Raw genomic sequence first — 56,907 nt, 5'->3', positions numbered from 1 at the left:
AAAATGGCCAGCCTCAACGATATCCGTTCGACTTTTCTGAACTATTTTGAACGCGAAGGGCACACGATCGTGGACAGCTCTCCGCTGGTGCCACGCAATGATCCGACGCTGATGTTCGTGAACTCGGGCATGGTGCAGTTCAAAAACCTCTTCACTGGGGTGGAAAAACGCGACTATGTGCGGGCGACGACGGCGCAGAAATGTGTACGTGCGGGCGGCAAGCACAACGATTTGGACAATGTGGGCTACACGGCGCGTCACCACACGTTCTTCGAGATGCTGGGCAACTTCAGCTTTGGAGACTACTTCAAGAAAGAGGCCATTCCCTTTGCGTGGAACCTGATCACCAAGGAATTTGGGATCCCGAAGGAACGTCTCTACGTCACGGTTTATCACACCGATGACGAAGCATTTGATATCTGGAAAAGCCTCAGTGTGCCCGAAGATCGGATCATCCGGATCGCGACGTCCGACAATTTCTGGCAGATGGGCCCGACCGGTCCTTGCGGCCCGTGCACCGAGATTTTCTATGATCACGGCGAGCACATCTGGGGTGGCCCTCCCGGTTCGCCCGAGGAAGATGGCGACCGTTTCATCGAGATCTGGAACATCGTGTTCATGCAGAACGAGCAGTTCGAAGACGGCTCGATGATTGATCTGGACATGCAGTCGATCGACACCGGCATGGGGCTGGAACGTATTGGCGCGCTCTTGCAGGGTAGCCATGACAACTATGACACCGATTTGTTCAAGTCGCTGATCGAGGCGTCTGCCCACGCGACCGGCGTGGATCCCTATGGCGACAAGAACGTGCATCACCGCGTGATCGCGGACCATCTGCGCTCGACCTCGTTCCTGATTGCGGATGGCGTGATGCCGTCAAACGAAGGCCGTGGCTATGTGCTGCGTCGCATCATGCGCCGCGCTATGCGCCACGCGCATCTGTTGGGCGCGAAGGATCCGGTCATGCACCGTCTGGTGCCCGAGCTGGTGGCCCAGATGGGGCAGGCCTATCCGGAACTCAGCCGCGGTCAGATGATGATCGAAGAGACGCTTCTGAACGAAGAAACCCGCTTCAAGAAGACGCTGGATCGTGGCCTGAAGCTGCTAGATGACGAAGTGTCCGGTCTGGCCGAGGGCGCGGACCTTCCCGGCGAAACCGCATTTAAACTCTATGACACCTACGGCTTCCCGCTGGACCTGACGCAGGATGCGCTGCGCGAAAAAGGTCTGGGCGTGGATCAGCCGGGCTTTGACGCTGCGATGGAAGAGCAGAAGGCGCGCGCGCGCGCCGCGTGGTCTGGTTCGGGCGAAGCTGCCGATGCGACCATCTGGTTCGATCTGGCCGAACAGAACGGCGTGACCGAATTCCTCGGCTATGACACTGAACATGCCGAGGGTCAGGTTCTGGCGCTGGTCCAGGATGGCGCGATTGTTGACAGCGTAAAGGCTGGCGACGAGGTGCAAATCGTGGTGAACCAGACGCCCTTCTACGCCGAAAGCGGTGGTCAGGTGGGCGACACCGGCCTGATCCGCACCGAAAGCGGCTCGGCCCATGTGACTGACACCAAGAAGGTTGCGGATGTCTTCATCCACGTGGCCAAGATTGACGAAGGCGTGATCAGCAAAGGGCAGGGCGCAGAACTGGCCGTGGACCACCTGCGCCGCACCGCCATTCGCGCCAACCACTCGGCCACGCACCTGCTGCACGAGGCGCTGCGCAACGAGTTGGGCGAACATGTGGCTCAGCGCGGGTCGCTGAATGCGGATGATCGTCTGCGCTTTGACTTCAGCCACAACAAAGCCGTCACCCCGCAGGAATTGGGCAATATTGCCCGTGAGGTGAACACCTATATCCGCCAGAACACGCCCGTCGAAACCCGGATCATGACGCCGGATGACGCGCGTGACATGGGTGCGCAGGCGCTTTTTGGCGAGAAATATGGTGACGAGGTGCGCGTGGTCTCGATGGGGCATGCGGCGACTGGCAAAGGCACGAATGGCGAGACCTATTCGATCGAACTTTGCGGTGGTACCCATGTCAAACAGACCGGCGATATCGGCATCTGTGTGATCCTGTCGGAAGGCGCGTCCGCGGCAGGCATTCGCCGGATCGAGGCGCTGACCGGCAAAGCCGCCGTGGCGCATATCGAAGCTGAAGCCGCGCGTGGCGCTGAACTGCAGGGCATGCTGAAAGCCAAACCGGAAGACGTTGTGGACCGCGTGAAAGGCCTGATGGACGAACGCAAGGCGCTGCAAGCCGAGATTTCCAACCTGAAGCGCGAGCTGGCAAAAGCGGCCGGTGCGGGTGCGGAAGCGAAAGAGATCAACGGCGTGAAATTCCTGGCCATGTCGATTTCTGGCGTGGGCGGCAAAGACCTGCAAGCTCTTGTGAATGAACAGAAAGACGCGCTGGGATCTGGTGCGGTCCTGATCATCTCGGACAATGAGGGTAAGGTAGCTGTTGCCGCTGGCGTGACCTCGGATCTGACTGACAATCTGTCGGCGGTGGATCTGGTGAAGGCCGCTGTGCCGGAACTGGGCGGAAAGGGCGGTGGTGGCCGTCCCGAGCTGGCGCAGGGCGGTGGTGCGGACGCATCGAAAGCAGCGGAAGCGATTGCCGCAGCCGAGGCGGCCATCGCAGGCTAAACCACCCTTTCCAAACACAAAAAGGCCGCGTATCGTTCCCCCGATACGCGGCTTTTTTCGTTAAGGAGACCCCACATGCCCGCCCTTTGGATTGCTCACGTCACCGTCACCGATGAAGAGGCTTATGGCAAATATGCCAAGCTGGCCGGTCCCGCCGTTGCGAAACACGGCGGCAAGTTCATCGCCCGAGGTGGCCGCTATGTGCAGCTTGAAGGCAAAGACCGTCCGCGCAACGTGGTAGCCAAGTTCGACAGCGTCGAGGCCGCCGAGGCCTGCTATCACTCGCCCGAATACCAAGAGGCGCTGAGCCACGCCCGCAACGCGTCCGAGCGGGAATTGCTGATCGTCGAAACGGACGAATAGGCGTCAATAGGGGTTTCCGGGACCTCGGTCACTGGACAAAGATTCTTGCCGCAGTGCGACCAGCTCTTCGATTGCGTCTGCCAGATGTTCCTCTGCGATGTTGTAATTCCCGCGCGCCACACGCAGTCGGTGCGCGCGGATCAGGACGTCAGCATGGGTGGATCCGGCAGGCGGCGTGAACTTATAGCTTGCCAGTTCGATCAATAATCCCAACGGGTCGCGGAAATACACAGAATCCATGAAGCCGCGATCTTTCGGGCCGGAATGGCTGATCTGCCGTTCGTCGAGCCGCTCTATCGCCTGCAGAAATGTCGCACGATCCACAGCAAACGCCAGATGATGAACCGCACCCGGGCGGTTCGGGGTGGCGGTCGGGTCCGGGGGGCGCTCTTCATTGGTGAAGATGGTGATCAACCGACCATCTCCGGGATCGAAATAGAGATGCCCCTCTTTCGGGTTGTCCAGATTGGGTTGGTCAAAAATAAAGGGCATGCCCAGCACGCCCTCCCAAAAATCAATCGAAGTTTGACGATCGGCCCCGTTGATCGTGATGTGATGCACACCCTGAACTTGTATCTTTCTCATGATTGCTCCTCCCATCGACGATGGAAGGAGCTTAAGGTGCGAGGGCTGAAACGCAAAGCCTGCGATTGGATCAGGCGTTGGCTTTTGCCATCCGCTTGCGTTCATGCGGGTCCAGATAGCGTTTGCGCAGACGCACGTTTTCGGGTGTCACCTCGACCAGTTCGTCGTCGTTGATATAGGCAATGGCCTCTTCCAGCGACAGCGTGACGGGGGTGGTCAGGCGCACAGCTTCGTCCGAGCCCGAGGCACGCACGTTGGTCAGCTTCTTGCCTTTCAGCGGGTTTACTTCCAGATCGTTGTCGCGCGAATGCTCGCCGATGATCATGCCCTGATAGACATCTGCCTGAGCGCCGATGAACATCTTGCCGCGATCTTCCAGGTTCCACAGGGCGAAGGCAACCGACTGGCCGTTCTCCATCGAGATCAGAACGCCTGCACGACGGCCCGGGATCGGACCTTTGTGGGGCGCCCAGCCGTGGAACACGCGGTTCAGCACGCCGGTGCCGCGCGTGTCGGTCAGGAATTCGCCGTGATAGCCGATCAACCCGCGCGACGGCACGTGACCGATAATGCGGGTTTTGCCTGCGCCAGCCGGGCGCATCTCGACCAACTCGCCTTTGCGCGCGCCGGTCAGTTTCTCGATCACGGCGCCCGAGTATTCGTCATCCACGTCGATGGTGACTTCCTCGATCGGTTCGACTTTCACGCCGTTTTCTTCACGCATGATGACCTGCGGGCGCGAAATCGACAGCTCGAACCCTTCGCGGCGCATATTCTCGATCAGAACGCCCATCTGAAGTTCGCCACGGCCCGAGACCTCGAAGGCCTCTCCGCCGGGGGTGTCTTCGATCTTGATGGCGACGTTCGATTCCGCTTCCTTCATCAGACGATCACGGATGACGCGCGACTGGACTTTCTTGCCATCACGACCCGCCAGCGGGCTGTCGTTGATGCCGAAGGTCACGGTGATGGTGGGCGGATCGATGGGTTGGGCGTCCAGCGGTTCGTCCACGGCCAGCGCACAGATCGTGTCAGCAACGGTGGCTTTCGACATACCCGCGATCGAGACGATGTCACCGGCCTGTGCTTCGTCGATATCCGCCTCTTCCAGACCGCGGAAGGCGCGGATCTTGGTGACGCGGAACTGTTCGATCTTTTGGCCAATACGGCTGAGGGCTTGCACGGTGGCGCCCACTTTTAGCGTGCCGCTTTCAACACGGCCGGTCAGAATGCGGCCCACGAACGGGTCCGAGCCCAGCGTGGTGGCCAGCATACGGAAATCTTCGTCCTGACGGGCAATCTGCTTCGGGGCAGGGACGTGGTTGACGATCAGGTCAAACAGGGCGTGCAGGTCTTTGCGCGGCCCGTCCAGCTCGTGATCGGCCCAGCCCGAACGGCCCGAGGCGTACATATGCGGGAAGTCCAGCTGGTCTTCATTGGCTTCAAGGCTGGCGAAAAGGTCAAAGCATTCGTCCAGCGCGCGGTCAGGTTCCGCGTCGGGCTTGTCCACTTTGTTCAGCACCACAATCGGGCGCAGGCCCAGCGCCAGTGCCTTCGAGGTCACAAACTTGGTCTGCGGCATCGGACCTTCGGCGGCGTCCACCAGCAGAACAACACCGTCGACCATCGACAGGATGCGCTCAACCTCGCCACCGAAGTCGGCGTGGCCGGGGGTGTCAACGATGTTGATCCGGGTGTTTTTCCATTCGACCGAAGTGGGCTTGGCGAAAATCGTGATGCCACGCTCGCGTTCGATGGCGTCGTTGTCCATGGCGCGCTCGGCCACGGCCTGGTTTTCCCGGAACGCGCCGGATTGTTTCAGAAGCTCGTCAACAAGGGTCGTTTTGCCGTGGTCAACGTGTGCGATGATCGCAATATTGCGCAGGTCCATAAGGGCCACCTTCGAAAGAAAAGGGATAAGTTAGGGCGCGCATAGCCCGGTTGGGGCGCGATTGCCAGTGGAAATGCGCGCGGGCGCGGGTATTTCGCCTGTTCAGTGCTGGGCCGACTGCGAAAACAGGTGAATGATCAGAATACCACCTAGGATCATCGACAGACCCAGAAGGGCGGGGAGGTCCAGTTTTTGACCAAACAACGCATATCCAATACCCGCGATCAGCACGATGCCCAGCCCCGACCAGATGGCATAGGCCACGCCCACGGCCATATATTTCAGCGCCCAACCCAGCAGAAAAAAGCTGATCCCATAGGCCACGACCACCGTCACCGACGGCGCAAGCCGCGTGAATTGCTGGCTGGCTTGCAGGGCGGTGGTGCCGATGGTTTCGGCAATGACGGCGAGGATCAGGATCAGATAGGGCATAGCTTTGCTTTCTGTTGCAGAGCCGTTCTAGATCGCCGATTTCGGGCTGTCAGGTCCTAAAGCGACAGTTCTGTCGTTTCCTTCAACTCTTCCATGACGAAGCTGGCCGAGACATCGCTTAGGTCCACTTTCTCGATCAGGCGTTGATAAAGCGCGTCATAGTCTTTCACGTCATACACACGTGCGTGGATCAGGTAATCCAGATCGCCGGTCATGCGATAAGCGCCCAGGATCTCGGGCATCAGCTTCACGGCGCGCGAGAATTTTTTCAGCCAGTCCGGGTCGTGGTTCGACGTGCGGACCTGAATGAACACAGACAGACCGAGGCCCAGTTTCTGGGGATCCAGAAGGGCGACGCGTTTGCGAATGATCCCGCTGTCCTGAAGGATGCGCACGCGCCGCCAGCAGGCATTGCGCGACAGGCCCACCTTGGCGCCCAGCTCTTCAAGGCTTTGATCGGCGTCCTGTTGCAGGGCGCTCAGGATTTTACGGTCAATTGTGTCAATGTCATGCATATGGGAACATTAGTGGGAAAAAATCACACAATCAATCGAAAGTGCCCTGAGATTGGGAACTCTGCACGGCCACAAGGCCTATCATGGTGTCACGCAACAGGAGAGAGACCATGATCAACCGCATTTTCATCGAGCACCCGCAATCCGTGGACGAAACCTATTTCCAGCACGCCCGATTTGCCGCCACGTTCAGCTTTTGGCTCTTTCTGGCGGCGGGTGCCGCCCTTATACATGCCTTAATTCCGGCCGCGTTCGAGAAAACGGCCAGCCGCATTACCGCGCGGCTTTATGCAAAGACCCATAATCGCGGCCAATAAGCCTGTCGGGTCAGAGTAGAGCAAGGGGGCAGCATGTGCCGTTGGGCAGCCTATCTGGGCGCACCGATTTTCATGGAAGAGGTCGTGGTCCAGCCCGGCCATTCGCTGATCCAGCAAAGTCAGGAAGCAGAAGAGGCGAAGACCGCCATCAACGCCGATGGGTTCGGGGTGGCGTGGTATGATCACCGCGCGGAGCCGGGGCTTTATCGCGATGTGTTGCCTGCGTGGTCTGATCCGAACCTGCGCGCCATTGCGCATCAGGTGAAGTCGCGCCTGTTTCTGGCCCATGTGCGGGCTTCGACCGGGTCGGCCACCAGCCGGAACAACTGCCATCCGTTTGCCTATAAGCACTGGAGCTTCATGCATAACGGCCAGATCGGCGGGTTCGAGACGTTCCGCAAGCAGGCAGACATGCTGATCCCGGATGGTCTTTATCACAAGCGGCAGGGCGCTACGGACAGCGAAGTGCTGTTTCTGCTGGTGATGGACGCGATTGAACAGGGTTCGACTGTGCCGCAAGCCTTGGAACAGGCGACGCGGGCGCTGTTGAACTTGTCGCACAAGCATGGGACCACACCGCATCTGCGCCTCTCGGCAGCATTGTCGGACGGCACCTCCCTGTGGGCTGCGCGTTGTGCGTCCGACCAATATGCGCCGTCCGTCTATTACCGTTGGTCTAACAGCCGTCAGGGCTGGGCCGTCGTGTCCGAGCCGCTGGACCGGGACGAGGATGACTGGATCTGTCTGCCCCCAGGCCACATCGCACGCTTTGAGGGGCGCGATGTGACGGTGGAGCCGTTTCAGCCTTAAGCGTCTTCGTTCTGAGACCAATCAGGCTTGCGCTTTTCGATGAAGGCCTGAATGCCCTCGGCCGTGTCACGCAGCATCATGTTTTTGGCCATCACGCCGCCGGTGAAGGCATAGGCCTCTTCCAGATCCATCAGCGCTTGGTCATAGAAGGCGGATTTGCCGATTTTCACGGCGGCACCCAGTTTCGAGGCCACAGTGGCGGCCAGTTCGTCGGTGGCCGCACGCAGGTCCTCATGCGGCACCACGCGATTGACCAACCCAACCTCGCGGGCGCGGGCGGCGTCGATGAACTCGCCGGTCGTCAGCATTTCGAACGCCACCTTGCGCGGGACGTTGCGGGTCAGCGCCACCATCGGGGTTGAGCAGAAAAGACCGATATTCACGCCGTTCACGCCAAACCGCGTGCCTTCAGCGGCGACGGCCATGTCGCAGGTCGCGGCGAGCTGGCAACCCGCGGCTGTGGCGATGCCATGCACCTCGGCAATGACGGGTTGGGGCAGGCGTGGGATCAAGGTCATGACCTCGGCGCAGCGCGAGAACAGATCGTTGAAATAGGCGTGTCCGCCATCCTCGGCTGCCCGGCCGGCGGTCATCTCCTTCAGGTCATGGCCCGCGCAGAACACCTTGCCTGCGCCCGCGATCACAATCGCGCGGATCGAGTTATCTTCGGCCAGCGCCTCAAGCTCGGTTTTCAGGGCCGCCAGCATCGCATCCGACAACGCATTCAGCGCGCCGGGGTTATTCAACGTCAAACGCGCAACTGACGCTGCGTCCTCGCGGATCAGAAGTGGATCTGCCATCTTGTCCTCCCATGGTTCGCGTCACACGATAGGCGCGAGAAACCGAGGGGGAAACCATGCAATTGAAAATGACGCAACGTGACTTGCAGGCGTTCCTGCATGCCGAGTTCCCGCAGGTCGCCGATGACTTCGAAGTGGCCGAGGTCGCACCGATGCGCGCCATCATCCGCAAGAAGATCGACACCAAGCATCTGCGCCCCGGGGGGACCGTGTCCGGCCCCAGCATGTTCGCGCTTGCGGACGTTGCAATATATCTGGCGGTGTTGGCGATGATCGGCCCCAAGGCGCTGGCCGTCACGACGAACTGCTCGATCGATTTCATGCGCAAACCGGCTTCTGGTGCCGACCTTCTGGCGCATGCGACCATTCACAAGCTGGGTAAGGTGCTCGCTGTGGGCGACGTGCTGATCTATTCCGAAGGCGACGACCGCCCCGTCGCCCGCGCCAGTTTGACATACTCGATCCCGCCGGAACGGGGTTGACCCGGGCAGGGGAAAGGCGCACGACATTAGAGAATTACAATATGTCGCGCGAGGATTATATCGCCCATGTCTGACACGACCCAAGCCCCCGAGCCGAACGCCGCCGAGTTCAGCCGCTTAGCGCATTTTCCGGTCACCTTCTTTGCCATCGTGATGGGGCTGATGGGCCTGACCTTGGCGCTGCATGCTGGTGCCCCTGCGATGCCGATCCTAGAGCCTGCATCTTCGCTGATGCTGCTGATCGGGGCTGCGGTGATGATCGTGATTGCCCTGATCTATGTCGCCAAGGCGCTGCGCCATCCCGCTGCCGTGGCCGAGGAATGGCATCATCCGGTGAAGCTGGCCTTCTTCCCAACGATCTCGATCTCATTGCTGCTGCTGGCGACGGCCGTGTTTCCGTATAACACCGCGCTGGCCGAGTATGTGTGGCTGGCCGGGGTTGCCGGGCAGGGGGTGCTGACCATCGCGGTAATCTCGGGCTGGATCAGCCATCGGTCCTTTCAGGTGGGCCATCTGACGCCCGCATGGTTCATTCCCGCGGTGGGCAATGTGATTGTACCCGTTCTGGGCGCCCGTATGGGGTACATCGAGACATCGTGGCTGTTCTTCTCGGGCGGCATGATCTTCTGGATTGTATTGCTCACGCTGGTGATGAACCGCCTAATCTTCCACGATCCCATCGTCGCGCGGCTGTTTCCCACCATGGTGATCCTGATCGCGCCACCCGCTGTCGCGTTTCTGGCCTATGTCAGCATGACCGGAGACGTGGATGGGATCGCGCGCTTTCTGATTTATGCGGGGTATATCTTTGCAGCCCTTGTGATCGCGCAGGTGCCGCGTTTGGCCAAGCTGCCTTTCGCGCTCAGCTGGTGGGCGCTGAGCTTCCCCATCGCCGCCCTATCGATCGCCTCTTTCCGTTTTGCGCAGTTGGATGGTTCGCGCACGCATCACAACATCGGTTTTATCCTGTTAATTGTGTTGGTTCTGGTGGTCGCTGGTCTGATCTGGCGGACCGGGAAAGCAATTTTGCGCGGCGAAATTTGCGTTCCGGAATAAAAAAATGGCCGGGGAAAGCCCCGGCCCAGGAAAAGGTTTCGGTTCAGCGTCACCCGCGCCAGAAGGGCTTTTCCGCCTCGATTTGCGCTTGGGTCTTGGTGATGCCGATATCTTTGTAGAGGTGGTCTGGAAGATCCCTCAGTGCACATCGCGTGCTGCGAAACATGCGCCATTTGGTGACGGTCACGGCGACAACCAGCGCGACTTCTGCCAGGGCGGGCAGCGGGCGGTTCGTGTCAAGAAAGGCGAGCCGGTCATGCCGGTACGTGTTTCCGTGTTCCATCTTAAACTCCAAGAATTGTATTGATACAATATGGCGTGTATGCCATGATGTACTGATGCAAAGCGAATCCATGCCACACAATTGGAATATTGTTATGGGTACAATTTTCTCGGAACAGCTTATGGACGGGCAGGGGCCTAAGTACCGCCGGTTGGTGGATGGACTGGTGGCTGCTATCAAATCCGGCGATCTGCCCGAGGGCGAGAAACTGCCGCCCGTGCGCGAGCTGGCATGGGATTTGAAAATCACTCCGGGGACGGTGGCACGGGCCTATTCCATTCTGGGCGAAGAGGGCTGGGTCTCGGCCGAGGTCGGGCGCGGTACATTTGTGCGCCCAGAAGGTGCGCGCCCCAAGGCGAAGCCAGCCCCAAGCGATGGCTATATGAAGCATCAGGCGCATGCGCTGCACAGTGAGCCTGAGACGGATTTCCTGTTCGCCCCGCGCCTACCGGATGTCGGGCAGGTCGACATTATTCGCGATGCCATTCGCGCGGCAGCGGATCTGCCAGACACGTTGCTGTTGCGGTATCCATTCCATGGGTCGCAAAGCTATTTGCGCGAGGCGTTGCTGGCGCACATCCCTGAACAGGAAAGAAGCGGGATCGGCGCGGATGACATTGTGGTCACCAACGGGGGGCAGAACGCGATCATGCTGTCTATGCAGACCCTGCTGGCGGAAGGGCCGCGGGTGGTGATGGTCGAGGAGCATTCCTATCCTGGTCTGCGTCGCGCGGTCGAGTTGCTCGGCGCCAAGGTTGTGGCTGTCCCAATGGATGACGAAGGCGTTGATCCGCAGGCGTTGGAGCATGTGGCGCGTAGCAGCGGGGCCAGTCTGTTCTTCACCATGCCGGAAGCCCACAACCCAACCTGCCGCGTCACCAGCGAGGAGCGCCGCCATGAGGTCGTGCAGATCGCGCGTAAACACGGGTTCCATGTCGTGCAGGACGATTGCTATCGCCTTGGCCCAGCACAGGCGCCCAGCTATCGCACACTGTTGCCCGAGCAATCCTGGTTCATTTCGTCCTTCTCGAAAACGATTTCTCCGGCGCTACGGGCGGGCTATGTGGTGACGCCCGCGAACTGGTCGGGGAAACTGCGCCGTGTTGTGGATGTCAACTATTTCGGCATTTCGTCGCCCACCGCCGAGATCCTCTATCAAGTACTCGCACATCCGCAGCTGCCAAAGGCGATTGAGGACATGCGCCGTCGGAATCGAGAGTACATAGAGATCGCGGTCAACATGCTGGGGCGGTTTGATCTTGGCTGGAGCCACGACGTGCCGTTCTTCTGGCTCAAGTTGCCTTTGGGCTGGCGGGTGTCGAGTTTCTGTCAGGTCGCAGAAACGAAAGGCATTCGCGTGCGTCCCGGTGATGATTTCGCGTTGCGGGGCGGGCCATCGCCTCAGGCCGTGCGCATTTCGGTCAATGGACAAATGCCGCTTGAACGGTTTAGGCGCGTACTGACAGAATTAGTCACGCTTTTGGACAATCCAACCGATACTTTAAGTGTCTGAGGGGTGAAAATAAGTGGGGTAAAATAATACCATATTTGTAAGCTGTTGTTTTACATAATAAAACGCATGAAAACTGCGCTTGACCCGCTCTGCAAAATCACTAAAACCACCCCATCCGAAACCCAATCAGGGCTGAACACATGAAAACGTTCTCTGCAACGCCTGCAGATATCGACAAGAAATGGATCCTGATCGACGCCGAAGGCGTTGTTCTGGGCCGTCTTGCGTCGATCATCGCAATGCGTCTTCGTGGCAAGCACAAAGCCACCTTCACCCCGCACATGGACATGGGCGACAACGTCATTGTCATCAACGCGGACAAAGTACAAATGACCGGCAAGAAGCGCACCGACAAAGTGCACTACTGGCACACCGGCTACCCGGGCGGCATCAAGTCGCGCACCGCGGGTCAGATCCTCGAGGGTGCACACCCCGAGCGTCTGGTGACCAAAGCCGTACAGCGCATGCTGCCCGGCGGCAAACTGAGCCGTCAGCAGATGACCAACCTGCGCGTATACGCCGGCGCCGAGCACCCCCACGAGGCCCAGAGCCCCGAAGTGCTGGACGTCAAGTCGATGAACCCCAAAAACACACGTGAGGGCTGATCATGGCTGAAGAGATCAAATCGCTGGACGAGCTGAACGCCGTCGCAGAAGGCACCGAAGCCGTTGTTGAGGTTGCCGCCCCCCGTGAGCCCGTCCGTGACGAGCTGGGTCGTTCCTATGCCACCGGCAAGCGTAAAGACGCTGTTGCCCGCGTGTGGATCAAGCCGGGCTCCGGCAAGGTCACCGTAAACGGTAAAGAAATGGACAAATACTTCGCACGCCCCGTGCTGCAGCTGATCGTACGTCAGCCGGCTCAGGTTGCTGGTGTTGAAGGCGAATTCGACGTGGTTGCCACCGTTAAAGGCGGCGGTCTGTCGGGCCAAGCTGGTGCGGTTAAGCACGGGATTTCGAAAGCTCTGCAGCTTTACGAACCCTCGCTGCGCGGCGCTCTGAAAGCTGCTGGCTTCCTGACCCGTGACTCGCGTGTCGTTGAACGTAAGAAGTTCGGCCGCCGCAAAGCACGTCGTTCGTTCCAGTTCTCGAAGCGTTAATCGCCGAGATACAGAATTTGGGAAGGGCTGCCGGTTCGGCGGCCCTTTTCTTTTGCGTGGGTGCGATTTGCATCTGTTTGATGTTGCGGGGGGCAGGGCGATGGCCTATATCCCGGCCCTAGGCACCCGTAGCTCAGCTGGATAGAGCGCTGCCCTCCGAAGGCAGAGGCCAGAGGTTCGAATCCTCTCGGGTGCGCCATTTCCCTAATTAAATCTGAAACTTCGTCCTGTGGGCTGGCTTAGCTGTCTTGATACCGCTCCACGAAGTTCCACAAAATCTGCGCAGGCGCGTGGACGTCGGCGGCGTGGACCATGTCGACCAGTGCCTCGGCTTCCTCTGGCGGGAAATAGCCGTGGTGTTTGTAGATGCCGATCCGGGTTTCGAACCCGTGCGCGTCGGCTTCGGGGTGGAACTGGGTGGCATAGACGTTCTGGCCGAAGCGGATCATTTGGAACGGGCAGGGGGCGGAGGTGACCAATTGCACACAGCCTTCGGGCAGGCGTTGCATGGCTTCTTTGTGGCCCACGAAGGCTTCGAACGCGTCGGGAATGCCGGCCAGCAGCGGGTCTGCGCGTCCGTCGTCGGTCAGGCGGCAGGGGCTGGCGCTGACGGGTTCTCCGTACTGCTCTTTCGAGATCGCGCCGGGTTCAAGGTGATGACCGAGAATACCAATGCCATAGCAGCAGCCCAGAAACGGGATGTCGCGTACAGTGATCTGCGGCATCAGTGACAGGCACTCGGCCTCAATCTTGGCCTCGACCTCTGATTTCTTCTCGGGTGCATCGGACACGCAGCCGGGCCCGCCCCCAACGATCACACCCGCATAGTCGGACAGGTTCAGATCGGCGGGGATGTTCTCTTGATCCAGTCGGATGCGGTGTACCTGATCTTCGGTCAGACCGCCTTTCGACAGAAACGCTTGAAATTCATCATCCGAGGCATCGGTTTCGGGGCGCAGTTGCAGGATCAGGAAAGGTTTCATGGGAGCCTCGTCAGTCGTTCAGGGCTTGATGCCAAACAACCTACCGCGCCACAACAAAAAAGCGCCCGAGGGCGCTTTTGGATCTATCTTATAGGCAGTGGGATCAGCGGCCCCAGGTGCGGATCACGCCACAATCCATATGCACGAAGTTCGAGCCAGAGTATTTGCCAACGCCGCCGCCGTTACAGGCGACAGCCGCTTTGAACATCTGGTTCACCGAACGGGTCTTCAGACGCAGGTCGGCTGCCTGACCCTTCATGTGAAGCGAGTTCTTGGCCACCCCGCGCGAGCGCGAGCGCAGCATCGCGTTGGTCTTGGGCGAGCGATAGCCCGACAGCATGGTGTAGGGTTCACGCACATCCATCAACCCGTGGGCGGCGGCCATGATGTCGATGGTGCGGGTGTCGATCTTGATCGAGGTGTCCGTCCGCCAGTCGCGCATGAAATGGTTGATCTCTTTCAAGGCATCTTTGATGTATTTGCCTTCAACCCAGTAGATCATGTTGATGGTTTCGCCGGTGCGGCCCGAATACATGGCCAGACGGCGCACATCGCCCCCACCGCGCAAAAAGCCCGCCGCGTTCGCATACATGGGTGCTGCCGTCACAGCCGTTGCTGCAAAAGCCCCAAGTAGCCCGCGCCGAGTGATGCCCGATTTCAAGCCGTTCGAAGTCCCGTAGGTCATTGTCGTAGCGTGTCCCGTCGCTTGCCTGTCACCATACCCGCCTGACTCTGCGGTCAAATCGGGGTGGTGTGTTTGCCTATTCCCCAGACGTGTCTTCTTATGACACAACTCGAATCGTGCGCCAAGTAGAGTTTTCAGTCCCTTAACGGGTTCAAGAAAAATCGGCGGGAATTTGCTGAAAATCGTGAAACTGGGGTTAACCGTGGCACGTGTGCTGCACTCGGACTGGTTGAGGTAAGGTATTCCGGAAACAGTTTAGATGCTTTTCGCAAAACCTGCCTTGGTTTTCGGGATTGTGAATAGACAGCCTTAACCAGATGTTGGAATACTGAACATCAGTACGATCTTATTCATTTCGGACATGACATGACGAAAAATTTGCCTGCGCGTGCACCCTTTGTAAGCTTTGCTTTTGCAGCCATTGGGGCCGCTGTTCTGAGTTTCTCTTCCCCGGCGCCCGTCGCGGCGCAAAGCTCGGTCTCTGCCTTTGCGCAGTCGGTGGCCGAGGCTGCCGCCCGCGAGGGCGAAGTTGCCGCGTTCTATCGGGCAAACGCCTATCAGCCGATCTGGACCGGGACATCCGCAGAAGATATGGCCCGTCGCAAGGCTTTGTTTATGGCCCTGTCCAAAGCGCCGGATCACGGGCTTCCCGCGGTCGATCTGGAGGATCTGAAAGCGCGCATGGCGAATGTCACGTCGGTGCGTCAGCTGGGGGCGCTTGAGGTCGAGCTATCCACGCTGTTGGTGGACTATGCGCAGGGTGTGAACACGGGCGTTTTGACGCCGTCCAAAATCGACAGTGGTATCGTGCGCAAGGTTGATCGCAAAGACGGTACAGATATTCTGGCAACCTTTGCCGTGTCCTCGCCTGCCGAGTATCTGAAATCCTTGCCGCCCCGACATGCCGAGTATGGCCGTCTGATGCGCGAAAAACTGCGTCTGGAAGAGACCATTCAACACGGTGGCTGGGGTAAGACCGTTTCAGCGCAGAAACTTAAGCCCGGACAGTCGGGGGACGCCGTCATTGCGCTGCGTAACCGTCTGGTCCGTATGGGATATCTGAACCGCTCGGCCAGCCGCACCTATGATGCGTCGATCCAAAAGGCCGTGCAGCAATTTCAAGCCGATCATGGCCTGACCGATGATGGCGTGGCCGGGAAAGGCACCATTTCCGAGATCAACGTCTCGCCCGAAAAACGTCTGGCCGCGGTGCTGGTGGCGATGGAGCGCGAGCGCTGGACAAACTTCGAACGTGGCGCACGTCATGTTTGGGTCAACCTGACTGATTTTACTGCGAAAATTGTGGACAACGGTGCGGTGACCTTCCGGACCCGCTCGGTCATTGGCAAGAATGTCTCGGATCAGCGCAGCCCCGAATTCTCGGATGTGATGGAACACATGGTGATTAATCCCACCTGGAATGTGCCGCGGTCTATTGCGACCAAAGAATATCTGCCGATGCTGAAGAAGAACCCCAACGCGGTCAGCCATCTGAAGCTGATCGACAGCCGGGGGCGTGTGGTAAAACGTGATGCGGTGGATTTCACCCAATTCACGGCACGCAGCTTCCCCTTTGCGATCAAGCAGGCGCCGTCCTCGCGCAATGCGCTGGGGTTGGTGAAATTCATGTTCCCGAACAAACACAACATCTATCTTCATGATACGCCGTCAAAAAGCCTCTTTGCCCGCGAAGTGCGTGCGTTTAGCCACGGCTGTATCCGCCTGAGCGATCCGTTTGATTTCGCCTATGCGCTTTTGGCCAAGCAAAGCAGCAATCCTAAAGCGACCTTCCACAAGGCGCTCGATACGCGTCGCGAGACCCAGATTGATCTGGAACAGCATGTGCCGGTGCATATCGTCTATCGTACCGCTGTGGCGCCGGCGAAGGGCCGTGTGAACTATCGTCGCGACATTTATGGGCGGGATGCGAAAGTTTGGGCCGCTTTGCAGAATGCCGGGGTAGCACTTCCGGCCGTGGATGGTTAAATCCTTTAGTGCGGTGTTCGGGCGCAAAGATCCGACACCATTAAAGGAGCGTTGAATGACTTTCACCCTGTCCGAGATTGCCGCCGCATTGGGGGCCGACTTCCACGGCGATGGCAGCATTGCCCTGTCAGGCGCAGCCGAGCCTCAGGATGCCCGCGCGGATCAACTGGCGCTGGCGATGGACCCGAAATACGCCGATGGCATTGCAAAGGGTCAGGCCCGCGCGGCGTTGCTGTGGGAAGGCGCTGATTGGAAGGCGCTTGGTCTGGACGGTGCGATTTGCATGGCGCGCGGCAAGACCGCGATGCCGCTTCTGACCCGCGCCTTGGATCCGGGTCTGGGCATTGCCCCGGGTATCCACCCCAGCGCCGTCGTCGATGATAGCGCCGAGATTGGAGAAGGCGCGTGCATCGGACCTTTGGCTGTGATTGGGGCGGATGTGAAAATCGGAGCAAATGCGCAGATCGGCGCCCATGCCTCGATCGGCTATGGCACAGTGATCGGGGATGATCTGACCCTGCATCCGGGCGCGCGCATTGCGCATCTCTGCACCATTGGGAACCGCTATACCGGGCAGTCGAATTCGGTGGTGGGCGGAGACGGTTTCTCGTTCGTCACATTGGACAAGGAAAGCGCCGTAGAAAGCCTGCGCGGTGGCATGGCCGAAGGTGAATCCGCCGGTGCCGTTGAAGGCAGCGCGCATTGGGCGCGGGTCCATTCGCTGGGCGGGGTCGAGATCGGCGACGATGTGGAACTGGGCGCAAGCTCGACCATCGACCGCGGAACGATCCGGGCGACGCGCATTGGACGCGGCACCAAGATCGATTGTCAGGTACAGGTCGGCCATAACGCCGAAGTGGGCGAAGACGTGATGATGTGCGGCAATGTGGGCGTGTCGGGCTCGGCCAAGATCGGCAACCGCGTTGTGCTGGGCGGCAAGGTCGGCGTCAGCGACAACATCTTCATCGGGGATGACGTCATCGCCGGTGGCGGCACCAACATCTATACCAACGTCCCTGCGGGCCGCGCGGTGCTGGGCAGCCCCGCCGTGAAGATTGAGACGGAAATGGCGATCCGCCGCGAACTGCGCCGCCTGCCGCGTCTCGCCGAGACGCTACGTGAGCTTCAAAAAACAGTTACAAAACTGGTGGACAAGGGCTAGAAATTCGCCAACGCGAAAGGGAACCATATGTCTGAAACCATTCAGGACCGCGTCATTGCCATCATCGCCGAGCAAGCCGTTCTCGAGCCGGGTGATGTCAGCCTAGATCAAACCTTGGAAGATTTGGGCATCGACAGTCTGGGTCTTGTCGAAAGCATCTTCGCCATCGAAGAGGCCTTCGACATCTCTGTACCGTTCAACGCCAACGACCCATCGGCAAGCGACTTTGATATTTCATCCGTCGCGGCCATCATACGCGCGGTCGAAGGCTTGGTTGCGGATCAAGCCGCCTAAGCCATGAAACGTATTGTCATCACCGGCCAAGGCACGATCAACGCGCTTGGTCGCAATGTGCCTGAGACGCTGGAAGCCATGCGCGAAGGGCGCTGTGGGATCTCTAACCTCGAGTTTCAGGATGTTGAGCGCCTGTCGATCCGCATCGGTGCACAGGTCAAAGGCTATGAGCCGGAAGAGACGTTCAACCGCCAGCAGATCGCGCTTTACGACCGGTTTACCCAGTTCACCCTGATCGCCGCACGTGAAGCGATTGGCCAGTCGGGTCTGACTTTTTCGGGCGAGCTGGCGGCGCGTTCTGGCGTGGTGCTGGGCACGTCCGGCGGTGGGATGAACACGCTGGATGAAAACTATCGCTCGGTCTATGAGGATGGCAAAAACCGGGTGCACCCGTTTGTCGTGCCGAAGCTGATGAACAACGCGGCCGCCAGCCATGTGTCGATGGAATGGAACCTGAAGGGGCCAAGTTTCACCGTGGCGACGGCCTGTGCCAGCTCGAACCATGCGATGGGGCAGGCGATGCAGATGATCCGGACTGGCATGGCGGATGTCATGATCACCGGCGGGTCCGAGGCGATGTTGTGCTTTGGCGGGATCAAAGCGTGGGAAGGCCTGCGGGTCATGTCGAAGGACGCCTGCCGTCCGTTCTCGGCCAATCGCAATGGGATGGTGCAGGGCGAGGGCTCGGCAGTATTTGTGTTCGAGGAGTACGAGCACGCAAAGGCACGCGGGGCCGAGATCTTGGCCGAGGTGGTCGGCTTTGCCATGACCTCGGACGCGGCGGATATCGTGATGCCATCGAAACAGGGCGCGTCGCGGGCGATTGCCGGTGCGATGCGGGATGCACGCCTGAACCCGGAAGATGTGTGCTATATCAACGCGCACGGCACCGGCACGGCGGCCAATGACAAAACCGAATGCGCAGCAGTGGCCGATGCGTTCGGGCACCACGCGGATGAACTGATGATCTCGTCCACGAAATCCATGCATGGGCATTTGATCGGCGGCACCGGTGCGGTCGAGCTTTTGGCCTGTGTCATGGCGCTGCGCGATGGCGTAATTGCGCCCACGATTGGCTATGAAGAGCCTGATCCGGAATGCGCGCTGGATGTGGTGCCGAACGTGGCGCGCGACGTGAAGGTTGGCGCGGTTCTGTCCAACGCGTTTGCCTTTGGCGGTCTGAACGCTGTTCTGGCCCTGCGGGCGCATTGAGCTCCGTCTGAATAAGGCAGTCCAAACAAAAACGCCGCCCATCGCAGGCGGCGTTTTGCTGTTTTGATCGAAGTGCTTACTGTGCGGCAGGTGCCGGACGCGGCGTCGGAGCCGTCAGCTCGTCATAGGATGCTGTGAAGCCCGTTAGGGACATGGTCAGGTTCACGCGCTGATCAGGTGCAGCTGCCGGAACGATCGACACCATCGCATTTGCGCCCGCTTTGAAACCTGCAACCTCGTCTGCCGTGAAGCCGATATTGGCAACGCAGCCCAATTGGGTGCAGAAGCGGAAAGGGTAACGACGTCCCTGCGATCCATCGACCGAAATGGTCAATTGTTGCGTCAGCAGCGTCTCCAGCGGCACGACCACAGTGGCGCCAGCCACGGCCTGACCACCTTCGGGCAGTTTGCCCAACGAGATCTCGGCCACGGCGTTTCCTGTGTTGTCTTTCAGAAGCTGATACATCTGACAGGGATCGTCACCCTGGCCTTCCGGCAGCGTGATACATTTGCGCTCCCAGTCACCGGTTACCTTCTCAACATAGGTCTGGCCGGGCTGGCGGGTGGAATCAACGGGTTCGCCCAGATCAACTGCGGGTTGGGCCGCCGGGGCCTCTTCCGCGGAGGTTTCCGAATTCTCCTGTGCCATCGCAGCAGTGCCAATCGACAGGGCCGCCACCAGCGAAAGGGATTTGATCAGCTCGATATTCATGATCGTTCCTTGTCTCGAAATCAAATTTTGTTGGGGATGGAATAGCATGACGCCTCTGGGGTGTCAGGTGGAAATACTGTCGAATGTCGGGAAATCAGGGGCAAGAACCTAAGGCGGCGGTGGATCGCCGATCATCGCGTTTCTAACGCTACCTGACCGGCAAGAAAACGCCTTTGCTGTGCCCAAAAAGAAAGGGACCCGCTGACGCGGATCCCTTTCGAATTTCTCTCCCTGCCGGACTGACCGGCTTATGGGGGCGACGCTATGTCACTTGCATTGAGCGGTCAAGCTAGAAAGTGACGTGTAATCGACATAATCGGAACTTTTTGCGCCATCGGTCTAATCCGCGTGTGTTCTCGTGCAAGGTATTGAACACGAAAAAAAAACCGCGCCCGAAGGCGCGGCAGTCTGACAGGGAGGAAGTCTTCCCAGACCAGATGGTCGATGGGAATGAATACAGTATGGCCTATGTTGGTTAATTTAGTATTGTCTCAGACAAGATTGTTTTGAAGCCCAGGAGGCAGGCACGTGGACGGTACGATTTTCATTGGTGGTGGCGGCGAAAACTATATCGACAAGCAGGGGCTCTTGCTGAAATACGCCAACCGTCACGGGCTGGTCGCGGGCGCGACGGGCACTGGGAAAACCGTGACGCTTCAAATCATGGCCGAAAGCTTTGCCGCCCAAGGCGTGCCAGTGTTCCTGTCGGATGTGAAAGGAGACCTTTCGGGCTTGGCCAAGGCAGGCAGCGAGGGGTTCAAACTGCACGAGGCCTTTACCTCGCGCGCCGAGAAGATCGGATTTGACGACTATTCCTACGACGCGTTTCCGGTCACGTTCTGGGATCTCTACGGCGATCAGGGCCACCCGATCCGAACCACCGTGTCCGAGATGGGACCGCTTCTGTTGTCCCGCCTGTTGGAGCTGACCGATGCACAGGAAGGTGTCTTGAACATCGCCTTCCGCGTGGCCGATGAACAGGGGCTGGGGCTTCTGGACTTGAAAGACCTTCAGGCGCTTCTGGTCTGGGTGGGCGAGAACGCCAAGGACCTGTCGCTGCGTTATGGCAACGTCTCGACCGCCTCAATCGGTGCCATCCAGCGCGCGCTTCTGGTGCTGGAAAACCAAGGCGGCCATAAGCTTTTCGGTGAACCCGCGTTACAGCTGTCGGACATCATGCGCACCGACACGGATGGGCGCGGGCGAATCTCGATCTTGGCCTCTGATAAGCTGATGGGCGCGCCGCGCCTCTATGCAACCTTCCTTCTGTGGCTGTTGTCGGAACTTTTCGAAGAACTGCCCGAGGTCGGCGATCCCGACAAACCCAAGCTGGTCTTCTTCTTCGACGAAGCACATCTCTTGTTCGATGACGCGCCCAAAGCGCTGGTCGACAAGGTCGAACAGGTCGCGCGCCTGATCCGCTCGAAAGGTGTCGGCGTTTACTTCGTGACGCAAAACCCGGCAGACGTGCCCGAGGACATCCTCGGCCAGCTCGGCAACCGCATCCAGCACGCCCTGCGCGCCTTCACGGCCAAGGACCGCCGCGCCCTGAAACAAGCAGCCGAAACCTATCGCGACAACCCGCGCTTTTCGACCGAAGACGCCATCCGCGAGGTCGGGGTGGGCGAGGCCGTGACCTCGTTCCTGGAAGCAAAGGGCGCACCGGGCGTGGTCGAACGCACGCTGATCCGTCCACCGTCGTCCCAGCTGGGCCCCATTGAACCCGGCGAGCGCAAGGCATTGATCGACGCCTCGCCGATTGCTGGGAAATACGAGACGCTTCAGGATCGCGAAAGCGCCTATGAAGTACTGACCAAACGCGCCACAGATGCCGCGAAAGAAGCAGAAGAGGCCGAGCGCGGTGAAGAAGAAGCCGAAAGTGCGGCGGAACGGGAATACCGCGCGGGCCGCCGCTACTCCGGCAGCAAAGTGGGGCGGTCTACGTCGCGTAGAAAGTCTTCCGGCGGGTTCGGCAAAGCCGTAACGGATGTGGTGATCAAAGAGCTGAAAGGCACCACGGGCAAACGCATCGTGCGCGGCATTCTGGGATCCCTGTTCAAAGGGCGCTAAACGGGCCCTCTTCCTCTTGCCTCAAATACCTTGGGGGTGAGCGCCACAGGCGCGAGGGGGCAACGCCCCCAATGCGCTGTACGCTTACAGCGGACGAATGCGTAGCTGCTCGATCCGGTTGCCGTCGCGCTTCACCACTTCAAACCGGAAACCGTGGAAGCTGAACACCTGACCTTCGTTGGGGATCATCTGCGCTTCGTGAATGACCAGTCCCGCAATGGTGTTGGCTTCTTCATCCGGCAGTTGCCAGTCTTTGGCGCGGTTCAGATCGCGGATGGTCACGCTGCCCTCGACCATGAAGCTGCCATCGCTTTGCGACTTGATTTCATGCTCGGTCTGGACATCGAACTCGTCGGTAATTTCCCCCACGATCTCTTCCAAAATGTCTTCCAGCGTGATCAGACCTTCAAGCGAGCCATATTCGTCCACCACCAGCGCAAAATGGGTGTGGCGCTTCAGAAATTCGCGCATCTGGTCATCCAGCGTGGTGGTTTCGGGGATGAAATACGGCTCCATCGCCACCTGAAGAACGTCGAACTCCTCGATCAGTTTGCCTTCGCGCTGGAAGGCATACATCGCGCGGGAGAGGTCTTTGGCGTGGATGACACCAATGATGTTCTCGGGCTCATCGCGATAGATTGGCAGACGAGTGTGACGCGACTCAAGAATTTGCTCCAGCACCTCGACGGCAGGGGCATCGGCATCGATCATCTCGATCTGGCTACGGTGGAGCATGATTTCTTCGACCGCGCGGTCGCCAAGGTCCAACGCGCCCAACAGACGGTCACGGTCTTCCTTTTCCACCGTGCCCTCCGAATGGCCCAGTGCAATGGCGCCCATGATCTCCTCGCGCACGGCAAGGATGTGGCTGTCTGGGTCGGTTTCCACGCCAAATAGGCGAAGCACGCCGCGGGTGATCACGCGCACGGCGGACACAATGGGCGCGAACACGAGGATGATCAGCGCAATCGGCCCCGACGCGCGCGAGGCCGCCATTTCAGGCCGGGTGATGGCATAGGTTTTTGGCAGCACCTCGGCAAAGATCAGCACCAGCAAGGTCATGACGAGGGTGGCCAGCGCCACACCACTATCGCCAAACAGGCGGGTGAACAGCGCGGTCGCCAGCGATGTCGCCAAAATGTTCACAAGGTTATTGCCCAGCAGGACTGAACCGATCAGGCGCTCATTGTCCTCGGTGATGTTCAGCGCGCGATTTGCGCCCCGGTCGCCCTTGTCGGCACGCGAGCGCAGTTTCCCGCGCGACGCCGCCGTCAGCGCCGTTTCCGAGCCCGAGAAGAAGGCAGACAACACCAAAAGCCCCGCAATCGCTGCGCAACTGATCCAAAATCCGGTGTCTAAACCCACGTCCATCGAAAACTCCATTGTTCTTCACAATCTTATGGGCACTTGACGCAAAGCTTTCAAGAGAGCGCCCGGGCGAAGGGCGCAAAAGGAAAAGGCGAAAGCTTGCGCCTTCGCCTTTCCCGGAGCCGTGAGTGGGCAGATTTACGAGGTGATGTCGTAAGCACGCTCGCCGTGGGCCGACAGGTCCAGACCGTTGACTTCGCTTTCCAGATCAACGCGCAGCGGCGTGATGGCGGCGGTCAGCTTGATCAGGACGTAGGTTACGACGAAGGTGAAGACACCAACGATGATCAACGCACCGAACTGAGCGACAAAGCTGCCCTGGCCGAAGACCGCGATCATAATCGTGCCAAAGATGCCGCCGACGCCATGGACTGCGAACACGTCCAGCGTATCATCGATGTTCAGCTTGTTGCGCACGACGTTGACCGCTTCTTGGCACAGGATACCGGCGACTGCGCCGATGATCAGAGCTGCAATCGGGCCAACAAAGCCAGAGGCCGGGGTGATCGAGGCCAGACCCGCGATGGTGCCGGTCACGATGCCCACAAGGCTGGCTTTGCCATATTTGATCTTTTCATACAGCGCCCAGCTCAGCGAAGCTGTGGCGGCCGAGATATGGGTCACGGTGATGGCCATCGCGGCCCCGCCGTCTGCGGCCAGTTGCGAGCCACCATTGAAGCCGAACCAGCCGACCCACAGCATGGCAGCGCCCACGAAGACCATCCACGGCGCGTGGGGCGGAGTGGTGCGGTGCTTGCGCGGGCCAAGAGCCACGGCAATCATCAAGGCTGCGATGCCTGCGGTCTCGTGCACCACGATGCCGCCTGCAAAGTCACGGGTGCCGATCTCGCCAAAGATGCCGCCATCCGCCAGTGCGCCGCCGCCCCAGATCCAATGCACGACCGGGGCGTAGCACAAGAGCATCCACAGAGACGAGAAGGTCAGGACAAAGCCAAAGCCCACGCGTTCCACATAGGCGCCGACGATCAGTGCCGGGGTGATGATCGCGAAGGTCATCTGGAAGGCAAAGAACAGAACCTCGGGCAGGGTGCCCGACAGGCTGTCAGCGGTGACACCCGACAGGAACGCCTTATCCAGCGATCCGAACCAGCCATGCGTGGCGTCGCCAAAGGCGATGGTATAGCCGAAGGCCAGCCACAGGATGCTCATCAAACAGGCGATGGCGTAAACGTGCATGAAAACACTCAGCACGTTGCGCGCCCGCACAAGGCCGCCATAGAACAGCGCCAGCCCTGGCAATGACATGAAAAGCACCAATGCGGTGGCTACGATGATCCAGGCGGTATCTGCGCCGTTCATATTCCCCTCCTTCGGGTTTGAAACCGTTTGAGTGGGGTGTGATGGAATTTCTGGCGTTAGGCACCCGGAACGCGCATTTTGAAGGAGAATGTGGGGCGGAAAACAAAGTCTGCTTAATAAATAGGCGTGATGCTTAGGGCATTGCACGCAGATTGCGCGTGATGCGAATGGATCAGCCGCGGTCAGATTTTAGTTTTGCCCCTTGTATAAGCAGTGCAATGGCGTGTTTTGCAGCAGCCTCGCGCACCTTGTCCCGCCCGATTGCTCCGAAGTCTTGCGTTTCGACTTGGGCCGTATCGCCATAGGCCAGCCCGAAACAGACGCGGCCCTCGGGCTTGTGGTCTGACCCGCCGGGGCCCGCGATCCCGGTGATTGAGACGGCAATATCGGCCTGTGACCGGGCCAATGCGCCAGAGGCCATTTCAGCGGCGACCTTCTCGGACACGGCCCCGAATGCTGTTAAGCTGTCAGAGGTAACACCCAGCATGTCCTGCTTGGCGGCGTTGGAATAGGTGATGAAGCCGCGATCGAACACGTCCGAGCTGCCCGGAACCTCGGTCAGCCATGCGCCGACCATGCCTCCGGTACAGCTCTCTGCCGTGGCGAGCTTCAAGCCATGCACACGGCAAAGGTCCAGAAGGGCGGCGGCATCGCTCATGCCATCAGCCCGTGCGCGGCGTAGGCCGTGACGATCACGACGATTGCGGCGGCGACACCGGCCCAGACGTCATCCATCATGACGCCCGTAGCATCTCCGCGCCGGTCAGCTTTGCCAATCGGGCCCCATTTGGTGATGTCAAACAGACGAAATGCCAAGAAGGCCACGATCCAACCGGGATAGAGCGCCAGAATGTCCGCGCCCATCATCCGCGCGCCGAAAGACACCGGGAACAGCGCGATCCACATGCCGACGACTTCGTCGATCACCACTTCCGAGGGGTCGTGGTCGGATTTTCCCGCGGTGTATGCCTCGGTCGCTTTCACGCCGATCAGATAGGCCAGAATGGTGGCGCCGGTCAGGGCGACGGGGCCGCCGATCTGGTGCAAAAGCCACGCGGCGGGCAGGGCGGCCAGGCTGCCCCAAGTGCCGGGGGCAGGGCGCAGAAGGCCGGAATAGAAGAAGGTGGCGATCAGCTTGGCGGTTGCAGGGCTCATGTCAGGCTCCGATCAGGGTTGCCGTGGCCATCGAGGCGATGCCTTCCGACCGTCCGGTAAAGCCCAGCCGTTCGCTGGTGGTGGCTTTCACGCTGATCCGGTCCACGGCCAATCCCATGATGTCAGACAGCGCTTCGCGCATGGCCAGCGCATGCGGACCAATCTTGGGTTGCTCGCAGATCAGCGTCACATCGACATTCGAGATCTGATAGCCGCGTTCCCCCGCCAGCGCGACCGCATGGCGCAGGAAGATGTCGCTGGCAGCCCCCTTCCACTGCGGGTCCGAGGGCGGGAAATGTTGGCCAATATCGCCATCCGCCAGCGCGCCATAGATGGCGTCCGTCAGCGCATGCATGCCCACATCGGCATCCGAATGGCCCTTCAGCTTGCGCTCATGCGGGATTGTGACGCCGCAGAGGATCACGTGATCCCCGTCCGTAAAGGCATGCACGTCGTAGCCACTGCCCACCCGAATATCCATCCGGCTCTCCTTGTTCTTGTCTTGGCGCTGCATCAGCAGACGCTCGGCCCGGGCGAAATCGCCGGGTGTGGTGATTTTCAAGTTCTGTTCGTCGCCGTCAACAATGGTGACGTCCAGCCCGGCAGCGCGGGCGACCTCGACATCATCAGCAGCACCGCCTGAATGCGCCGAATGCGCGGCCAGAATGTCAGCGAAGCGGAAGCCCTGAGGGGTCTGAGCGCGAAACAGCCCCGTGCGATCCTGCGTCCCCGTCACTTTCCCATCCGTCCCGCGCCACAGGGCATCGGTGACCTGAAGGGCAGGGGCCGCACCCGGCGCGTGGTCGAGCGCGGCGATCACATCATGGATCACTTGCTCCGAGACCAAAGGCCGTGCGACGTCATGGATCAGCACACGATCCGGAGCGTCTGATTGCAGCGCCTGAAGGCCGGCAAAGACGCTCGCATCCCGCGTCGCCCCACCATGCACCAAAGTGAGGCCCTCGATCGGATCAGCGAAGCCGTGATCATCGGGGTGAATCACCAGAATGATCTGCGAGATCTTGGGATGCGCCCGAAACGCGTGCACCGTATGGGCGGCCACGCTGCCCCCGGCAATCTGGCGCCATTGCTTCGGCACTTCGCCACCTGCACGCGTTCCGCGCCCGGCGGCCACGATGATGGCTGCTGTCGTCATACAAGTTGTTTAGGCTGTGCTTAGAGGAAGGACAACTCTGCAGTCTGCGCCTGAAAATCTGCCTAAAAAATGTGCAGAAAATAAATCCGATGCTCGAATACTCCGCGAAATATTGATATATTTCGGGCGGTCAGCCCTAACTATACGCAATGCACAAGGAATAAGCATGTCTCTTTCCGTCGGACCCCTTCAACTGGAAACGCCCGTGATTCTGGCCCCGATGGCTGGGATCACTGATTTGCCGTTTCGCAACCTCGTCTCGTCCTTCGGGGCGGGGCTTGTGGTGTCCGAAATGGTGGCCAGCCAAGAAATGGTGCAAGCCAAACCCGGTGTCCGTGAGCGGGCCGAACTGGGGTTCGGGTTGGACAAGACCTCGGTCCAGCTGGCGGCGCGGGATGTCTACTGGGCGGGCGAAGCAGCGCGTATGGTCGAACAGAACGGCGCGCGGCTGATTGACATCAATATGGGCTGCCCGGCCCGGAAGGTGGTCGGCGGCATGTCCGGATCGGCCTTGATGCGCGATCTGGACCATGCGCTCCGCCTGATCGAGGCGATTGTCAGCGCAGTCAGCATTCCCGTCACGCTAAAAACCCGGCTGGGGTGGGATGACAGCAGCCTGAACGCACCCGAGCTGGCACGATTGGCCGAGGGCGCGGGCATTCAGCTGATCACCATTCACGGGCGTACGCGCTGTCAGTTTTACAAGGGCACGGCCAACTGGGCTGCAATCCGCCCAGTGAAAGAGGCGGTGTCGATCCCCGTCATCGCGAACGGAGACATCGTCGACAGCGCCACCGCACGCCAAGCACTTGAGCAAAGCGGCGCGGACGGCGTGATGATCGGGCGCGGTTCGGGCGGACGGCCTTGGCTTTTGGCCCAAGTCGCCCATGACCTTTACGGCGCGCCAGCGCCCGCTATTCCCAGCGGAGACGCCTTGGCGCAGCTGGTCGCGGACCACTATCGCGCCAGTCTGGATTTCTATGGTCCTGATCTGGGCGCGCGTGTCATCCGTAAGCATTTGGGCTGGTACATGGATGACGCGGGCACCGCACCCGATTTGCGGCGACAGGTCCTGTCGTCGCGCGACCCAATGCAGGTCATTGATCTCATCCCACAAGCCCTTAGTCCCGAAAGGAAGGCCGCATGACCAATGATGATCACATCTGGTCTGTCCTACCCGTGCCGGGGCTGGAACTGGATAGTCAGGGGCTTGTGCTGCGCGTCAACGGCGCGGCTGAGAGCTTTCTGAACCTGTCCGAGCGGCGGCTGGTCGGCAGGCACCCCAATGTCACGCTCGGGTTTTCGCTGGATTTTGACGAACTTCTGAAACGTGTCCGTGAAAGCAGCAACGCGCTTTATGTGGATGGCGTAGATTTGCGCCTGTCGGATGGGTCTACCCGCGACGTGAACCTACGCATTGCCCCTCTGCCCGAAGAGGCTGGACCTTCTGCAGGCTACATCGTGATCCTGCAGCCGCGCGGTGGATCGGACACGCTGGGGCAGGTCCAAGACACGAAATCCGCCGCCCGTCAGGCCATCGGCATGGCCGAGATGCTGGCACACGAGATCAAGAACCCGCTGGCGGGGATCTCGGGCGCTGCGCAGCTTTTGTCGATGTCCTTGCCGCCGGAAGATCAGGAAATGACCGATCTGATCGTGGCCGAGACCCGGCGCGTCGTTGCGCTTTTGGATCAGGTTGAACGGTTCGGAGATTTGCGCCCGCCAGAGCGGCAGCCGACGAATATCCACGATCTGCTGGACCGTGCCTGGGCAACGGCGCAGTTGGGTTATGCCTCGGGGATGGAGGTGTCCAAGGTCTATGATCCGTCCCTGCCGGATGTGTTCGTAGATGCGGATCAGATCCAGCAGGTGTTTCTGAATCTAATCAAGAACGCATCAGAGGCTTCTGATAACGAAGGTAAAATCACGTTGAAAACCTTCTACGATAGCGGCCTACGTGTCCCCCTTCCGAATGGAGAGCAGGCGCATCTGCCCATTCAGGTCGAGGTCATTGATAATGGTCCGGGTCTTCCGCCGGACATAGCGGATAGCGTGTTTGATCCCTTCGTGTCTGGCCGTGAAAACGGGACCGGTCTGGGTCTGGCCTTGGTCTCAAAAATCATCACGGATCACGGCGCGCTGATCTCGGTCAATTCGGTGCCGGGACGCACAGCGTTTCGGATCAGCCTTCCCGTCGCAAAATCCCCGCAACCCGCAAGTAGCAAACCGTAAGGAGTCCTGAGATGGATGGAACAGTACTGGTGGCCGATGACGATCGCACGATCCGCACGGTTCTGACACAGGCACTGACCCGCGCGGGGTGCCGCGTGCATGCGACGGGCTCGATCCAGACCCTGATGAAATGGGTGGAAGAGGGGCGCGGAGACGTCGTGATCTCGGATGTGGTAATGCCGGATGGCAATGGGCTTGAAGCCTTACCGCGGATCTTGAAGCTGCGCCCGGATCTGCCGGTGATCGTGATCTCGGCGCAGAACACGATCATGACCGCCATTCAGGCGGCCGAGGCTGATGCCTTTGACTATCTACCCAAGCCCTTTGATCTGCCAGAGCTGATGAAGCGCACCGCGCGCGCATTGGAACGCAAACGCGTCCGTCCTGCTGAACCCGTCAGCCCGCCCCCACAGACCGGGCGCGACGTGGATGATCTGCCCTTGGTGGGGCACAGCCCGGCCATGCAAGAGCTGTATCGCCTTGTCGCGCGGGTTCTGAATGTGGACCTGCCCGTGCTGATCACTGGGGAAAGCGGAGTCGGAAAGTCACTGATTGCGCGCGCCTTGCACGACTTCTCGGATCGCGGGAGCGCGCCGTTTATCGTCGCCTCGCCCGATGATCTTAGCCATCCGGATGCTGTGAGCACGCTGCTGTCTCGGGCACGCGATGGGGTTATCTTGTTTGACGGCATTCAGGATTTGGACGACGTGGCACAAGGGCGTTTAGCGCGCGTTTTGGATGCGGTGACAGACAACAACACACGCGTTCTGTCGATCTCGCAAGGGGATTTGGGGCATGCCGCGTCCGACGGGCGCTTCCGCTCGGACCTGTATTATCGTCTGGCGGGGATCGTGATCCCAGTGCCGCCGCTGCGCGACCGGATCGAGGACATCGTTGGATTGGCCGAGCACTTCCTGAGCCGCGCGGCTCAGGACGGGCTGCCCAAACGCCATCTGCCGGAAGAAGCGGCCGCCATTCTGCGCGCTTATCCGTGGCCCGGAAATGTGCGCGAGCTTGAGAACCTGATCAGCCGTCTGGCCGTAACCGGGGTTGATGACAATATCTCGGCCTCGGAAGTCGAGGTTGCTTTGGGTGCCGCGGGCGGACATGCGGTCAGCGCCCCCTCGGGATCTGGCGTGGTTCGGCAGGAAATGGCCGATGGGCGTCTGGCCGATACGATCGCGCAACACCTGCAGCGATATTTCGATCTGCATGGCGGCGCGTTGCCTCCAACTGGCTTGTATCAACGCATTTTGCGGGAAATGGAGCTTCCTTTGATCGAAATCGCGTTGGACGCCACGGGTGGAAATCAGGCCAGATGTGCTGATCTTCTAGGCATCAACCGCAATACCTTGCGCAAAAAGATCACCGAGCTCGGAATCGAGGTGACACGCCGTCGCAAGTTGATGTAAAAGAGCAACATAGCGTGGCATTCGGGCACAAGATCCGAGTCACATTGGCGGCAACTGTCTGCAAGAGGCTGCGGACAGAGATTTTATGAGGGCGAGCACAGTGGCGCAGCGCGCGGTGCGGAAGTCGAATTACGAGCGTTACCTGTCGATGCGCCGTTGGCGCAAGTACAGCTCTTACGGCGCATTTGGAATGATCGTGTTCGGGCCGATTTTGGCCGTGACCACATTCTTGGCGCTTGGCCCCTTTGCGCAGGGCGCCGACAGCAACGCGCTTCGCCTGATCATCCTTGCGGACCTCATCTATGTTATTTTGGTCGCCGGGTTTGTGCTGGCCGGTGTCAGCCGCATGATCGTCGCGCGCCGCAAGGAAAGCGCCGGTTCTCGTTTGCACCTACGTCTGACTGGGGTGTTCGCGGTCATTGCGCTTAGCCCGACTATCCTTGTGGCCATTTTTGCAATGCTGACTTTGAATATGGGGCTTGAAGGCTGGTTTTCCGAGCGGGTGCGCACAGTGGTGGGCAATTCGCGGGCAGCGGCTGAGGCCTATAAAGAAGAAAGCCGCGACGGTCTGATCCAAGACGCGCGCGCCATCGAGGTGTTTTTAGAAGCACAGCGGCGATCACAGCTATTGCTGACGGATGGCGAGGTCGGGCAACTTCTACAGCAGGCACAAGAGCGTATTCAGCGCGGCCTGCGCGAGGCCTATGTGATCTCGGGCGATGGGACGATCCGGGTGCGCGGTACGCGGTCCTATCTGTTCGACTATGAACAACCTACGCCCGCACAATTTGCCAAAGCTGAAGACGGCGAGGCCGTGGTGATCGAAGATTGGGAGATCAACGAGTTTCGCGTGTTGATCCGCCTGAAGGGCTTCTCGGATCACTACATCCTTTTGACGCGCGACGTGAATGGCGAGATCCTGGATCTGGTGGACGAAACGCAAGAGGCCGCGCGCGTTTACAATCAACTTGAATCGCAACGTGGGCAACGTCTGTTCCAGTTTGGCCTGATTTATCTGGGCTTCGCCGCCATTCTGATCTTGGCCGCGATCTGGATGGGAATGTGGTTTGCCGAACGTCTGTCGCGCCCCGTGGGGCGTCTGGCCAGCGCAGCGCAACGCGTTGGGGCCGGGGATCTGGATGTGCGCGTCATCGAGGAAGAGGGCGACGACGAGATCTCGATGCTGGGGCGTTACTTCAACCAGATGACCAGCCGTCTGAAGGGGCAGCGCGATCGCTTGCTGGAAAACACCGACCAGATCGAGCGCAGGCGACGTCTGTTTGACAGTGTGCTCAGCTCGGTCACAGGGGGGGTGATTGGTCTGAATGCCGACGGGCAGGTGACGTTCCTGAACCGTGCTGCCGAGCTTTTGCTGGATGTGAGGGACGAGAATGACCAAGAGCACGAGTTGTCTTTGGTCGTTCCAGAGTTTCAGCCGCTTTTGGATGCCGTTGCGCAGGGCCAGCCCAGTGCCCAGCAAGAGATGCGCCTGACCCGCAATGGCAAACAAGAAAACCTGCTGGTGCGCATCGCCACGCGTAGGAATGACGAAGGCGGGCTTGAAGGCTACGTGATTGCCTTTGATGACGTGACAGATTTGGTGTCTGCCCAGCGGATGGCGGCCTGGGGCGATGTCGCCCGGCGGATCGCGCATGAGATTAAGAATCCGCTCACTCCGATCCAGCTGTCCGCCGAGCGGATCAAGCGGAAGTTCTCGAAGGTCGATGGCGTGGATGTGGATGCGTTGGAGCAATACACCGACGTGATTGTGCGCCAGACCAACGACCTGCGTCGGATCGTAGACGAGTTCTCGAAATTCGCGCGGATGCCCGAGCCTGAGCGGCGCGAAACGGACCTGACCAAGCTTCTGCGCGACATCCTTTTGTTGCAGGAAACTGGGCAGGAAGGCGTGCGCTTTACATCGCAGATCGTAGACCACCCCGTCCTGATCGAGATCGACCAGACTATGATTGGTCAGGCGTTGACAAACTTGATCAAGAACGCCGGGGAAGCCATTGAAAGCTTGTATGAAATTGATCGTCCAGAAGGGCATACGCCCGAGGTGCAGGTGACCATGGACGACGTGGATGGCGGGGTATGCATCACCGTCGCCGACAACGGGATCGGGCTGCCCGAAGACCGGGCCCGCCTGTTTGAACCCTATGTGACGACGCGCGAGAAAGGCACCGGTTTGGGCCTGCCGATCGTCAAGAAGATCATCGAAGAGCATGGCGGGCGTCTGACGTTGGAAGACGCGCCCGTCTTTGAGAGTGAACAAGAAAGAGGCGGCGCTCATTTTGGCGCCATGGCCCGCATCTTCCTGCCGTTAGGTAGCAAGGCCCGCGATGCCAAAGCCGCAACCACAGGAGAACCGACATGAGCGATATTCTGATTGTTGATGACGAACGGGACATCCGCGAACTGATTTCAGATATCCTTGAAGATGAAGGCTTTACGACCCGTTTGGCGGGCACCTCGGACGAGGCGATCGCACAGGTCAAGGCCGAGCTTCCGGCGCTGATGATCCTGGATATCTGGCTGAAAGACAGCGCGATGGACGGGATCGACATCTTGAAGATGGTCAAACGCGAGCATCCCGAGGTTCCGGTGGTGATCATTTCGGGCCACGGGAATATCGAAATCGCGGTCGCAGCGATCAAGCAGGGTGCCTATGATTTCATTGAAAAGCCCTTCAACATCGACCAGTTGATGGTTGTGATCACAAGAGCGATGGAGACAAGCCGCCTGCGTCGTGAGAACACTGAACTCAAGCGCCGCGATAGCCTCCCGTCCGAGATGGTTGGACAAAGTTCGGCGTTCAAGGCGTTGAAATCTAACCTTGAAAAGGTCACGAAGTCCAATGGTCGTGTGATGCTGACTGGTCCCGCCGGGGTTGGTAAAGAATTGGCCGCGCGCTTTATCCATGCGAATTCTGACCGGGCGTCCGCGCCTTTGGTTGTGGTGAATTCCGCCTCGATCGAGGCGGACCGCATGGAAGAGGTTCTGTTTGGCCGCGAAAGCGACGAACGCGGGATCGAACCGGGCTTGCTGGAAGAGGCCCATGGCGGGGTCATCTACTTCGACGAAGTCGCCGATATGCCCATTGGGACCCAATCAAAGATCCTGCGCGTGCTGGTGGACCAGCGGTTCCAGCGGGTTGGAGGGGCCGACAAGATCTCGGTCGATCTACGGGTGGTGTCGTCCACCAGCCGTGATCTTCAGGCTGAGATCGCTGCTGGAAACTTCCGGGAAGAGCTGTATCACCGGCTGAACGTTGTGCCGATTGCCGTGCCGCCTTTGGACGAGCGGCGTGAGGATATTCCCGAACTGGCGGCGCATTTCATCTCGATGTTCAATGCCGAGCAAGGCCTGCCGCTGCGCGAGTTGGCCGAGGATGCGCAGGCCATGCTGCAGACGATGCAGTGGCCCGGAAACGTGCGCCAGCTGAAGAATGTGGTCGAACGGGCGTTGATCTTGGGCGATGGAACTGACCCGATCACGGCATCCGAGCTTCCGGGGCAGGAAGCGGCTGCCGAAGAGGCCGCGGATCAGGCCGTTGTGGTCTCGGGTGCGCTAGCAATGATGCCCTTGCGGGAAGCGCGCGAGGCGTTCGAACGGGAATACCTGCTGACGCAGATCAACCGCTTCGGGGGCAACATCTCGCGCACTGCGAATTTCGTTGGCATGGAGCGGTCCGCATTGCATCGCAAACTGAAGTCTCTGGGCGTTGTGACCGGGTCGAAAGCCGGCGCGCGGATGGCCTATGTTGCTGGGGAAGAGGAAGAAGCCGCAGACGCGTGATCAAGCTGTAACCGCTTGGGCGCATGCACATTCCCTCGCGGCCGGGACCATTGACCCTGCCGCGCCCATCTGCCATCCCTTCGTCAGGACGATGCATGTCACATGCGGTCGAAGCGGCACCTGACACGATGCAGGACCGCGTTCTAAGGAGAGCCGGATGAAGGTTATCATTTGCGGTGCAGGGCAGGTGGGGTGGCAGATCGCCCGCCACCTTTCGGGCGAAAAGAACGACGTGACCGTTGTGGACAACAACCCCGAGCTGGTGGCGCGCGCGACCGATACGCTGGACGTGCAGGGGATTGCGGGTCACGCCTCGCACCCAGACGTGCTGGACCGCGCCAATGCGCGCGACGCGGATATGATCATCGCGGCGACCTATTCGGACGAGGTGAACATGGTCACCTGTCAGGTGGCGCATTCGGTCTTTTCCATCCCGCGCAAGATCGCGCGCATCCGGTCGCAAAGCTATTTGGACGCCATTTATGCCGACCTCTATCGTCGCGATCACCTGCCGATCGACGTGGTCATCAGCCCTGAACGTGAAGTGGCCGAGGCGGTTCTGAAGCGTATTCAGGCGCCCTCGGCCTTCGATATTGAAAGCTTCATGGGCGGCAAGGTTCAGCTGTTGGGGATTCAGCTGGGCGTCGACTGCCCGGTTCTGAACACGCCCCTGCGCCAGTTGACGGACTTGTTTTCCACCCTCAGCGCCATCGTGGTCGGCGTGCGTCGCGACAAAGGCCTGTTTGCACCCGAACCCGGCGACCAGCTGTTTGCGGGCGACCAGATCTATGTGTTCACAAAAACAGATGACGTGAATCGCACGCTTGAGGTCTTCGGCAAGTCGACCAAACGACAGGAGCGTGTGGTGATCCTTGGTGGCGGCAATGTGGGGCTTGCCGTTGCGCGCGAGCTTGAGACCCGCACCGACCGCATCCGCGCCAAAGTGATCGAGCTGAACCGAGATGTGGCAGAACGCGCGGCAGATACGCTGGAACGTACGGTGGTTTTGCATGGCGACGGGATGAATCGCGAGTTGATGAAAGAGGCGGGCGTTCCGCGTGCGGATGCCATTCTGGCGGTGACGGATGACGATAAGGTCAACCTTCTTTCCTCGGTCCGCGCCAAGGCCGAGGGCTGTGCGATGTCCATCGCTCTGGTCAATGACCCGACGCTTGTGGGGCTGATGGAGCCTCTGAACATCGACGCTTATATCAACCCGCGCACACAGACGGTCAGTTCGATCCTGCGGCACATCCGGCACGGGAAAGTGCGCGAGGTCTATTCGCTGGGCGATGCGGAAGCCGAGGTAATCGAGGCGCAGGTGCTGTCGACCTCGCCCATCGCAGGCAAGGCGATCCGTGATGTGGACTTTCCCGAGGGCGTCCTTGTGGGCGCTTTGATGAAGGGCGAGACCGTGGTCAAGCCCGCGGGCTCGGTCCGGATCGACGAGGGCGATGTGGTGACGTTGTTCTGCATGGCAGATGACGTGCCCGAGGTAGAGCGTCTGCTGCAGGTCTCGATCGACTTCTTCTAAGGCGCGCTCATGCTGACCCAGATCACCAAATTGCCGCTGCTTGTGATCCTGATGGGGATCAGTGTTCTGGCAATGCTGCTGCCCGCTGGTTTCGCGTGGACGGTCGAGGAGTACTATCAGGGGCGGGTGTTTCTGTATGGCGCATTGCTTTTTGGGTTCCTGACCTTCTTTCTTGGGATTGCGATGGCGGATCGGCCCAGATCCACAAGGCACCGGCGACATTTGATGGCGCTTTTAGGGCTGTTTGTTCTGTTGCCGATCATGCTGGCCGTGCCGTTTCACCAAGCGCTGCGCACCACGACGTTTTTGAATGCCTATGTAGAAATGGTGTCGGCCCTGACGACCACGGGATTGACGTTGTTTCCGGATCCCGACCGGCTGCCCCAATCGCTGCATCTATGGCGGGCCATGGTGGGCTGGTTGGGGGGCTTCTTCATCTGGGTCAGCGCGATTGCTATTCTGGCCCCGATGGCCCTTGGCGGGTTCGAGGTCCGCACGCGGTTTGGCGCGCGTGGCTCGGCGCTGGATACGCGGCTTGGGGCAGGACACAGCCAGATCACGCGTGTGGCCGATTTTTCCGACCGGATCAGAACCTATGGCGTGCGCTTGTTGCCGATTTATGCTGGGCTGACAGCGGCCCTGTGGATCGGCTTGGTCATTGCCGGAGAAACGCCCTTCGTAGGGCTATGCCACGCGATGTCTACACTGGCGACCAGCGGGATATCCCCGGTCGGCGGGCTGTCGGGTGGCGTGTCCGGCTTTGGCGGCGAGGTCATGATCGCCGTCTTCCTGATCTTCGCCATATCCCGTCAGACCTTTGCGAGCGATATGCAACACAGCGAAATTCCGTCGCTGTGGCGTGATCCGGAAATTAGATTGGCATTCGTGATCCTTGTTTCGCTGACAGGGTTCCTGTTTTTGCGCCACTGGATTGGCGCCTATGAAGTGGACGAAGCGCTGACCCTGACCTCTGGCCTGACCGCATTGTGGGGATCGCTGTTCACCGTGCTGTCATTCCTTACTACGTCTGGGTTTGAAAGCCAGGCGTGGGAGGCCAGCACGAACTGGTCAGGACTTGAAACGCCAGGGCTTTTGCTGATGGGACTGGCGCTGATCGGCGGCGGGGTGGCCACCACTGCGGGCGGGGCTAAGCTGATGCGCGTTTATGCGTTGTACCTGCACGGGCTGCGCGAGATGCAGAAGCTGGTCCATCCTAGCTCGGTCGGCGGATCAGGAACCGAGGCACGCCACCTGCGCGGCCGCGGTGCCTATATGGCCTGGGTGTTTTTCATGCTGATGGCACTGTCCGTTGCCCTGATCATGGCCCTGTTTGCATTGACGGGTCAGGACTTTGAAAGTGCGATGATCCTGACCATCGCGACGCTGACTACCACCGGCCCAGTGGTCGACATTGCTGGCGCCGAGCCCTTGTCCATCGTCGATCTCAGCGATGCTGCGAAATATGTTTTGGCCTCGGCGATGATCTTGGGACGATTGGAAACGCTTGCCATCATCGCGCTTCTCAGCCCCGAGATCTGGCGCCGATAGCGGGGGCGCTCCCATCCAGATCACCAGTGTCTGTTGTTTACATGCCATACCCGAATTGAACCGACGTAAATTGGGGGTGGAAACCGCCAAAAGAGCAAGCCATAGTGACAATCAGGTGAAATTCCTGCCGTTTTCCGGCAGCACGAAACAAAAAAGGCAATAAAAATGGCTGCCGATAAGCAAAACTTGCAGGACGCATTCCTGAATCATGTGCGTAAATCCAAGGTTCCCGTGACGATCTTTCTGATCAACGGCGTAAAACTTCAGGGTGTAATTTCCTGGTTCGACAATTTCTGCGTCCTTCTGCGTCGCGATGGCCAGTCGCAGCTGGTGTATAAGCACGCGATCTCGACCATTATGCCGGGCCAACCGATCAATCTTTATGACGGCGAAGAAAGCTGACAGACCTCATTGAACGCGAGGAGAAGGCCACCCGCGCTTGGGTCCTTCACCCGGAACTGACCTCAGACCCCAACCGCCGGACCGCTGGTCCCGCGTTGGAAGAAGCCGTGTCTTTGGCGGCGGCGCTCCCTCATCTCGAAGTGGAGGGCGCCGAAATCGTGCGCCTGCGCGATCCGCATCCCGGCAAACTGTTTTCCAAAGGAAAGCTTGATGATCTCAGCCAGCGCCTAAAGGCCGCCGAGGTGGATCTGGTGCTGATTGACGGCCCAGTCAGCCCGGTGCAGCAGCGCAATCTGGAAAAAGAATGGGACGTCAAAATCCTAGACCGGACCGGCTTGATCCTCGAGATCTTTTCGGACCGGGCGCGTACCCGCGAAGGTGTGTTGCAGGTCGAGATGGCCGCGCTGTCCTATCAACGCACTCGTCTGGTGCGGGCGTGGACCCACCTTGAACGCCAGCGGGGCGGACTTGGGTTTGTTGGCGGACCCGGAGAAACCCAGATCGAGGCTGACCGCCGCGCAATTGATGACCACATGAACCGTCTGCGAAAGCAGCTGGAAAAGGTCGTAAAGACCCGCGAGTTGCATCGTGCTGCCCGTGCCAAGGTACCATTCCCGATTGTCGCGCTGGTGGGCTATACCAACGCTGGCAAGTCCACGCTGTTCAACCGGATGACCGGGGCGAAGGTGCTGGCGAAAGACATGCTGTTTGCCACGCTCGATCCGACCATGCGACAGATTGAACTACCCGCTTTGGGTAAAACGCCGGGGCAGGGTGGAGGCCGCAAAGTGATCCTGTCGGACACGGTGGGCTTCATCTCGGACCTGCCAACGCAGCTGGTTGCCGCTTTTCGCGCTACGTTGGAGGAGGTTCTGGCTGCTGATCTAATCCTGCATGTGCGCGACATCAGCCACGAAGGCACGGATGAGCAGGCGCAGGATGTCGCCACCATCATGGCTGAGTTGGGGGTGGACGAAGAAACGCCGCAGCTTGAGATCTGGAACAAGCTGGACCTGCTCGACGAGGAAGAGGCTGACGCCCGCCGCCGCGAAGCAGCCCGTCATGACGATATTCTGACCCTCTCCGCCATCACCGGCGAAGGCTTCGACGATCTGGTCGCCGCCATCGACCGCGCCTTGGATGAGCCACGCAAGACCGTCACGCTGGACCTTGCCTTCTCGGATGGGCGCAAGCGGGCGTGGTTGTTTGAGAAGGGGATCGTAGAAGACGAAGAGCCGGGCGAGACTGGCTGGAAGATCACCGTGACTTGGACCGATAGGCACGCCGCGGAGTTCGCTGCGCTTTAGTCCCCCTGAAAAATTCGAAGGCCACCCGAATGGGTGACCTTCTGGCCGTGAGTGGCCAATCATCGTCCAGTTGTGGGGACGCGCTAGATCGCGTTTCGGACGACAATCTGAACAGACGCAATGTGATCCTGTCTCTGACGATCGTTAATCTGAGATAACGACACTGAAGGCCATAGAATAAGGGGAAAAGCACGCCTGTGTTTCCCCCCGGGGACAACGGGCAAGAGCGCCTAGGGACGTGGAACCAAACGTGTGATCCCAACTGCTGCGGCACGCGCCAGATCAGGATCCAGCGACATGGGCGTGAACTCGCCCCTCCTCCACAGCTCGCCCAGATCGTCATAGTGACGTGACAAGGGATGGCCGGATTGCCCGGTTGAGGTCACGAAGAGCGAACTATCAGGGTCCGAGAAGTCATAGACGCCGCGATAGGCTGCACCATGCACATTCTGGAACGGGTTCGTACCCGTGCCTTCCGTCAGCCCGCGCAAAAGCGTATTGTCCCCGCCCGAGGTGGACTGGCGGATATTTACGAACCACTTCAGAAAGGGCACATCGCCCAGGACGGCGTGTTTGTGGACCGCCTGATGGTAGTCTCCCCAGCGCAGGCTTTCCTGTTTGCCACCAGCGTTTTCAGACAGCCACAACAATGCGTCATCCAGCGCGACGCGGGCCATGTCCGTGCAGGTTTCCGTGGCGGCGGATTGGATCACATCACACCAGACCGACGCGTCATCCACGTCGCGATAGACACGTTCCATAAAGACCGGGTCGACATGGGTGAAGGCGTTAGACAATGGGCCAAGCTCGTCCCGGATCAGCCGGTTCTGAAGCGCGCGCATCCATGTGGAATAGATCAGCGGCTCGGGCATATGCTCGCTCATCTCGCCATTCCAATCGGCGAGCAGACCAAGCGCATCTTGGCGTGCGCGTTCCGGCGTTCCGGCGGGGGCGGCTTCGCCCGTGAACCACAGATCAGCGGCAACCAGCGGCAACAATGTCCGCGCGGTAACAGATACGCTGTCCAGCTGCGCCTCGATGAAACTGTCGCGCGTATGCACCTCGCGCGCTTGCATGAGGCGTTGCCAGCGTTGAATGCGCTGGCTGTCGCCCCAGTTGAAGCTCATATGCGCCGGGAAAGGGCGGTCGATGATCTTGTTGTTGGTGTTGCCAAGGATCCCGCCCGAGGGCTGAACGAACTCGGGGTTGGCGCTGTAGCTAAATGGAACGCCCCAGAGGTTATCCTTGATCCATCCCGGGCTGGGAATACGCCCCTGCGTCTGGTGGCGCGGGCTGCGGCCCGGCATCTGGCCGATCACCTTCATGGCGATTGTATCCGTGTCCGCCATCGTTAGGGTCAGGCTCGGGGCAACATAGTCAGCGGCTGCGGCGATCCCATCCATCACTGTCTTGGCGCGCATTAGTCCGATCCCGGCGCTCATCGAGCGGTCTTTTTCGGTCAGCAGCGTCCAAGACAGGGACATCGCATGGCCCGCGGGTGTGATCAGGCCAAGGTCATACATCTCGGCCGGCAGGATCGGCCCGTTGTCGGTCCACTTTAGAGTTACCGTGACCGGTGCCTCATCCTTGACCCGCACGATGGTTCCGCGCGTTTTGATCGGGGCGTAACCTTCTGGGGTCAGAACCTCGTCCTGGTTGTCTGGGTTCAGCTTCTCAAGATGCAAATCCTGATCATCCAGATAGGAAGACGTGATGCCATAGCCAAACCCGTCGGTCCGTCCGGCCATGATCAGGGGCATGCCGGGGATGGTTCCACCGATCACGCCGCCCGAGCTGAGCTCTAGCCGTGCCAGATACCAGATCGACGGGGCTGAGAAGCCCAGATGCGGGTCATTGGCCAGCAGCGTACCACCCGCAGCCGACCGGGTCGGCGCCGCTGCCCATCCGTTCGACGCCCCTGCAAAGCCACGTTTCGGGCTGGGCCAGAGGTCAGGACGGTCTTGTGTTTCGTGGGCCGCAAAGCGCGGGGCGTCCTCGTCAAACAGGGCTGCGTAATCTGGCAGAGCCGCGACGCCGGTGCCCGGCATGTCCGGCAGAATGTCCCGCACGCGGTCCTCGGGCAGGGCAAGCGAGACGCGGGCGCGCAGGACTTCCTCTTCCAGCTGGCCAGCCAGTTGCACGCCCATCAGCTTCAGGATCGCCAGACTGTCGACGGGCTGCCACGGCGAGATTTCGTTTGAGAACAGGAAGAACTCTGGCGCACCACGCCCCAAAGCCTCGGTATTCACCCGCGCCAGATAGGCATTCACACCGGACGCATAGGCCGAAAGCGCTGCCTTGGTATCTTCGTCCTGATACTGAAGCGATCCCCGCGCCAGCGTGTACAGATCCAGCCGCCGCATCAGCTCGTCGGTTTTCAGGGTGCGCGGGCCGAACATCTCGGACAGGCGGCCTTGCACGGTGCGACGCATCATCATCATCTGCCACAGGCGATCCTGCGCGTGCACATACCCAAGGCCAAAGAAGACATCGCTGTCATTTTCACCCAAGATATGCGGGATGTTGGCGTTGTTGCGGATGATCTCGACCGGGGCGGAGATGCCGGGGGTTTCGCGGGTCACGTCATAGTCGGGCAGGGACTGCGATGCCAGATAATAGACCAGCCCCATAATCGCGACGGCCAATCCCACCAATGCAGCGGTGCCGCGGATCATCCACAGTATGATTTTGCCCATATGCAAACCTAATTTCTGGACCGTGCGTCAGAAACGCAGGTTGAACTTGCCCTCGTGAGCGGTAACTACTGTGAACTGAATGGGAATTCAACGAAAGGGTCTTGGTATGGCAAAATGTGCGTTTTTAGGCTTGGGCGTGATGGGCTATCCGATGGCGGGTCACCTTGTTGCACAGGGTCACGAGGTCACAGTGTACAACCGGACGACGGCCAAGGCCGAAGCCCGGGCGAAAGAGCATGGTGGCAAATGGGCCTCGACCCCGCGCGAGGCAGCGATGGGCGCGGATTTTGTCATGGCCTGCGTGGGCAATGACGACGACTTGCGCTCGGTCGTATTGGGGGATCAAGGGGCTCTGGCCGGGATGTCAGACGGCGCGATTTTCGTGGATCACACCACAGTGTCCGCCGCCGTAACGCGCGAGCTTTATGCAGAAGCAAAAGCTGCTGACGTGTCCTTCGTGGATGCGCCCGTGTCTGGTGGTCAGGCCGGGGCCGAAAACGGAGTTCTGTCAATCATGTGTGGCGGTGATCAGGCGGCTTATGACGCGGCTGAACCGATCATGCAGGCCTATGGCCGCACCGTAAAACGACTGGGCGAAAGCGGCGCGGGACAGCTGACCAAGATGGTGAACCAGATCTGTATCGCCGGGTTGGTTCAGGGACTGTCCGAAGGGCTGCATTTTGCCGAAAAAGCCGGTCTGGACATCCGCGAGGTTGTCGACGTGATCCAAGGCGGCGCCGCAGGCAGTTGGCAGATGGTGAACCGGCACGAGACCATGGCGGATGACCACTTTGAGCATGGCTTTGCGGTCGATTGGATGCGCAAGGATCTGGGGATCTGTCTGAACACGGCGAACGAGAACGGCGCAAGCCTGCCCGTCACGGCGTTGGTCGACCAGTTCTATAAGGATGTTCAGAAACTGGGTGGCGGGCGTTGGGATACGTCGAGCCTGATCAAACGGCTGCGCGCCCTCGTCTAAACGCAACCACACAAAACGAAAAAGGGCGGCTCTGAGGCCGCCCTAAACATTTCTGGTTCTGTCTCGGATCAGGGGATGACACGGGTGTATTTCGCGCCTTCGATCGACGCGCCCGCGATCAGACCGGTTTGCCCGAACACCACGGCCACAACCGGAGAGGACGAGGTGATCGTGTCTGCCGTCAGGCGGTCGCCTTCGTTCTGGAAGGCGTATTTGATGTCAGCCGAAGCCACCCAACCCGCATCTGCGCGGAAGCTCTGCAGCGCTTCATCGGTCATGAAGAACAGCACATGGGCGAACTGCTGGGCGCCGATCTGAAGGCCGGCACTGGCTTGGGTCAGGGCGTAGTAGTCTACTGTCACGCCGTTGATCCGCAGCGCGCCGCGTCCGTAGGCACCGCCAAGGCCAAGTCCCGCCTCAGTGACCAATGGCATCACCAGCTGCCCGGACGATTTTTCGGCCAACTCGCGGGTATCGGGGTAGCGGTTATAGAGATAGGACATGGCGCTGTCCGCCCGCGCGTCGATCCGCGCACCACCGTTTGAGCCGACGCTGTTGTCACAGGCGGCGAGCGCCAAGCCTGCGCCGACCATGCCGGCCAGAAGTCCACGTCGCGTAAATTTCGAAAGTTGCATGTTTTTGCCTTTATGCCTCATGCTGGGCCGCCATACCGCTAAGGCATGAGATCGACCGGGTTGCTCGAATGCGGCTCTGTGTCCGCTTTGACACAAAATATAGCGGATCGCGTCCGGGCTGTCACCCAGAACTGCGGCGTGCTGCGGAAAATTGCCTGTGGCGATTGTGGGCTTAGCTCTCGGACAGAAGACGCGCCATGCGGGGGGCGAAATAGGTAAGGATGCCGTCACATCCGGCGCGTTTGAACGCCATCAGGCTTTCAGCCATTACTTTGTCACCGTCCAGCCAACCGTTTTGAGACGCTGCCATCAGCATCGCGTACTCGCCTGACACCTGATAGGCGAAGGTCGGCACGCCGAAGCTGTCTTTCACGCGCCGGCAGATATCCAGATAGGGCATGCCGGGTTTGACCATGATCATATCCGCGCCCTCTTGCAGGTCGCGTTCCACCAGACGCATCGCCTCGTCACTGTTGGCGGGGTCCATTTGATAGGTCTTTTTGTCGCCCTTCAGCGCGCCCGAAGCTCCAACCGCGTCGCGGAACGGACCGTAGAAGGCGCTCGCGTACTTCGCGGTGTAGCTCATGATTGTCAGGTTGTGATACCCGGCGGCTTCGATCGCAGTACGGATCGCACCGATACGCCCGTCCATCATGTCCGAGGGGCCAAGGATATCGGCCCCGGCTTCAGCCTGCGCCAACGCCATTTTGACCAACGCCTCGACCGTTTCGTCGTTGACGATTTCACCGTCACGAACGATCCCGTCATGGCCATTGGCGTTATAGGGATCCAGCGCGATGTCAGTCATCACAGCAATCCCGGGCACAGCGGCCTTGATCGCCCGAATGGCGCGGTTCGACAGGTTGTCAGGGTTCCAAGCCTCTTCACAGGTTTCGGTCTTCAGCGCGGGATCAGTATAGGGGAAGATGCAAATCGCCGGGATGCCCAATGCATGCGCCTCGCGCGCGGCCTCTACCACCAGATCCACCGATTTCCGGGTCACACCGGGCATCGAGGGGATCTGTTGTTCCACATTCTCGCCTTCGACCACGAAAACCGGCCAAATCAAATCCGCCACGGTCAGCGTGTTTTCTCGCACCAGATCGCGCAACGCCCCGGACGATCGCGTGCGGCGCAGGCGCGTGGCGGGGAAGGGGGCGACTGTATTGGGCTGAGGAATGCGGCTCACGAGGCTCTCCTTGGCTGTGACTTGACCGTGTCAGGGCCATAAAAGTGATCTGAAACTTCCTGCCACGGGTCTGGCCAGTTCACAAGTCCGCAATTTTCCGTTCTCCCGGCTGTTCCCGCTGGCACAGGCTCCGCCCCAACGCTAGGGTGAAACGCATTAGGACCACCAGCAGGGAACCAAAGTTGGATATTTACGCCACCCTTTTCGAAATCATTGATATGCGGTCTTTTTCCAACCTGTGGTATTGGATTGGGCTTGCCGTGGCGTGGTCGATGGCCAGCTATTGGGTGATGGGCGTGCCCTATGACATGATCCAGCGCGCCGGTCGTCATGAGGGCGAGGCGCAAGAGGATCTGGAAGCCATCGTGCGGGTGAACTGCAACCGCATCACGTCTCTTCCCGTCCAATCTGGAATGTCCCTGATTGCCGTTGCCTCGGCCGTGCTGACATCCCTGATCATACTTGGATTTTGGTATGGCATAGAGTTCGCCCAAGCCGTGTTTCTGTTGATGTTTCCGATGGTATTTGTCGGACTGCTCTCTGCACGCACAGCTATTACGATCCAAAGCCAAGCACTTGAAGGAGAGGCCTTGCGCCGCTACCTGCTGCGGCACCGCTTGATGGTGCAATTGATCGGCATGCTTGCCATCCTGATCACCGCGCTGTGGGGTATGTATCACAACCTTGCCTATGGCGTACTAAGGTAATCCCAAATGACCCGGCCCTTGCGTGGCCCCAACTGCACGGATACATCCGCCGCATGGACAAGCTTATTCTTTCTGGCGCCCCCGAGGGCTTTGACGCGACCCTTCTTGTGAAGGAACTCGACCGGTCTGGCGGGCCGGTTGTTCATGTGGCGCGGGATGAAAAGCGGCTGGCGGCGATGCAGGCGGCGCTTGGCTTTTTTGCGCCGGACGTGACCTGTGTCACGTTCCCCGGCTGGGATTGTCTGCCTTTTGATCGGGTGTCGCCCAATGCGGACGTGTCTGCGGCGCGGATGGCGACCTTGGCCGGGTTGGCGACGGGGCAGATCAAGGGGCGATTTGTCCTTCTGACCACGCTGAACGCCGTCACCCAACGCTTGCCCGCCCGCGCGACCTTGGCCGAGGCCAGCTTTGTCGCCAGCGTGGACAACCTGTTGGACGTGGATGCCCTGCGCGCGTTTCTGGTACGCATGGGCTTTTCGCAATCCCCAACGGTGATGGAACCGGGGGATTTCGCAGTGCGCGGTGGGATCATCGACATTTTCCCACCCGGTGAAAGCGGCCCTGTGCGCTTGGACCTGTTTGGAGACGTTTTGGATGGGGTCCGTCGCTTCGATCCCGCCACCCAGCGCACAACCGAAAGCCTGAAGGGGATTGAACTCGCCCCGGTCTCCGAGGTCATTCTGGACGAGGCCGCGATCACGCGGTTCCGTCAGAACTATCGGATTGAGTTCGGGGCCGCTGGATCGGACGATCCGCTTTACGAGGCCGTGTCGGCCGGGCGCAAGCATCAGGGCATCGAACATTGGCTGCCGTTCTTCCATGAAGAGCTGGAAACCCTATTTGACTACCTGCCCGATGCCTCGGTGATGTTGGATGACGGGCTGGACCCCGCGCGCCTTGCCCGGTGGGAGGCGATTACCGACCAGTACGAGACCCGCAAGATCGCGATGAACGCGAAGAACCGGATGGACAGCGTCTATAAACCCTGTCCGCCGGATCTGCTGTATCTGGATGATCCGGCTTGGGCGACCGCGCTTGATGGGCGTCGTGTGGTCCAGTTGACGGCATTGCCGCAGCCCACAGGCGCGGGTGTGGTCGATGGCGGCGGACGGATCGGGCGCAATTTCTCGCCCGAGCGTCAGCAGGAGAATGTAAATCTTTTCAAATCGCTGGCGGATCATATTGAAGCGAAACATGAGACATCGGTTATCGTCGCGTCTTACTCTGAAGGCGCGCGGGAGCGTTTGCAGGGGCTGCTCTCCGATGAAGGTGTGATCACAAGTCAGATGATCACAAATTTCCGCGACGTACCGGATGCTGCGGGCGGCATCTATCTGGCGGTCTGGGCGCTGGAGCACGGGTTCGAGGGGCCGGGGCTAACGGTGATCTCGGAGCAAGACGTATTGGGCGACCGCCTGATCCGCGCGCCCAAGCGCAAGCGTCGTGCCGAGAACTTCTTGACCGAGGCGCAAAGCCTGTCTCCGGGTGATCTGATCGTCCACGTCGACCACGGGGTCGGCAAATATAACGGGCTGGAAACCGTCACAGCGATGGGCGCGCCGCATGAATGCCTCGCCTTGGAATATGCGGGCGGGGATCGCCTGTTTGTGCCCGTTGAAAACATCGAGCTTCTGTCGAAGTTCGGCCAAGACACCGGGCTTCTGGACAAGTTGGGCGGCGGCGCGTGGCAGGCCAAGAAAGCCAAGCTGAAAGAGCGTATCCGCGAGATTGCGGACAAGCTGATCCGATTGGCCGCCGAACGCGAGCTGCGCAAGGCGCCGACATTGGAAGCGCCGCATCATGCGTGGGAAGAGTTTTCGGCCCGGTTCCCCTATCAGGAAACCGATGATCAGCTGTCTGCCATTGAAGATGTGATCGAGGATCTAGCCTCGGGTCGTCCGATGGATCGTTTGGTCTGCGGCGATGTGGGCTTTGGCAAGACCGAAGTTGCCATGCGCGCGGCCTTTGTAGCCGCAATGTCTGGCCAGCAGGTCGCGGTGATTGCCCCCACGACATTGCTGGCTCGTCAGCATTTCAAAAGCTTCTCGGAACGCTTCCGGGGCTTCCCGATCAATGTCGGGCAGCTGTCGCGTTTCGTGGGGCAGGCGGAAGCCAAACGCACCCGCGAGGGCATGTCGCGTGGCACGATGGATATTGTCGTCGGCACCCATGCGTTGCTGGCCAAAGATGTGCGGTTCGAAAACCTTGGCCTGTTGATCGTCGACGAAGAACAGCGCTTTGGCGTGAACCACAAGGAACGGCTGAAAGAATTGCGTTCGGATGTGCATGTCCTGACGCTCTCGGCCACGCCCATCCCGCGCACATTGCAGATGTCTCTATCCGGCGTTCGCGATCTGTCGATCATCGGCACGCCGCCCGTCGACCGTCTGTCGATCCGCACCTATGTCTCGGAATTCGACGGGGTGACGATCCGCGAGGCGCTGCTGCGCGAGCACTATCGCGGCGGGCAAAGCTTCTATGTGGTGCCGCGCGTCAAGGATATTCCAGACATCGAGGCCTTCCTGAAAGACCACGTGCCCGAGGTCAGCTTTGTGACTGCCCATGGCCAGATGGCCGCGGGCGAGCTGGATGACCGCATGAACGCCTTCTATGACGGCAAGTATGATGTCCTGCTGGCCACGACGATTGTGGAAAGCGGCATCGACATTCCGACCGCGAACACGATGATCGTGCACCGCGCCGATATGTTCGGGTTGGCGCAGCTTTACCAGATCCGGGGCAGGGTGGGCCGATCGAAAACCCGCGCCTATGCCTATCTTACCACCAAGCCGCGTGTACCGCTGACGCAAACGGCGCAGAAACGTCTGCGCGTGCTGGGGTCTCTGGACACGCTGGGGGCTGGGTTTACGCTGGCGAGCCAGGATTTGGACATTCGCGGTGCGGGCAATCTGGTGGGCGAAGAGCAATCCGGCCAGATGCGCGAAGTAGGCTATGAGCTTTATCAACAGATGTTGGAAGAGGCGATTGCCAAGATTAAGTCGGGTCAGTTGGAAGGTCTTTCGGACGCGGACAGCAGCTGGGCGCCGCAGATCAATCTTGGTGTTCCTGTATTGATACCAGATACTTACGTCCCTGATCTTGATGTGCGTCTAGGCCTCTATCGTCGTCTGTCGTCGCTGTCCAAAAAGGTCGAGCTGGAGGGCTTTGCTGCCGAACTGATCGACCGCTTCGGTCCGCTTCCGAAAGAGGTGAACACCCTGATGCTGATCGTGCGCATCAAGGGTATGTGTAAGCGTGCAGGCATTGCCAAGCTGGATGGCGGGCCGAAAGGGGCGACGATCCAGTTCCACAATGATAAGTTCGCCTCGCCCGTTGGATTGGTCGAATTCATTCAGGCGCAGAACGGTTTGGCGAAGGTGCGCGACAACAAGATTGTGGTGCGGCGCGACTGGCGCAAAACCTCGGACAAGATCCGCGGCGCTTTTGCGATTGCGCAGGATCTGGCGATGAAGGTGAAAGAGGCCAAGGCACAAGAAAAGAAAGCCTGATCCGATCAGGATTTGCGCCCCAAGGCGGCCAGATGTGCAACACCTTGCAAACACCGTGTTTCGCGCTTTGACAAGGCGGTTTTGACCCCTTATCCACGTGGGCACTGGGATGTCTAAAGAAAGATAGAAGCATGGCATTTTTCGAGGGGTCTGGCAGCGCAGCCGGGACAACCGCATTTAAAGCGCTGAGAGGACTGGCCAGCAGCAGTGGATTGGCAATTTTGCTAGCAATTTCAGGGGGGGCTGCCACCCTTCCGATGACCGCTCAGGCACAGACGTATTCGTTTAGTAAGGTCGAGATCGAGGGCACGCAGCGAATTGAGGCTGCAACCATCCTGTCCTATCTGGGAATCGCTCAGGGCGAGACGGTCAGCGCCGCACAGTTGAACGATGGCTACCAGCGCCTCGTCGCGTCCGGCCTGTTCGAAGATGTCAAAGTCATTCCCCGCGGAAATGTTTTGGTCGTTCAGGTCCGCGAATATCCGACCATCAACGTCGTCTCGGTAGAGGGCAACCGCAAGGTCAAAGATGAGATCTTCGAAGATCTGCTGAAGTCGCAGCCGCGCCAGGTGTTCAGCCCGGCAACAGCCGAAGAAGACGTGCAGACCATTGTCGAAGTTTATCAGGCGCAAGGCCGCTTGGCTGCGCAGGTCACGCCAAAGATCATTCGCCGCGCGAATAACCGTGTCGATGTTGTGTTTGAAGTGGTCGAAGGCAAAAACACGGAAGTCGAGCGTCTGTCCTTTGTCGGTAACCGCAAGTTCTCGGATCGGCGACTGCGCCGGGTTCTGGAAACCAAGCAGGCCGGCATCCTGCGTGCATTGATCCAGCGCGACTCCTACGTTCCGGAACGGATCGAGTTTGATAAACGCGTGTTGACAGATTTCTATCAGTCGCGCGGCTATGTGGACTTCAAGACAACCGGTGTCACCAGCGAGTTCTCGCGTGAACGTGACGCCTTCTTCATCACGTTCCAGGTTCAAGAAGGTCAGCAGTTCCGCTTTGGCGAGGTGACGGTTCTTTCCGAAGTCGAGGGCGTTGATGCTGAAGAGTTCCAAGCGGCGCAGAGCATTAAAACTGGAAACGTGTTCAGTCCTGCGCAGCTGGACAATGCAATTGCCCGGATGGAGCGACTGGCCATTCAGAAGGGCTTGGATTTCATCCGCGTTGACCCGCGTGTCACCCGCGACGAACGCAATCAGATCCTGAACATCGACCTGGTTCTGACCCGCGGGCCGCGCATCATCGTCGAGCGCATTGATATTGAAGGCAACGCGACCACTCTGGATCGCGTAATCCGCGACCAATTCCGTGTAGTCGAAGGGGATCCCTTCAACCCCCGAGAAATCCGTGAAGCAGCTGCACGTGTGCGTGCACTTGGTTTCTTCGCTGACGCGAAAGTCGAGCCTCGTCAGGGGTCGGCACCGGATCAGGTGGTGATTGACGTTGATGTCGAGGAAGCTCCGACCGGCTCGCTCAGCCTTGGGGGTGTCTATAGCCTTGAAAAAGGATTCGGTCTGAACATTGCTTTCAGTGAACGCAACTTCTTGGGCCGCGGCCAGTTTATTTCGGCGAGCTTCCAGAACACTGACGATACCGTAGACTTCTCGTTCAAATTCGCCGAGCCTGCTTTCTTGGGCCGCGATCTGGAGTTTGCAATCGAGACCTATTACCAGTCGACCGATCAGGCATCGTCCTTCTACAACACGCGCTCTTTGGCATTCCGCCCGTCGATTGCGTTCCCGATCAATGAGTATTCGCGCCTTGGCTTGCGTGTTTACGCCGACGGGACCGAGATTACCGACGTCAGCGCAGACAGTTCGGATTTGCTGAAAGCTGATGAGGCGCTCGGGCGGCAAATTGGTGGTGGTGTTGGTTTCTCGTACAGCTACGACACGCGCCGGACCGGGTTGGACCCCAAACGCGGATATCTGTTCCAGGTAGATGGCGATATTGGTGGCATCGGTGCGGATTACCAGTATGTACGTGCAACCGCTCTGGGCCAGGCGCTTACTAGGGTTTGGAACGACCAGGTCACATTGTCGGCAACGGTCGAAGGTGGGGTTCTGGCCAGCCTGAATGACGCCAATTCTCGTGTAACCGATCGCTTCCGTTTGGGTCCGTCCAAATTGCGCGGCTTTGCGACCAACGGTCTTGGTCCCCGCGATCTGACCGCGACGAACCAGGATACGCTGGGCGGCAATATGTTTGCCGTGGCCCGTCTTGAGGCTCAGTTCCCCTTGGGTCTGCCGGAAGAATATGGGATCTCAGGTGGTCTATTCGCAGATGCAGGTACGCTCTGGGGTTTGGATGATACGCTTGGCGGAACCATCGATGACAGCGCGCATCTGCGGGCGTCCATTGGCGCGTCGATCTTTTGGGATACCCCAATTGGTCCGCTGCGCTTCAACTACTCCAAGGTTCTGGCCAAGGAAAGCTATGACGAAGAAAACAACTTCGAGCTCACAATCTCGGCTCAGTTCTGATCAGAAAGTGCCTCGGGTGAACCGAGGCACTTTTTTTCAACATGTTGCCTGCATTGCAGCGCTTTCGGCAGCAATGTTTGGCGTTACGTCGCCGACGGTCGCTGCGGCACAGCAGCAAGTAGTTCAATCCGTTTCTCAAATTGTCACGATTGATCGGCAGCGGCTGTTTTCAGAAACAGCTTATGGGCGGCGTGTCCTAGCGACGGTCGAAGTCGAGCGCGCACGCTTGGCGCAAGAAACCCGCGAAGCGGAAGCCGCGCTGGCGCAGGAAGAAATGATGCTGACCGAGCAGCGCAGCTCTCTGGATCCGACCTCTTTTCGTGCGCTTGCAGATGCTTTTGATAATAAAGTCAATGAGTTGCGCGCTGAAGGTCAAGCGCGCGAGCAAGAGTTCGTACGTGTTCTGGAGCGCGAGCAGACCGCTTTCTTTGAACGTATTGGTCCGATCTTGGGTCGAATGGTGCGCGAACTTGGGGCTGTGGTCATCCTTGATCGACGCGCCATTTTGCTTGCGGCACAGAACATCGACATCACAGACATGGCCATTCGCCGGATCGATCAGGAACTTGGGGATGGTCTATCGACCCCCAACGCGCCGGCGGACGATTCAAGTGATGAAACTCCCGCTGACGCGTCAGAGAGCCCCGCGCCGGAAGGTGCCAGCAACAACTGAATCGGATTGTTTCGCCTTCGCAGGGCTGATAATCAATGATGTCAGACAATTGGCGTGAAAAGCGCCGGGACAGAAGGAAAAACAGACATGGTCGACGTGCCCAGCACAGCTGATATTCAGCTTATTCAGGAATGTATCCCCCACCGCTATCCTTTCCTTCTGGTGGACAAGGTTGAAGACATCCGCGCGGGTGAATTTGCCCGTGGTATCAAGATGGTCACGATGAACGAGCCGCATTTCCAAGGCCACTTCCCGGGTCTTCCGATCATGCCGGGCGTGACCATTATCGAAGCGATGGCTCAGACTTCGGCGGTGATGGTCTCGCTCTCGCTGGATCTGGTTGGCTCGGGTGCCGTGGTCTATTTCATGGGCATCGACACCGCGAAGTTCCGTCGCAAAGTGGTTCCGGGCGATCGTCTGGAACTGGAAGTGACCACCGTGCGCGGTGGCGCAAAAGTCTGGAAGTTTGACGGCGTGGCCAAAGTGGACGGCGAGGTAGCCTGCACCGCCACGTTCATGGCGATGATCGACGTCACCGGCGGGAAGGGCTGACTATGGGGATTGATCCCTCGGCCAAGATCCACGCCAGCGCCATTATCGAAGATGGCGCCGTTATTGGCGCGGACTGTCACATCGGACCTCTTTGTACGGTCGGTCCTCAGGTCAAGCTGGGCAAGGGTGTCGAGCTGAAGTCGCATGTCGTCGTTACCGGCGACACCGAGATTGGCGACGAAACCGTTGTGTTTCCGTTTTCCGTCATCGGTGAAATCCCGCAGGATCTGAAATTTTCCGGTGAAAACACCAAGCTGATCATCGGCAAGCGCAACCGCATTCGCGAGCATGTGACGATGAACACCGGCACTGCGGGCGGCGGATATATTACACGCGTGGGCGATGACGGGCTGTTCATGGCCGGCTGTCACGTGGCGCATGATGCGCAGATCGGCAACAAGGTGATCTTGGTTAACAATGTGGCCGTTGCAGGTCATGTGGTGATCGAAGATGACGTGATCGTTGGTGGCTTGTCCGGTCTGCACCAATGGGTGCGCATCGGGCGCGGGGCCATTATTGGCGCGCTGTCGATGGTCACCGCCGATGTGTTGCCGCATGCGTTGGTCCAAGGCCCACGTGGTGAGCTGGACGGCTTGAACCTTGTCGGCTTGAAGCGCCGTGGCGTGGATCGCGCGGACATCACCGCCTTGCGTGCGGCTTTCCTGATGCTGAAACAGGGCGAAGGCTCGTTCCAGGAACGCGCGGCACGTTTGGGCGAAGAAAGCGACAGCGCCTATGTGCGTGAAATGGTCGAGTTCATCACGGGCGACAGCGACCGTGGTTTCCTGACGCCGAAGTAAGCGCCCATGTCGGACCGCCTTGCCATCATCGCCGGAACCGGAGAGCTGCCGCAGCAAATCGCGGCGGCCAACGCGGACGCGCTTTTCGTGACGATCAAGGGCGTCGAGGTCTCGGTGCCCGACGGGTTCGAACATGTGGACGCGAGCTATGAGAAGCTCGGCGCGCTGTTTAAGGCGATGCGCGGGGCAGGGGTTGCGCGTGTGGTGTTTGCGGGCAAGGTGGATCGGCCCAAGCTGAACCCGTTGCGCATGGACCGCGTGACGTTAGGGTTGTTTCCCCGTGTGAAGGCAGTGCTTGGCAAGGGCGATGACGCGCTTTTGCGCCTTGTCGCCGACGTGTTTGAAGAACAAGGGTTTACTGTCGTAGGCGCCACAGAGGTGACCGCCGCGCTGGCCATCGAGGCCAGTCACGCCGGTCGCGCGACCAGCGCGCAGGATCGCGCGGATGCGGACCGGGGCTGGCACTTGCTGGACATATTGGCAGAAGAAGACATCGCGCAGGGTGTTGTGATCGCGGGCGGGCAATGTCTGGGCATTGAAAGCATTCAGGGGACCAATGCGCTGTTGGCCTTTGCCGGGAAAACGCCAGAACATCTGAAACAGGGTGCGCGTGGCGTTTTTGTAAAGCGCCCGAAGCCGGGCCAGGACGGGCGGATGGATATTCCGACGATTGGTCCCGATACAGTGCGTGCGGTGGCCGCGGCTGGTCTGGGTGGGATCGTGTTGGAAGAAGGCGTGATCGTGCTGGACCGGGCCGAGGTAGAGGTGCTTCTGGTAGAACATGATTTGTTTCTGGACGTGCGAAAGGGGCAGTCATGAAGGTCTTTATGATCGCGGGCGAACCCTCGGGCGACCGCTTAGGTGCAGCCTTGATGGAAGGGTTGAAGACCCTGCGCCCGGATGTCGAGTTCATGGGCATTGGCGGAGTTGCGATGGAAGAGCAGGGGCTGACCTCACGCTTTCCGATGTCGGAGCTGTCGGTCATGGGGATAGCCGAGGTTGCGCCGAAATACTTTCACCTGAAACGCCGCATTCGTGAAACCGCAGAGGCGGTTGTCGCGGCGGATCCGGACGTGCTGATCACCATCGACAGCCCGGATTTCTGCCTGCGTGTGGCGCGGATCGTGAAGGAAGAAGAGGTCGAGGGGCAAACCTTCGGCCATGATATCCCCATCTTGCATTACGTGGCCCCGTCGGTCTGGGCGTGGCGCCCGAAGCGCGCGGCCAAGATGGCCCGTTGGGTGGATCATGTGCTGGCGCTCTTGCCGTTCGAGCCACCTTATATGCAGGCCGCTGGCATGGGCTGTGATTTCGTCGGCCATCCGGTCGTGGCCGAGCCGCAAGCCGATGACGCTGCGGCGCAGGCCTTCCGTGACGCCCACGGCATTGGGGACGCACCGCTTCTTTTGGTCCTACCGGGCTCGCGAAGGGGCGAGGTTTCGCGTCTGGCCGAACGCTTTGGCGAGGTGATTGCCCACGCCAAGCGCGAAAAACCTGACCTGCAAGTTGTGTTGCCCATGGCGCAGGGCGTCGAGGATCTGGTGCGCGAAGAAACCGCGAAATGGTCCGTATCGCCCATCCTGATCCCCGCCGCTCAGCAGGATGATAAGCGGGCGGCGTTCAAGGCAGCCGATGTGTCGCTAGCGGCATCAGGTACGGTGTCCTTGGAGCTTGCTGCAGCGCACACGCCGATGGTCATCGCCTATGACATGAACTGGCTTAGCCGGTTCCTGATTGGGCGGATGTTACAGATCGATACGGTGACACTGGTCAATCTGGTGTCCGAGACCCGCGCAATTCCAGAGTTTCTTGGGAAGGACTGCACGCCAGACCGCATCACGCCAGCGCTTTTGGCTGTGTTGGATGCACCAGAAGCACAGAACGAGGCGATGCGGGTGACGATGGAGCGCCTCGGCAAAGGTGGCGAGGCGCCGGGTCTACGCGCGGCGCGTTCGGTGTTGTCCGCGATCAGTTAAACGCTTCACCCACGCCAGATCCACCCGCCGCCAAAGATGCGCGGCCCGTCCATGTCATAAAACACACAGGCCTGTCCGGGGCTGACACCTTCCTCGGGTGTCAGCAGTTCCACTTCGGCTTCCGTGTCCGAGATCGGGCGGATAATCGCCTCGCGCGGGGGGCGGGTCGAGCGGATCTTGACGCCCAGATGCCATTCCTTGCGCGAGGTGAAGGGCTCGTCGCCCAGCCAATTGATCTCGCGGACCGGCACGATGCGGGTCGCCAGCATGTCTTTCGGGCCGACAACGACCTGCTTGTTGTCCACATCCAGCTTCACCACATAGAGCGGCTCGGATAGACCACCAATGCCAAGGCCACGGCGCTGACCAATCGTGTAGTGAATGACGCCCTCATGCGTGCCCAACACGCGGCCATCCGCATGGACGATCTCGCCGGGTTCGGCTGCACCGGGGCGCAGCTTTTCAATCACACCGGCATAGTTCCCATCGGGGACAAAGCAGATGTCCTGGCTGTCGGGTTTGTCTGCGACTTCAAGTCCATATTTCCGAGCAAGTTCACGGGTTTCTGCTTTGGTCTTCAAGTGACCAAGCGGGAAACGCAGATAGTCGAGCTGCTCGGGCGTGGTGGAAAACAGGAAGTAGCTTTGATCGCGCACGGGATCGGCTGCGCGATGCAGTTCCGCGCCGTGATCACCCATCTCGCGTTGGATATAGTGGCCGGTCGCCATGCAATCCGCGCCAAGGTCACGCGCGGTCTCAAGCAGATCCTTGAACTTCACCCGCTCGTTGCAGCGAATGCAGGGTACGGGGGTGGCGCCACCCAGATAGCTATCGGCGAATTCCTCGATCACGGCATCCTGAAAGATGTTTTCGTAATCAAGCACATAGTGGGGGAAGCCCATGTCCTCGGCAACACGGCGCGCGTCGTGTATGTCGATCCCGGCGCAACAGGCACCTTTCTTGGCCAGCGCGGCGCCGTGGTCATAAAGCTGCAGCGTGACACCAATCACATCATAGCCTTCCTCGGCCAGCTTTGCGGCCACAACCGAGCTGTCCACGCCACCGGACATGGCAACGACAACCCGCGTGTCAGCAGGGGACTTGGCAAAGCCAAGAGAATTCAGCGCAGGCGCAGTCGTTACATTAACCGACATGTTGGGATCCTTTTCAAAGCGTATCGGAATATAGGAAAATTCGAACGAACAACAAGAGGGCGCTTCACAGATCTTTAAGCCTGTCTAGTCATGGTCGGCCCAGATTATCTGTGAGGGTTCATCATGTATCTGAAAAAAATCGAAGGGCCGCGTGCCGTCACCCTGCCAGACGGGTCGATCATGACGCGCGCGGATCTACCGCCAAGGGACACACGCCGTTGGGTTGCCAGCCGGAAAGCACGTGTGGTCAAGGGGATACGTCATGGTCTTTTGACGAATGATGAAGCCTGTTCGCTGTATGATCTGTCGGAGGAAGAGCTTGAAGAATGGCTCAGGGCCGTTGAAAATCACGGTGAAGTTGCCTTGAAAGCAACAGACCTACAAAAATATAGACAACCATAGGTAGTATTCGCTAAAAGT

Annotated in this window: 51 protein-coding genes and 1 tRNA gene; 34 read left to right on the top strand and 18 right to left on the bottom strand. The window is 59.5% G+C overall.

Features of this window, described 5'->3' with window-relative positions:
* The first annotated feature begins 3 nt into the window (after positions 1 to 3).
* Positions 4 to 2,649: an alanine--tRNA ligase gene (gene alaS, locus Q0677_RS05100; protein WP_298906635.1), complete on the top strand. Its 2,646-nt coding sequence runs from the start codon at positions 4 to 6 to the stop codon at positions 2,647 to 2,649.
* A gap of 75 nt (positions 2,650 to 2,724) precedes the next feature.
* Positions 2,725 to 3,012, top strand: coding sequence for a DUF1330 domain-containing protein (locus Q0677_RS05095; protein ID WP_282064954.1), 288 nt, complete (start codon positions 2,725 to 2,727; stop codon positions 3,010 to 3,012).
* 3 nt (positions 3,013 to 3,015) lie between these two features.
* Here Q0677_RS05095 and Q0677_RS05090 read toward each other — a convergent pair whose 3' ends face one another.
* The 4 genes from Q0677_RS05090 to Q0677_RS05075 all read right to left on the bottom strand — a co-directional run bounded on the left by Q0677_RS05090 (position 3,016) and on the right by Q0677_RS05075 (position 6,435).
* On the bottom strand, positions 3,016 to 3,597 hold the full coding sequence (locus Q0677_RS05090) for a VOC family protein (protein WP_298906633.1): 582 nt from the start codon (positions 3,595 to 3,597) through the stop codon (positions 3,016 to 3,018).
* A gap of 70 nt (positions 3,598 to 3,667) precedes the next feature.
* Positions 3,668 to 5,488, bottom strand: coding sequence for a translational GTPase TypA (gene typA, locus Q0677_RS05085; protein ID WP_298906629.1), 1,821 nt, complete (start codon positions 5,486 to 5,488; stop codon positions 3,668 to 3,670).
* 102 nt (positions 5,489 to 5,590) lie between these two features.
* Positions 5,591 to 5,920: an SMR family transporter gene (locus tag Q0677_RS05080; protein ID WP_298906624.1), complete on the bottom strand. Its 330-nt coding sequence runs from the start codon at positions 5,918 to 5,920 to the stop codon at positions 5,591 to 5,593.
* 56 nt (positions 5,921 to 5,976) lie between these two features.
* Positions 5,977 to 6,435 (bottom strand): Lrp/AsnC family transcriptional regulator, encoded by a 459-nt coding sequence (locus tag Q0677_RS05075; RefSeq protein WP_298906621.1) that lies wholly within the window; start codon positions 6,433 to 6,435, stop codon positions 5,977 to 5,979.
* Positions 6,436 to 6,545: 110 nt separating this feature from the next.
* Between Q0677_RS05075 and Q0677_RS05070 the strand changes: the two genes are divergently transcribed.
* Together Q0677_RS05070 and Q0677_RS05065 are read left to right on the top strand one after the other, a co-directional pair.
* A complete protein-coding gene (locus Q0677_RS05070) occupies positions 6,546 to 6,752 on the top strand; it encodes a DUF6356 family protein (protein WP_205669544.1) in 207 nt (68 codons plus the stop codon).
* A gap of 33 nt (positions 6,753 to 6,785) precedes the next feature.
* Positions 6,786 to 7,562, top strand: a complete 777-nt coding sequence (locus Q0677_RS05065) for a class II glutamine amidotransferase (RefSeq protein WP_298906614.1) — start codon at positions 6,786 to 6,788, stop codon at positions 7,560 to 7,562.
* Here Q0677_RS05065 and Q0677_RS05060 read toward each other — a convergent pair.
* Entirely contained in the window at positions 7,559 to 8,362 is an 804-nt protein-coding gene (locus Q0677_RS05060) for an enoyl-CoA hydratase (RefSeq protein ID WP_298906613.1), read from the bottom strand. The two genes, Q0677_RS05065 and Q0677_RS05060, sit on opposite strands and share 4 nt — an antisense overlap.
* 56 nt (positions 8,363 to 8,418) lie before the next feature.
* Between Q0677_RS05060 and Q0677_RS05055 the strand changes: the two genes are divergently transcribed.
* Positions 8,419 to 8,844: a PaaI family thioesterase gene (locus Q0677_RS05055; RefSeq protein WP_298906612.1), complete on the top strand. Its 426-nt coding sequence runs from the start codon at positions 8,419 to 8,421 to the stop codon at positions 8,842 to 8,844.
* Between the two features lie 66 nt (positions 8,845 to 8,910).
* Positions 8,911 to 9,900 carry an SLAC1 anion channel family protein gene (locus Q0677_RS05050; RefSeq protein WP_298906610.1) on the top strand — a complete coding sequence of 330 codons (990 nt, stop codon included), beginning with the start codon at positions 8,911 to 8,913 and terminating at the stop codon, positions 9,898 to 9,900.
* A gap of 49 nt (positions 9,901 to 9,949) precedes the next feature.
* Here Q0677_RS05050 and Q0677_RS05045 read toward each other — a convergent pair whose 3' ends face one another.
* The gene (locus Q0677_RS05045; protein ID WP_133488280.1) at positions 9,950 to 10,183 is read right to left on the bottom strand and encodes a DUF1127 domain-containing protein; all 234 of its coding nucleotides are present in this window, start codon (positions 10,181 to 10,183) and stop codon (positions 9,950 to 9,952) included.
* Between the two features lie 94 nt (positions 10,184 to 10,277).
* Between Q0677_RS05045 and Q0677_RS05040 the strand changes: the two genes are divergently transcribed.
* The 4 genes from Q0677_RS05040 to Q0677_RS05025 all read left to right on the top strand — a co-directional run bounded on the left by Q0677_RS05040 (position 10,278) and on the right by Q0677_RS05025 (position 12,991).
* Positions 10,278 to 11,696, top strand: coding sequence for a PLP-dependent aminotransferase family protein (locus Q0677_RS05040; protein ID WP_298906601.1), 1,419 nt, complete (start codon positions 10,278 to 10,280; stop codon positions 11,694 to 11,696).
* 140 nt (positions 11,697 to 11,836) lie between these two features.
* Positions 11,837 to 12,301, top strand: a complete 465-nt coding sequence (rplM, locus tag Q0677_RS05035) for a 50S ribosomal protein L13 (RefSeq protein WP_298906596.1) — start codon at positions 11,837 to 11,839, stop codon at positions 12,299 to 12,301.
* Positions 12,302 to 12,303: 2 nt separating this feature from the next.
* Positions 12,304 to 12,792, top strand: a complete 489-nt coding sequence (gene rpsI / locus Q0677_RS05030; RefSeq protein WP_298906593.1) for a 30S ribosomal protein S9 — start codon at positions 12,304 to 12,306, stop codon at positions 12,790 to 12,792.
* 122 nt (positions 12,793 to 12,914) lie between these two features.
* Positions 12,915 to 12,991: transfer RNA gene (locus tag Q0677_RS05025), tRNA-Arg, on the top strand.
* 40 nt (positions 12,992 to 13,031) lie between these two features.
* Here Q0677_RS05025 and Q0677_RS05020 read toward each other — a convergent pair.
* Complete coding sequence (locus Q0677_RS05020; protein ID WP_298906587.1) at positions 13,032 to 13,775, bottom strand: glutamine amidotransferase; 744 nt, start codon at positions 13,773 to 13,775, stop codon at positions 13,032 to 13,034.
* A 103-nt stretch (positions 13,776 to 13,878) separates the two neighbouring features.
* Positions 13,879 to 14,460, bottom strand: a complete 582-nt coding sequence (locus Q0677_RS05015) for a DUF882 domain-containing protein (protein WP_133488291.1) — start codon at positions 14,458 to 14,460, stop codon at positions 13,879 to 13,881.
* A 366-nt stretch (positions 14,461 to 14,826) separates the two neighbouring features.
* Here Q0677_RS05015 and Q0677_RS05010 point away from each other — a divergent pair, with 366 nt between their 5' ends.
* Genes Q0677_RS05010 through Q0677_RS04995 form a run of 4 tightly spaced genes read left to right on the top strand, consistent with a single transcriptional unit; the run spans position 14,827 to position 19,114 of the window.
* Entirely contained in the window at positions 14,827 to 16,446 is a 1,620-nt protein-coding gene (locus Q0677_RS05010) for a L,D-transpeptidase family protein (RefSeq protein ID WP_298906584.1), read from the top strand.
* A gap of 55 nt (positions 16,447 to 16,501) precedes the next feature.
* The gene (locus Q0677_RS05005) at positions 16,502 to 17,608 is read left to right on the top strand and encodes a UDP-3-O-(3-hydroxymyristoyl)glucosamine N-acyltransferase (RefSeq protein ID WP_298906581.1); all 1,107 of its coding nucleotides are present in this window, start codon (positions 16,502 to 16,504) and stop codon (positions 17,606 to 17,608) included.
* A gap of 27 nt (positions 17,609 to 17,635) precedes the next feature.
* Positions 17,636 to 17,902: an acyl carrier protein gene (locus Q0677_RS05000; protein WP_298906578.1), complete on the top strand. Its 267-nt coding sequence runs from the start codon at positions 17,636 to 17,638 to the stop codon at positions 17,900 to 17,902.
* A 3-nt stretch (positions 17,903 to 17,905) separates the two neighbouring features.
* A complete protein-coding gene (locus tag Q0677_RS04995) occupies positions 17,906 to 19,114 on the top strand; it encodes a beta-ketoacyl synthase (protein ID WP_298906575.1) in 1,209 nt (402 codons plus the stop codon).
* A 76-nt stretch (positions 19,115 to 19,190) separates the two neighbouring features.
* Here Q0677_RS04995 and Q0677_RS04990 read toward each other — a convergent pair whose 3' ends face one another.
* Positions 19,191 to 19,826: an invasion associated locus B family protein gene (locus Q0677_RS04990; protein ID WP_298906572.1), complete on the bottom strand. Its 636-nt coding sequence runs from the start codon at positions 19,824 to 19,826 to the stop codon at positions 19,191 to 19,193.
* Positions 19,827 to 20,354: 528 nt separating this feature from the next.
* Here Q0677_RS04990 and Q0677_RS04985 point away from each other — a divergent pair.
* Positions 20,355 to 21,896 (top strand): helicase HerA-like domain-containing protein, encoded by a 1,542-nt coding sequence (locus Q0677_RS04985; RefSeq protein ID WP_298906570.1) that lies wholly within the window; start codon positions 20,355 to 20,357, stop codon positions 21,894 to 21,896.
* A gap of 84 nt (positions 21,897 to 21,980) precedes the next feature.
* Here Q0677_RS04985 and Q0677_RS04980 read toward each other — a convergent pair whose 3' ends face one another.
* From Q0677_RS04980 to Q0677_RS04960, 5 genes are all read right to left on the bottom strand, one after another.
* Positions 21,981 to 23,267: an HlyC/CorC family transporter gene (locus Q0677_RS04980; protein ID WP_298906567.1), complete on the bottom strand. Its 1,287-nt coding sequence runs from the start codon at positions 23,265 to 23,267 to the stop codon at positions 21,981 to 21,983.
* Positions 23,268 to 23,402: 135 nt separating this feature from the next.
* A complete protein-coding gene (locus tag Q0677_RS04975) occupies positions 23,403 to 24,584 on the bottom strand; it encodes an ammonium transporter (RefSeq protein WP_298906564.1) in 1,182 nt (393 codons plus the stop codon).
* A 172-nt stretch (positions 24,585 to 24,756) separates the two neighbouring features.
* Positions 24,757 to 25,242 (bottom strand): CinA family protein, encoded by a 486-nt coding sequence (locus Q0677_RS04970; protein ID WP_298906561.1) that lies wholly within the window; start codon positions 25,240 to 25,242, stop codon positions 24,757 to 24,759.
* Entirely contained in the window at positions 25,239 to 25,739 is a 501-nt protein-coding gene (locus tag Q0677_RS04965) for a phosphatidylglycerophosphatase A (protein WP_298906558.1), read from the bottom strand. Before Q0677_RS04965 ends, Q0677_RS04970 begins: the two co-directional genes overlap by 4 nt.
* Before the next feature lies 1 nt (position 25,740).
* Positions 25,741 to 26,895 carry a bifunctional 2-C-methyl-D-erythritol 4-phosphate cytidylyltransferase/2-C-methyl-D-erythritol 2,4-cyclodiphosphate synthase gene (locus Q0677_RS04960; protein WP_298906556.1) on the bottom strand — a complete coding sequence of 385 codons (1,155 nt, stop codon included), beginning with the start codon at positions 26,893 to 26,895 and terminating at the stop codon, positions 25,741 to 25,743.
* Positions 26,896 to 27,061: 166 nt separating this feature from the next.
* On the opposite strand from Q0677_RS04960, the gene dusB reads away from it, so the two are divergent.
* From dusB to hflX, 9 genes are all read left to right on the top strand, one after another.
* Entirely contained in the window at positions 27,062 to 28,042 is a 981-nt protein-coding gene (gene dusB, locus Q0677_RS04955) for a tRNA dihydrouridine synthase DusB (protein ID WP_298906554.1), read from the top strand.
* Positions 28,039 to 29,127: an ATP-binding protein gene (locus tag Q0677_RS04950; protein ID WP_298906551.1), complete on the top strand. Its 1,089-nt coding sequence runs from the start codon at positions 28,039 to 28,041 to the stop codon at positions 29,125 to 29,127. The genes dusB and Q0677_RS04950 overlap by 4 nt, the downstream gene beginning before the upstream one ends.
* Before the next feature lie 11 nt (positions 29,128 to 29,138).
* On the top strand, positions 29,139 to 30,539 hold the full coding sequence (locus Q0677_RS04945; protein WP_298906548.1) for a response regulator: 1,401 nt from the start codon (positions 29,139 to 29,141) through the stop codon (positions 30,537 to 30,539).
* Between the two features lie 148 nt (positions 30,540 to 30,687).
* Positions 30,688 to 32,919 (top strand): PAS domain-containing sensor histidine kinase, encoded by a 2,232-nt coding sequence (locus Q0677_RS04940; RefSeq protein ID WP_298907503.1) that lies wholly within the window; start codon positions 30,688 to 30,690, stop codon positions 32,917 to 32,919.
* The gene (locus Q0677_RS04935) at positions 32,916 to 34,340 is read left to right on the top strand and encodes a sigma-54 dependent transcriptional regulator (RefSeq protein WP_298906546.1); all 1,425 of its coding nucleotides are present in this window, start codon (positions 32,916 to 32,918) and stop codon (positions 34,338 to 34,340) included. The genes Q0677_RS04940 and Q0677_RS04935 overlap by 4 nt, the downstream gene beginning before the upstream one ends.
* A gap of 157 nt (positions 34,341 to 34,497) precedes the next feature.
* Complete coding sequence (gene trkA, locus Q0677_RS04930) at positions 34,498 to 35,874, top strand: Trk system potassium transporter TrkA (RefSeq protein ID WP_298906544.1); 1,377 nt, start codon at positions 34,498 to 34,500, stop codon at positions 35,872 to 35,874.
* Positions 35,875 to 35,883: 9 nt separating this feature from the next.
* A complete protein-coding gene (locus tag Q0677_RS04925; protein ID WP_298906542.1) occupies positions 35,884 to 37,422 on the top strand; it encodes a potassium transporter TrkG in 1,539 nt (512 codons plus the stop codon).
* Between the two features lie 165 nt (positions 37,423 to 37,587).
* Complete coding sequence (gene hfq, locus Q0677_RS04920) at positions 37,588 to 37,824, top strand: RNA chaperone Hfq (RefSeq protein WP_133488330.1); 237 nt, start codon at positions 37,588 to 37,590, stop codon at positions 37,822 to 37,824.
* An 8-nt stretch (positions 37,825 to 37,832) separates the two neighbouring features.
* Positions 37,833 to 39,131, top strand: a complete 1,299-nt coding sequence (gene hflX / locus Q0677_RS04915) for a GTPase HflX (protein WP_298907501.1) — start codon at positions 37,833 to 37,835, stop codon at positions 39,129 to 39,131.
* Positions 39,132 to 39,361: 230 nt separating this feature from the next.
* Here the strand turns inward: hflX and Q0677_RS04910 are convergent, their stop codons facing one another.
* The gene (locus Q0677_RS04910; RefSeq protein WP_298906539.1) at positions 39,362 to 41,827 is read right to left on the bottom strand and encodes a penicillin acylase family protein; all 2,466 of its coding nucleotides are present in this window, start codon (positions 41,825 to 41,827) and stop codon (positions 39,362 to 39,364) included.
* Positions 41,828 to 41,933: 106 nt separating this feature from the next.
* Here Q0677_RS04910 and Q0677_RS04905 point away from each other — a divergent pair, with 106 nt between their 5' ends.
* Positions 41,934 to 42,806, top strand: coding sequence for an NAD(P)-dependent oxidoreductase (locus tag Q0677_RS04905; RefSeq protein WP_298907497.1), 873 nt, complete (start codon positions 41,934 to 41,936; stop codon positions 42,804 to 42,806).
* Positions 42,807 to 42,874: 68 nt separating this feature from the next.
* Here Q0677_RS04905 and Q0677_RS04900 read toward each other — a convergent pair whose 3' ends face one another.
* Both Q0677_RS04900 and hemB read right to left on the bottom strand, forming a co-directional pair.
* Entirely contained in the window at positions 42,875 to 43,441 is a 567-nt protein-coding gene (locus Q0677_RS04900; RefSeq protein WP_298906538.1) for a YSC84-related protein, read from the bottom strand.
* 172 nt (positions 43,442 to 43,613) lie between these two features.
* Positions 43,614 to 44,630, bottom strand: coding sequence for a porphobilinogen synthase (gene hemB / locus Q0677_RS04895; RefSeq protein WP_298906535.1), 1,017 nt, complete (start codon positions 44,628 to 44,630; stop codon positions 43,614 to 43,616).
* A 218-nt stretch (positions 44,631 to 44,848) separates the two neighbouring features.
* On the opposite strand from hemB, the gene Q0677_RS04890 reads away from it, so the two are divergent.
* From Q0677_RS04890 to lpxB, 8 genes are all read left to right on the top strand, one after another.
* Positions 44,849 to 45,337, top strand: a complete 489-nt coding sequence (locus Q0677_RS04890) for a component of SufBCD complex (protein ID WP_366940945.1) — start codon at positions 44,849 to 44,851, stop codon at positions 45,335 to 45,337.
* 53 nt (positions 45,338 to 45,390) lie between these two features.
* Complete coding sequence (mfd, locus tag Q0677_RS04885; RefSeq protein WP_298906529.1) at positions 45,391 to 48,846, top strand: transcription-repair coupling factor; 3,456 nt, start codon at positions 45,391 to 45,393, stop codon at positions 48,844 to 48,846.
* Between the two features lie 257 nt (positions 48,847 to 49,103).
* Positions 49,104 to 51,332, top strand: coding sequence for an outer membrane protein assembly factor BamA (gene bamA, locus Q0677_RS04880; RefSeq protein WP_298906527.1), 2,229 nt, complete (start codon positions 49,104 to 49,106; stop codon positions 51,330 to 51,332).
* Positions 51,286 to 52,005 (top strand): OmpH family outer membrane protein, encoded by a 720-nt coding sequence (locus tag Q0677_RS04875; RefSeq protein WP_298906525.1) that lies wholly within the window; start codon positions 51,286 to 51,288, stop codon positions 52,003 to 52,005. Before bamA ends, Q0677_RS04875 begins: the two co-directional genes overlap by 47 nt.
* Before the next feature lie 87 nt (positions 52,006 to 52,092).
* Positions 52,093 to 52,557, top strand: coding sequence for a 3-hydroxyacyl-ACP dehydratase FabZ (gene fabZ / locus Q0677_RS04870; RefSeq protein WP_298906522.1), 465 nt, complete (start codon positions 52,093 to 52,095; stop codon positions 52,555 to 52,557).
* A gap of 2 nt (positions 52,558 to 52,559) precedes the next feature.
* Entirely contained in the window at positions 52,560 to 53,357 is a 798-nt protein-coding gene (gene lpxA / locus Q0677_RS04865; protein ID WP_298906521.1) for an acyl-ACP--UDP-N-acetylglucosamine O-acyltransferase, read from the top strand.
* Positions 53,358 to 53,363: 6 nt separating this feature from the next.
* Complete coding sequence (gene lpxI / locus Q0677_RS04860) at positions 53,364 to 54,176, top strand: UDP-2,3-diacylglucosamine diphosphatase LpxI (protein ID WP_298906519.1); 813 nt, start codon at positions 53,364 to 53,366, stop codon at positions 54,174 to 54,176.
* Positions 54,173 to 55,333, top strand: coding sequence for a lipid-A-disaccharide synthase (gene lpxB, locus Q0677_RS04855; protein ID WP_298906517.1), 1,161 nt, complete (start codon positions 54,173 to 54,175; stop codon positions 55,331 to 55,333). The genes lpxI and lpxB overlap by 4 nt, the downstream gene beginning before the upstream one ends.
* 5 nt (positions 55,334 to 55,338) lie before the next feature.
* Here the strand turns inward: lpxB and mnmA are convergent, their stop codons facing one another.
* Positions 55,339 to 56,487: a tRNA 2-thiouridine(34) synthase MnmA gene (gene mnmA, locus Q0677_RS04850; RefSeq protein ID WP_298906516.1), complete on the bottom strand. Its 1,149-nt coding sequence runs from the start codon at positions 56,485 to 56,487 to the stop codon at positions 55,339 to 55,341.
* 123 nt (positions 56,488 to 56,610) lie between these two features.
* Here mnmA and Q0677_RS04845 point away from each other — a divergent pair, with 123 nt between their 5' ends.
* Positions 56,611 to 56,889, top strand: a complete 279-nt coding sequence (locus Q0677_RS04845; RefSeq protein ID WP_298906514.1) for a DUF1153 domain-containing protein — start codon at positions 56,611 to 56,613, stop codon at positions 56,887 to 56,889.
* Positions 56,890 to 56,907 lie beyond the last annotated feature (18 nt).

The organism is uncultured Aliiroseovarius sp., assembly GCF_947492455.1.
GTDB lineage: Bacteria > Pseudomonadota > Alphaproteobacteria > Rhodobacterales > Rhodobacteraceae > Aliiroseovarius.
This window is presented reverse-complemented; position numbering and strand designations above follow the sequence as displayed.

What these genes read in the sequence shown, in the direction of transcription:
- fabZ (WP_298906522.1), top strand. Translation starts at nt 52,093, where the DNA reads ATGGTCGACGTGCCCAGCACAGCTGATATTCAGCTTATTCAGGAATGT.
- lpxI (WP_298906519.1), top strand. Translation starts at nt 53,364, where the DNA reads ATGTCGGACCGCCTTGCCATCATCGCCGGAACCGGAGAGCTGCCGCAG.
- lpxB (WP_298906517.1), top strand. Translation starts at nt 54,173, where the DNA reads ATGAAGGTCTTTATGATCGCGGGCGAACCCTCGGGCGACCGCTTAGGT.
- dusB (WP_298906554.1), top strand. Translation starts at nt 27,062, where the DNA reads ATGTCTCTTTCCGTCGGACCCCTTCAACTGGAAACGCCCGTGATTCTG.
- Q0677_RS05070 (WP_205669544.1), top strand. Translation starts at nt 6,546, where the DNA reads ATGATCAACCGCATTTTCATCGAGCACCCGCAATCCGTGGACGAAACC.
- Q0677_RS05020 (WP_298906587.1), bottom strand. Translation starts at nt 13,775, where the DNA reads ATGAAACCTTTCCTGATCCTGCAACTGCGCCCCGAAACCGATGCCTCG.
- Q0677_RS05045 (WP_133488280.1), bottom strand. Translation starts at nt 10,183, where the DNA reads ATGGAACACGGAAACACGTACCGGCATGACCGGCTCGCCTTTCTTGAC.
- Q0677_RS05050 (WP_298906610.1), top strand. Translation starts at nt 8,911, where the DNA reads ATGTCTGACACGACCCAAGCCCCCGAGCCGAACGCCGCCGAGTTCAGC.
- Q0677_RS05095 (WP_282064954.1), top strand. Translation starts at nt 2,725, where the DNA reads ATGCCCGCCCTTTGGATTGCTCACGTCACCGTCACCGATGAAGAGGCT.
- trkA (WP_298906544.1), top strand. Translation starts at nt 34,498, where the DNA reads ATGAAGGTTATCATTTGCGGTGCAGGGCAGGTGGGGTGGCAGATCGCC.
- mfd (WP_298906529.1), top strand. Translation starts at nt 45,391, where the DNA reads ATGGACAAGCTTATTCTTTCTGGCGCCCCCGAGGGCTTTGACGCGACC.
- Q0677_RS05055 (WP_298906612.1), top strand. Translation starts at nt 8,419, where the DNA reads ATGCAATTGAAAATGACGCAACGTGACTTGCAGGCGTTCCTGCATGCC.
- lpxA (WP_298906521.1), top strand. Translation starts at nt 52,560, where the DNA reads ATGGGGATTGATCCCTCGGCCAAGATCCACGCCAGCGCCATTATCGAA.
- Q0677_RS05075 (WP_298906621.1), bottom strand. Translation starts at nt 6,435, where the DNA reads ATGCATGACATTGACACAATTGACCGTAAAATCCTGAGCGCCCTGCAA.
- Q0677_RS04970 (WP_298906561.1), bottom strand. Translation starts at nt 25,242, where the DNA reads ATGAGCGATGCCGCCGCCCTTCTGGACCTTTGCCGTGTGCATGGCTTG.
- alaS (WP_298906635.1), top strand. Translation starts at nt 4, where the DNA reads ATGGCCAGCCTCAACGATATCCGTTCGACTTTTCTGAACTATTTTGAA.
- Q0677_RS05040 (WP_298906601.1), top strand. Translation starts at nt 10,278, where the DNA reads ATGGGTACAATTTTCTCGGAACAGCTTATGGACGGGCAGGGGCCTAAG.
- Q0677_RS04925 (WP_298906542.1), top strand. Translation starts at nt 35,884, where the DNA reads ATGCTGACCCAGATCACCAAATTGCCGCTGCTTGTGATCCTGATGGGG.
- Q0677_RS05000 (WP_298906578.1), top strand. Translation starts at nt 17,636, where the DNA reads ATGTCTGAAACCATTCAGGACCGCGTCATTGCCATCATCGCCGAGCAA.
- Q0677_RS05065 (WP_298906614.1), top strand. Translation starts at nt 6,786, where the DNA reads ATGTGCCGTTGGGCAGCCTATCTGGGCGCACCGATTTTCATGGAAGAG.
- Q0677_RS04910 (WP_298906539.1), bottom strand. Translation starts at nt 41,827, where the DNA reads ATGGGCAAAATCATACTGTGGATGATCCGCGGCACCGCTGCATTGGTG.
- rpsI (WP_298906593.1), top strand. Translation starts at nt 12,304, where the DNA reads ATGGCTGAAGAGATCAAATCGCTGGACGAGCTGAACGCCGTCGCAGAA.
- Q0677_RS04900 (WP_298906538.1), bottom strand. Translation starts at nt 43,441, where the DNA reads ATGCAACTTTCGAAATTTACGCGACGTGGACTTCTGGCCGGCATGGTC.
- Q0677_RS04965 (WP_298906558.1), bottom strand. Translation starts at nt 25,739, where the DNA reads ATGAGCCCTGCAACCGCCAAGCTGATCGCCACCTTCTTCTATTCCGGC.
- Q0677_RS05090 (WP_298906633.1), bottom strand. Translation starts at nt 3,597, where the DNA reads ATGAGAAAGATACAAGTTCAGGGTGTGCATCACATCACGATCAACGGG.
- Q0677_RS05010 (WP_298906584.1), top strand. Translation starts at nt 14,827, where the DNA reads ATGACGAAAAATTTGCCTGCGCGTGCACCCTTTGTAAGCTTTGCTTTT.
- Q0677_RS04990 (WP_298906572.1), bottom strand. Translation starts at nt 19,826, where the DNA reads ATGAATATCGAGCTGATCAAATCCCTTTCGCTGGTGGCGGCCCTGTCG.
- Q0677_RS04890 (WP_366940945.1), top strand. Translation starts at nt 44,849, where the DNA reads ATGCGGTCTTTTTCCAACCTGTGGTATTGGATTGGGCTTGCCGTGGCG.
- Q0677_RS04845 (WP_298906514.1), top strand. Translation starts at nt 56,611, where the DNA reads ATGTATCTGAAAAAAATCGAAGGGCCGCGTGCCGTCACCCTGCCAGAC.
- Q0677_RS04905 (WP_298907497.1), top strand. Translation starts at nt 41,934, where the DNA reads ATGGCAAAATGTGCGTTTTTAGGCTTGGGCGTGATGGGCTATCCGATG.
- Q0677_RS04945 (WP_298906548.1), top strand. Translation starts at nt 29,139, where the DNA reads ATGGATGGAACAGTACTGGTGGCCGATGACGATCGCACGATCCGCACG.
- Q0677_RS04960 (WP_298906556.1), bottom strand. Translation starts at nt 26,895, where the DNA reads ATGACGACAGCAGCCATCATCGTGGCCGCCGGGCGCGGAACGCGTGCA.
- Q0677_RS04875 (WP_298906525.1), top strand. Translation starts at nt 51,286, where the DNA reads ATGACGAAGAAAACAACTTCGAGCTCACAATCTCGGCTCAGTTCTGAT.
- typA (WP_298906629.1), bottom strand. Translation starts at nt 5,488, where the DNA reads ATGGACCTGCGCAATATTGCGATCATCGCACACGTTGACCACGGCAAA.
- bamA (WP_298906527.1), top strand. Translation starts at nt 49,104, where the DNA reads ATGACCGCTCAGGCACAGACGTATTCGTTTAGTAAGGTCGAGATCGAG.
- rplM (WP_298906596.1), top strand. Translation starts at nt 11,837, where the DNA reads ATGAAAACGTTCTCTGCAACGCCTGCAGATATCGACAAGAAATGGATC.
- Q0677_RS05005 (WP_298906581.1), top strand. Translation starts at nt 16,502, where the DNA reads ATGACTTTCACCCTGTCCGAGATTGCCGCCGCATTGGGGGCCGACTTC.
- Q0677_RS05015 (WP_133488291.1), bottom strand. Translation starts at nt 14,460, where the DNA reads ATGACCTACGGGACTTCGAACGGCTTGAAATCGGGCATCACTCGGCGC.
- Q0677_RS04995 (WP_298906575.1), top strand. Translation starts at nt 17,906, where the DNA reads ATGAAACGTATTGTCATCACCGGCCAAGGCACGATCAACGCGCTTGGT.
- Q0677_RS04935 (WP_298906546.1), top strand. Translation starts at nt 32,916, where the DNA reads ATGAGCGATATTCTGATTGTTGATGACGAACGGGACATCCGCGAACTG.
- Q0677_RS04975 (WP_298906564.1), bottom strand. Translation starts at nt 24,584, where the DNA reads ATGAACGGCGCAGATACCGCCTGGATCATCGTAGCCACCGCATTGGTG.
- mnmA (WP_298906516.1), bottom strand. Translation starts at nt 56,487, where the DNA reads ATGTCGGTTAATGTAACGACTGCGCCTGCGCTGAATTCTCTTGGCTTT.
- Q0677_RS05080 (WP_298906624.1), bottom strand. Translation starts at nt 5,920, where the DNA reads ATGCCCTATCTGATCCTGATCCTCGCCGTCATTGCCGAAACCATCGGC.
- hfq (WP_133488330.1), top strand. Translation starts at nt 37,588, where the DNA reads ATGGCTGCCGATAAGCAAAACTTGCAGGACGCATTCCTGAATCATGTG.
- Q0677_RS04940 (WP_298907503.1), top strand. Translation starts at nt 30,688, where the DNA reads ATGCGCCGTTGGCGCAAGTACAGCTCTTACGGCGCATTTGGAATGATC.
- Q0677_RS04950 (WP_298906551.1), top strand. Translation starts at nt 28,039, where the DNA reads ATGACCAATGATGATCACATCTGGTCTGTCCTACCCGTGCCGGGGCTG.
- Q0677_RS05060 (WP_298906613.1), bottom strand. Translation starts at nt 8,362, where the DNA reads ATGGCAGATCCACTTCTGATCCGCGAGGACGCAGCGTCAGTTGCGCGT.
- Q0677_RS04980 (WP_298906567.1), bottom strand. Translation starts at nt 23,267, where the DNA reads ATGGACGTGGGTTTAGACACCGGATTTTGGATCAGTTGCGCAGCGATT.